Origin of the sequence: Pseudomonas sp. PA-5-4B (assembly GCF_021606215.1) — a bacterium.
In the GTDB taxonomy this organism is placed as follows: Bacteria; Pseudomonadota; Gammaproteobacteria; order Pseudomonadales; family Pseudomonadaceae; genus Aquipseudomonas; species Aquipseudomonas edaphica.
This window is the reverse complement of record NZ_WKDB01000039.1, coordinates 1-57,671: the sequence shown is the minus strand read 5'-3', so window position 1 is coordinate 57,671 and position 57,671 is coordinate 1. Positions and strand designations below refer to the sequence as shown.

The following is a 57,671-nucleotide window of genomic DNA, read 5'->3' as shown; positions in this document are numbered from 1 at the left end:
AGTAATAGCGGTAGTGACGGTCTGGTCGCCCTTGTACACGTCATCTGGAGCTACAACGGTCACGTTGCCGCTGGACTGATTAACGCCGATGGTGATGGTCTGGCCGTTATCCAGGGTCACGGTCAGCGGGTTGGTGATGTTGGTCACCGCATTGCCCGACTTATCGACCAGCGACGCGGTGTAAACGATGTTGCCGCCTTCGCCCACTGTGGTCGTTGCGGTCAGCACCACATCCACTTTGTCGATAGTGTCGTTAATGGTCGTAGTTGCACCATCACCAGCCACTTCCAGTTTTTCGAAGTTACCGCCAGTGGTGTCGGTGATCTTGACGGTCTGAGTGCTCTTGTCGATGAACACGTCATCGCCAGGCGCTGCAACAGTCACGGAGCCGACGGTATCGCCAGCTTTGATGGTGATGCTCGAACCGTTATCGAGTTTCAGGGTTACGTCAGTGCCCGCTTTATTGGAGAGCGTAGCGGTGTAAGTGATCTGACCACCCTCGTTCACTTCAGACGGAGCCGTCAGTGTCACGGTGGTGGTGTTATCGGTACCCGGAGTATCGGTGACGGTGGTGCTAACAGGCGTAGTACCTGGCACCAAGTTTTCGAAGTGCTCACCGCCGGTCACATTAGTGATAGCGGTAGTGACGGTCTGGTCGCCCTTGTACACGTCATCTGGAGCTACAACAGTGACGTTGCCGCTGGACTGATTAACGCCGATGGTGATGGTCTGGCCGTTATCGAGAGTGACGGTCAACGGGTTGGTGATGTTAGTCACTGCCGCGCCGTTTTTATCCACAAGGCTGGCGGTGTAGACGATGTTGCCGCCTTCGCCGACGGTGGTGGTGGCGGTCAGAACGACATCGACTTTGTCGATGGTGTCGTTAATGGTGGTGGTTGCGCCGTCGCCTGCGACTTCCAGTTTTTCGAAGTTGCCGCCAGTGGTGTCAGTGATCTTGACCGTCTGGGTGCTCTTATCGATGAACACGTCATCGCTAGGCGCAGGGACAGTCACTGTGCCGACGGTGTCGCCAGCTTTGATGGTGATAGTCGAGCCGTTATCCAACTTCAGCGTTACATCAGTACCCGCTTTATTGGAAAGCGTAGCGGTGTAGGTGATCTGACCACCTTCGTTCACTTCAGACGGAGCCGTCAGTGTCACAGTGGTGGTGTTATCGGTACCCGGAGTATCGGTGACGGTAGTGCTGACCGGCGTAGTACCTGGAACCAGATTCTCGAAGTGCTCACCGCCAGTCACATTAGTGATAGCAGTAGTGACGGTCTGGTCGCCCTTGTACACATCATCTGGAGCTACAACGGTCACGCTGCCGTTCGACTGGTTCACACCGATGGTGATGGTCTGGCCGTTATCCAAGGTCACGGTCAGCGGGTTGGTGATGTTGGTCACTGCCGCGCCGTTTTTATCCACAAGGCTGGCGGTGTAGACGATGTTGCCGCCTTCGCCCACTGTGGTCGTTGCGGTCAGAACCACATCGACCTTGTCGATGGTGTCGTTGATCGTGGTGGTTGCGCCGTCGCCTGCAACTTCCAGCTTCTCGAAGTTACCGCCAGTGGTGTCAGTGATCTTGACCGTCTGAGTGCTCTTATCGATGAACACGTCATCGCTTGGTGCCGCAACAGTCACGGAGCCAACGGTGTCACCAGCTTTGATGGTGATAGATGAACCGTTATCCAACTTCAGCGTTACGTCAGTACCGGCCTTGTTGCTCAAGGTGGCGGTGTAGGTGATTTGACCACCTTCATTGACTTCACTTGGCGCGGTTAACGTGACGGTGGTGGTGTTATCGGTACCCGGAGTGTCGGTGACGGTGGTACTGACCGGTGTGGTACCTGGCACCAAATTTTCGAAGTGCTCGCCGCCAGTCACATTAGTAATAGCGGTAGTGACGGTCTGGTCGCCCTTGTACACGTCATCCGGAGCTACAACTGTGGCGTTGCCGCTGGACTGGTTCACACCGATGGTAATGGTCTGGCCATTATCCAAGGTCACGGTCAGCGGGTTGGTGATGTTAGTCACCGCATTACCCGACTTGTCGACCAGCGACGCGGTGTAAACGATGTTGCCGCCTTCACCAACGGTGGTGGTGGCGGTCAGAACCACATCGACTTTGTCGATGGTGTCGTTGATGGTCGTAGTTGCACCATCACCAGCCACTTCCAGCTTCTCGAAGTTGCCGCCAGCAGTGTCAGTGATCTTGACCGTCTGGGTGCTCTTATCGATGAACACGTCATCGCCAGGCGCCGCAACAGTCACGGAGCCAACGGTGTCGCCAGCCTTGATGGTGATAGTCGAACCGTTATCCAACTTCAGCGTTACATCAGTGCCCGCTTTATTGGAAAGCGTAGCGGTGTACGTAATCTGACCACCTTCGTTCGCCTCGGACGGAGCCGTCAAGGTGACCGTCGTGGTGTCAATCGAGTCGGTAATCGTGGTGACCGCAGGCGTAGTGTTCGGCACCAGGTTTTCAAAGTTGCCGCCGGTCGCGCCAGTAATGGTGGTGCTCACCGTACTGCCATTCACGTAAACGTCGTTCGGTGGAGTGTCGACCACCACACTGCCGACAGATTCGCCAGCTTTGATAGTGATCACCGAGCCATCGCTCAAGGTGACAGTTACCGGGGTTTGCGCCGGGTTGGTCAGGGTGGCGGTGTAAGTGATCTGACCGCCTTCGGTCACGGTGTTACCCGCCGTCAGCGTGACGGTGGTGGTGTCGATCGAATCAGTGATCGTAGTAACCGCAGGCGTAGTGCTCGGTACCAGGTTTTCAAAGTTGCCGCCGGTTGCCCCGGTGATGGTGGTGCTGACGGTCGAACCGTTGTTGTAAACGTCGTTCGCCGGGGTATCCACGACGACGGTGCCAACCGACTCCCCAGCCTTGATGGTAATCACCGAGCCATTGCTCAAGGTGACAGTCACCGGCGTCTGCGCCGGGTTGGTCAAGGTGGCGGTGTAGGTAATCTGGCCGCCTTCAGTCACGGTACTGCCCGCCGTCAGTGTGACGGTGGTGGTATCGATCGAATCAGTAATCGTAGTAACCGCAGGCGTCGTGCTCGGTACCAGATTTTCAAAGTTGCCGCCGGTCGCACCGGTAATAGTAGTGCTGACAGTCGAGCCATTGTTGTAGACGTCGTTCGCCGGAGTGTCCACGACGACGGTGCCAACCGACTCCCCAGCCTTGATGGTAATCACCGAGCCATTGCTCAAGGTGACAGTCACCGGCGTCTGCGCCGGATTGGTCAGGGTAGCGGTGTAAGTGATCTGACCGCCTTCGGTCACGGTGTTACCCGCCGTCAGCGTGACGGTGGTGGTGTCGATCGAATCAGTGATCGTAGTAACCGCAGGCGTAGTGCTCGGCACCAGGTTTTCGAAGTTGCCGCCGGTCGCACCGGTAATAGTAGTGCTGACAGTCGAGCCATTGTTGTAAACGTCGTTCGCCGGAGTATCGACAACAACAGTGCCAACCGACTCCCCAGCCTTGATCGTGATCACCGAGCCATTGCTCAAGGTGACAGTCACCGGGGTTTGCGCCGGGTTGGTCAGGGTGGCGGTATAGGTAATCTGACCGCCTTCAGTCACGGTATTGCCCGCCGTCAACGTGACGGTGGTGGTGTCGATGGTGTCGGTAATCTGCGTAACGGCCGGGTTCGGGTCAATCGTCAGCACCAGGTTGTTGCCGCCGGTGGTGCCGGTGACGTTCACGTTGATCTGGCTTGGGTCGATGTACGGGCTGTCATTCGGTGCCAGCGGCACGTTAACGGTGCCGGTCAGTTGGCCGGCGGTGATGGTGATCACGGCACCGTTGGACAGGGTGATGCTCAGGTCATTGATCGGCGGCTGCGTGACGGTGGCGGTGTAGGTCAGCACACCACCAGCTTCAGTGATGGTCGGCGTTGCGCTCAGCGTCAGGGTCGACGTCTGCAAGACCAGGTTGCCATTGCCACCGGCGCCCTGGGCGCCCGTGAGTTGGGTCGTTGTTGCGGCGCCCTGGCCCAGTGGGCCGGTCGGGAACCCGATCGTCGGGTCGACACGGCCAGCCGTCGCGTCCAGTACAACAAAGCTGTGGCCCCCGCCCGCAGCACCATTACCGGCAGCCGTCGCGCCGGCGGCGGTAGCATCCAGGTCGGTGGTCGGGTCGGCGCCCGCAACGATGGCTTGCTGCAGTTCAGCAACCGACGGCGCGGCGTTTTCGGCGGCAGCGGCCAGGTCGAGGCTGGAGTCCGGCAGGTCGGCGCTCCACTGGGTTTCACGGCCCAGGTCCAGGGTGCGGCCGTCGGCCAACTCAAGGCTCACAGCGCCGGACATGCCGGTGTCGATCTGGTCGCCTGCGAACAGACGGTCACCTTCTACTAAAACACGACGCGTCCCTTCCGGAGAAATAACGAAAACTTGACCAACAATGCTTTTGACGATGGCAACTACACTGCTCATTAAAGATTTCTCCGGCGATCCGTTACTGATGAATTCCATGTGGCCGCTCGCGGGGGGGGAGGGCCAAACAGGAGGGGTGTAGTATAAGTAGTTACTGGCGTCAAATAATTGGCTAGATTTATTCGTTATCTAGTTTATGCCAAAGTATTGACCTTATGGTCGCCATCCTAAACAATTGGCCCCGTAATGTCACATTGATATTTATGCGGCGAACCGTCCTACATGTGTGAAGCAGTTCCGCTTTTTGAACTTTCCGACGTACGGTCATTACGGTAGCCATTATCCGACGCAGCGGTACCAATCGCTGTGATTTGAGACAAGAAGTCCTGGGGAATTTTTAAATGCGTTTGAACCTGTTCAAGGCAATACCGTTCGTACTCGCCGCCGGTTTCGTACAAGCCCAAACATTGCCCCAGGCCATGCAGCAGGCGCTGGATGTGCACCCGGAAATCCAGGCCGGCGTGAACAGCCGTATCGCCGCCGATTACCAATTGCGCGCCGCTCAAGGTGGTTACTTGCCGCGCGTTGACCTGAACGCCGGTTACGGTCGCGAAGGCACCGATAACTCCACCACCCGCGCCGCCAACGGCCCAAACGGCAACCACTGGGACACGCTCAACCGCGGCGAGTCCAGCCTGCGTCTGCAACAGATGATTTTTGACGGTTTCGCCACGTCCAGCGAAGTTGGGCGTCAACAAGCCAACGTCAACTCCCGTGCATACTCCTTGCTCGGCACCTCCGAGCGCACCGGTTTGACCGTGGCCCAGGTCTACCTGGACGTGTTGACCCGCCGCGAATTCGTGCGCCTGGCCGAAGAGAACCTGCGCAACCACGAACGCATCTACGACCAGATCAAATTGCGCACCCAGCGCGGTGTCGGCAACGGTGCCGACCAGGACCAGGCCGAAGCGCGTCTGGCCCAGGCTCGCAACAACCTGATCACCGAGCAGACCAACCTGGCCGACTCCCAGGTCAACTACCTCAGCGCCGTCGGCCAGATGCCCGACCAGCTTGAGCGCCCAGCGCCATTTATGGCCATGCTGCCGGCGGACCTGAATGAAGCCCGTCGCCAGATGCTCGATAACAGCCCGATCCTGCGCTCGGCCGAGTCGGATATCTCCGCCGCCGAGAGCCAGTACGAAGCTGCCAAGTCGACCTTCTACCCACGCTTTGATGCCGAGCTTGGCACCAACGCCGATAACAACGTAGCCGGCGACGCCAGCCATAACAACGGCTGGGAAGCCATGGTGCGCATGCGCTTCAACCTGTTCGCCGGTGGCAGCAACAAGGCCGACTTGCAGTCCAAGTCGTACCAGACCAGCCAAGCCCTGGATATCCGTAACAACGCCTTGCGCCAACTCAATGAAGAACTGGGCCTGGCCTGGAACGCCTTGAACAACGCCAATGCGCAGTTGCCGGTTGCCCAGCAATACGTCGACCACAGCACCCGCGTGCGTACTTCGTACCAGCAGCAGTTCAGCCTCGGCCAACGAACCCTGCTCGACTTGCTCGACAGCGAGAACGAATTGTTCACCGCTTCCCGTCGTCTGGAAGAGATCAAGAACATTCAGTTATTTACTCAGTATCGAATCAAGGCGACCATGGGTGAATTGCTCAAAAGCCAGGGAGTGGTCGCACCGATGGCGTCCGTCGTACAGAACGACGTGAAACCTAAAGTTCAACTGCCTGGGATGAATTGAGCCACCCCAATAGCCCCATCTGTTAGTCGAGAGTGCGCCGCGTGGAATCCGAAGTCAGTCGAGTTCATCTCAGTCATGATCCACGCACGCTCCACGACGACCCGTTACTGGACGGGTTGTTGGCGCTCTGTGCCCTGCATCAAAAACCTGCCAGCGCGGCCATGCTCACCACCGGTTTGCCGCTGCCGTCGCAGCGACTGAGTGCCGAGTTGCTGCCGCGTGCAGCCGCGCGTGCCGGGCTGCAAGGCCGGGTGTTGCAGCGCAAGCTGGAGCAGATCCCGACGATTGCACTGCCGGCGCTGCTGTTGCTCAAGGACGGCCGCAGTACCGTGCTGGTGGGTTGGCAAGGTGAAGACGAAGCACGCATCCTGCTCAGCGAAAGCGACGGCGGTGAAGTACTGATCAAGCGTGAGCTGCTGGCCAATGACTACATCGGCAAAGTCTTCTTCGCCCAGCCTCAGCACAAATTCGACGTCAACCACGGCACCCTGATCCCTCGGGCGCGTTCGTGGTTTCGCGACACGCTCAAACGTTCGCGCTGGCTCTACACCGACGCCATCGCCGCGAGCTTCCTGATCAACATCATCGCCATGGCCGCGCCGCTGTTTGTGATGAACGTGTACGACCGTGTCGTGCCAAACCAGGCCACCGCGACCCTCTGGGTGCTGGCCGTGGGTATCTGCGGCGCCTACCTGTTCGACTTGGTTCTCAAAAGCCTGCGCAGTTTGTGCCTGGACCTGGCGGGTAAAAAAACCGACCTGATCATCTCGGCCACGCTGTTCGAGCGCATTGTTGGCATGTCCATGAAGTACCGCCCGGCACGGGTTGGCAGCTTCGCGCAGAACATCCATGAGTTTCAGAGCCTGCGTGATTTCCTCGCATCCTTGACCCTCACCAGCCTGATCGACCTGCCGTTTACCCTGCTGATTTTCCTGGTGATCGCCATCCTGGGCGGGCACCTGGTGTGGATCCCGGTATTGGCCTTCCCGCTGGCCCTGGGCATCGGCTATGCCCTGCAAAAACCGCTGGTGGCGACTATGGAGCGGACCATGGCCCTGGCCGCCGAGCGCCAGTCCAGCCTGATCGAAACCCTCGCCGGGCTTGATGCGGTCAAGGTCAACAACGCCGAGAGCGAGCGCCAGTACGGCTGGGAACAGACCATCGGCACCCTCAGCCGCCTCGAGCTGCGCGTGAAGTTGCTGTCGGGCCTGTCGATGAACATGACTTTGCTCATACAGCAACTGGCCGGCGTGATCATGATCGTGTTTGGCGTTTACCAGATCATCGACGGCAACCTCAGCATGGGCGGCCTGATTGCCTGCTACATGCTCAGTGGCCGCGCCCTGAGCCCGCTGGCCTCGCTGTCGGGCCTGCTGACCCGTTACCAGCAAGCCAAGGTCACCATGACCTCGGTGGACCAGATGATGGAACTGCCCCAGGAGCGCAATTTCGAAGAGCGGCCCATGAGCCGCCGCACCCTGCAAGGTGCCATTGAGTGCCGTGGCCTGAACTTCACGTATCCGAACCAGCAGAACGCCGCGCTGAGAAATATCAACCTGGTGATCAAGCCAGGCGAGAAAATCGGCATCATCGGCCGCAGTGGCTCGGGCAAAAGCTCCCTGGCCAAACTGATCGTCGGCCTGTACCAGCCCGACTCCGGCGCCTTGCTGGTGGACGGTGTGGACGTACGCCAGATCGACGTGAGCGAGTTGCGCCACAACATCGGCTACGTCGCTCAGGACATTCAATTGCTGGCCGGCACCCTGCGCGACAACCTGGTTTCCGGTGCGCGCTATGTAGAAGACGAAATGGTCCTGCAAGCCGCGGAATTGGCCGGCGTGCACGAATTCGCCCGCCTGCACCCACAAGGTTATGAACTGCAAGTGGGCGAGCGTGGGCAGAACCTGTCCGGCGGCCAGCGCCAGAACGTCGCACTGGCCCGTGCGCTGCTGCTCAACCCGCCCATCCTGCTGCTGGACGAACCCACCAGCGCCATGGACAACACCGGTGAAGAACGCTTGAAACAACGCCTGCAAGCTGTGGTGCAAAGCAAGACCGTGGTGCTGGTGACGCACCGTGCCTCACTGCTCTCGCTGGTGGACCGCCTGTTGGTGGTCGACCGTGGGCAGATCCTCGCAGACGGCCCGAAAGCCGTGGTTATGGAAGCGTTGAAAAAGGGGCAGATCAGTGTTGCTTAACTCCATCAAAAGCGCGGTCGGCCGCTACTTCAAAGGCACCGACTCGCTGCAGGGCCAGCCCCTGCCTGAAGTCAACAAAGCGCTGATCGAAGATGCGCCGAGGGTGATCCGCCTGACCATCTGGGCCATCATCGCGTTCTTCATATTCCTGGTGACCTGGGCCGGTTTTTCCAGCATCGACGAAGTCACCCGTGGCGACGGCAAGGCGATTCCGTCGTCCAAGCTGCAGAAAATCCAGAACCTGGAAGGCGGCATCGTCTCCGAGCTGTATGTGAAGGAAGGCCAGATCGTCGAAGCCGGTGCGCCGTTGATTCGCCTCGACGACACCCGGTTTGTCTCCAATGCCGGCGAAACCGAAGCCTTGCGCCTGGCCATGCAACTGCGCGTCGAGCGCCTGAGTGCGCAGGTGGATGACCGTCCGCTGAACATCCCGGATGACGTGCTCAAGGCTGCGCCCAGCCAGGCCGCTAACGAGCGCTCGCTGTATGAAAGCCGCCGTCAGCAATTAAAAGACGAAGTCGGTGGTTTGCAGGAGCAACTGGTGCAGCGCCAGCAGGAACTGCGCGAATTCACCTCCAAGCAAGGCCAGTACCGCAGCCAGTTGTCCCTGCAACGCCAGGAAATCAACATGTCCGAGCCGTTGGTGGCCCAGGGCGCGGTATCGCCGGTGGAAGTATTGCGCCTCAAGCGCGCCGAGATGGAAACCCGCGGTCAGTTGGACGCCACCACCCTGGCGATCCCTCGCGCCGAGTCGGCGATCAAGGAAGTGCAGCGCAAGATCGACGAAACCCGTGGCAAATTCCGCAGCGAAGCCCTGACCCAACTCAATGAAGCCCGCACCGAGCTGAACAAGGCCGAGTCCACCGGCCGTGCCCTCGAAGACCGCGTCAGCCGTACCTTGGTCACCTCGCCGGTGCGCGGCATCGTCAAGCAGCTGTTGGTCAACACCGTGGGCGGCGTGATCCAGCCGGGCAGCGACATGGTCGAAATCGTGCCGCTCAATGACACCCTGCTGGTGGAAGCCAAGATCCGCCCGCAAGACATCGCCTTCCTGCACCCTGGGCAAGAAGCGATCGTCAAATTCACCGCCTATGACTACACCATCTATGGCGGCCTCAAGGCCAAGCTTGAACGCATCGGTGCCGACACCATCACCGATGAAGACAAGAAAACCACCTACTACATGATCACCCTGCGCACTGATCGCAGCCACTTGGGCACCGACGAGAAGCCGTTGCTGATCATTCCTGGCATGGTGGCTTCGGTGGATATCATTACCGGCAAGAAAAGCATCCTCAGCTACCTGCTCAAGCCGATCATCAAGGCGCGGGCCGAGGCGTTGCACGAGCGCTGATCTTCGGCGCCTGTTGTGACCTCATCGCAGGCAAGCCAGCTCCCACATTTGAATGTGTTCACATATCAAAATGTGGGAGCTGGCTTGCCTGCGATGGCGACACCCGCCCCACCGCAGATCCCAACCCTAAAGCATATCGATATTCGCTAACGGTATTTAAGCTTCCATTCTTATACCTATAAATTCACTCCCCTGTCCGACCGGGAGTGCCCTCATGTCCGCCACCTCTACTGTTCCAACAGCGACCCCAACCGCCCAATCCTTCGAGATTCGCCCACTGCCCGGCAGCGTCGGCGCCGAGATCGTTGGCCTGGACTTGTCCCGCCCGGTCAACGACACAGACTTCGCGCGCATCCACCGCGCGCATGTGGATCACCACGTCGTGGTGTTCCGCGACCAACGCATCACCCCCGAACAACAGATCGCCTTCAGCCGCCGCTTCGGCGTGCTGCAGATCCACGTGCTCAAACAGTTCCTGCTGGCCAACCACCCGGAAATCCTGATCGTCTCCAACATCATCGAGAACGGCCAATCCATCGGCCTGGGTGATGCGGGTAAATTCTGGCATTCGGACCTCTCCTATAAAGAGCTGCCCAGCCTGGGCTCGATGCTGCACGCTCAGGAGCTGCCCTCCGAAGGCGGCGACACCCTGTTCGCCGACATGCACAAAGCCTGGGACCAACTGCCCGAGCACCTGCGCAAAGCCGTGGAAGGCCGCAGCGCCGCGCACTCCTACACGGCGCGCTACAGCGAAACCAAATTCGAAGGTAATTGGCGCCCAACCCTCACGCCCGAGCAGCTCGCTCAGGTGGCGGAAGTGGTCCACCCGATTGTGCGCACCCACCCCGAAAACGGCCGCAAAGCCCTGTTCGTCAGCGAAGGCTTCACCACCCGTATCGTCGACCTGCCGGAAGACGAAAGCCGCGACCTGCTGGCCCAGCTCTACGCCCACAGCGTGCTGCCGCAGAACATCTACCGTCACCAATGGCAGCCCCACGACTTGGTCTTCTGGGACAACCGCTCGCTGATCCACCTGGCTGCCGGTTGCCCGAGCCATCTGCGCCGCAAACTGTTTCGCACCACCATCCAGGGCGATGCGCCTTTCTGATTCCCGGCAAGAGAGTTGACATGAACGCGCCCCTGCAAGGCCACGCGGCCAGCACCCTGAGTACCGCCAAACCGCTGTTGGCGGTGGACAACGTCAGCCTCGAATACCGCACGCCCGAGCGCGTGGTGCGGGCCACACACCAGGTCAGTTTCGAGATCGACCCGGCCGACCGTTACGTGCTGCTCGGCCCTTCGGGGTGCGGCAAATCCACCTTGCTCAAGTCCATCGCCGGGTTTATCAAACCCTGCGAAGGCGAGATTCGCCTGCAGGGGCAAAAGGTCGACGAACCCGGGCCGGATCGCATTGTGGTGTTCCAGGAATTCGACCAGCTGCCACCGTGGAAAACCGTCAAACAGAACGTGATGTTCCCGCTGTTGGCCTCCAAGACCCTCAAGCGCCGCGAAGCCGAAGAACGCGCGCTGCACTACCTGGAAAAAGTCGGCCTCAGTGCCTTTGCCGACGCCTACCCGCACACCCTGTCCGGCGGCATGAAAGCCCGGGTGGCCATCGCCCGCGCCCTGGCCATGCAACCGAAAATCCTGCTGATGGACGAACCCTTCGCCGCCCTCGATGCCCTGACCCGGCGCAAGATGCAGGAAGAACTGCTGCTGCTGTGGGAAGAAGTGCGTTTCACCCTGTTGTTCGTCACCCATTCCATCGAAGAAGCGCTGGTGGTGGGCAACCGCATCCTGTTGTTGTCGCCGCATCCCGGGCGCGTGCGGGCAGAAATCCACAGCCATCAATACGACCTGCACAGCCTCGGCGGTGTGGAATTCCAGGCGTCGGCGCGGCGCATTCATCGCCTGCTGTTCGATGAAGCGCCCGAAGCCGAACGTGAGTTGGGTTTCGCCGATATCCGCATTGCTTACTAAGGGGCCGAACCATGCGCCAGGAATTTGAAGTCACCCTCGAACCACTGCTCAGCGTCCCTGTCGAGCGCGAACTGCCCCTGCGCCAACGCCTGTGGCAGCAAGGCTGGCTGCGCAAGGGCTTGATCCTGATCGTGCTTGCGATCCTCTGGGAGGCGGTCGCCCGCTACCAGAACAACGACCTGCTGCTGCCGAGCTTTTTGCAGACCTCCCAAGCCCTGTTCGACGGCTTGCTCAGCGGTGAGCTGTTGAGCAAGGTCTGGATCTCGCTGGCGGTGCTGATCAAGGGCTACCTGATCGGCATCGTGCTGGCGTTTGCCCTCACCACGCTGGCGGTCTCGACCCAACTGGGCCGCGACCTGCTCAGTACCCTGACCTCAATGTTCAACCCGCTGCCGGCGATTGCCCTGCTGCCGCTGGCGCTGCTGTGGTTTGGCCTGGGGCAGAACAGCCTGATCTTTGTGCTGGTGCATTCGGTGCTGTGGGCCTTGGCGCTGAACACCTATTCGGGGTTTCTCGGCGTGTCCGAAACCCTGCGCATGGCCGGTCGCAACTACGGCCTCAAGGGCATGCGTTTTGTGTTGTTCATCCTGATTCCGGCGGCGCTGCCGTCGATCCTGGCCGGCCTGAAAATCGGCTGGGCCTTTGCCTGGCGCACACTGATCGCCGCTGAACTGGTGTTCGGCGCCACCAGCGGTAAAGGCGGGCTGGGTTGGTACATCTTCCAGAACCGCAACGAGCTGTACACCGACAAAGTGTTTGCCGGCTTGGCCGTGGTGATCCTGATCGGCCTGCTGGTGGAAAACCTGGTGTTTGATACCTTCGAGCGGCTCACCGTAAAGCGCTGGGGCATGCAGCGCTGAGCCACTGATCCCTGCTAGGATTGCGTGCAATTCACTCCCCACTGCTCACGAGTGCTTGGCATGCAACTACCGGACATGAACCTGCTGGTCGCCCTCGACGCCTTGCTCGACGAGGGCAGTGTGGTCGGCGCGGCGCGGCGGATGAACCTCAGCCCGGCGGCCATGAGCCGCACGCTCACGCGGATTCGCGAGGCGGTGGGCGACCCGATCCTGGTGCGGGCCGGTCGCGGCCTGGTGCCGACGCCCAAGGCTTTGCAGCTGCAAGGCCAGGTGCGCAACGTGGTGGAACAGGCGGCGTTGCTGTTTCGCTCCGCGGACCAGGTAGACCTCAGCACCTTGCGCCGCCGCTTCAGCGTGAGGGCCAACGACTTTTTTGTCGGCGTGTACGGCGGTCGGTTGTTCGACACCATGGAGCGCATGGCGCCGCTGTGCGAGCTGTGCTTTGTGCCCGAAGGTGATACCGACGACGACGCGCTGCGCGAAGGGCGCCTGGACCTGCGCGTGAGCAATACGCTGCCGGCCAGCCCGGAGGTGAAGGTACAGAATTTGTTTTCCACCACCTTTGTTGGCCTGGCGCGGCAAGATCACCCGCTGTTCGACGAAGAAATCACCGCCGCACGGTTTGCCAGCTATTCCCATATCAGCATTTCGCGACGCGGCATCGCCCGTGGCCCGATTGACACTGCGCTGAATGCCCAAGGCCTGGAGCGCCGCGTGGCAATGATCGCCCCAGGCTTTCACGGCGCGATGTTCATGCTGCCCGACTCTGATCTACTGCTGCCGGTGCCAAAGGAAGCGTTGCTGAGCGCCAACCGCCTGAACCTGCCATTGCGCGCCTTCCCGCTGCCGATCTCCTTGCCGACGTTGGTATTGGCCCAATCCTGGCACCCACGCTTCGACAAAGACCCGGCCCATAAATGGCTGCGCGAAACCATGCGCGAGAGCTGCCATGCCACCTGGCTCGAAGCCCAGCCCAGCTGAAGTGCACTCGATCAATGTGGGAGCTGGCTTGCCTGCGATGGCGGTCTGACTGTGTAGGGATTCATTGCCTGACCCACCGCTTACACAACTTTTAAAGGCAGCCAATTACCCTTGTGGCGAGCAGGCTTGTCGAATCGTCGCACCGCCTGCGTTGGGCTGCGAAGCGGCCCCAAACCCAGACGCTGAGTACTTTCAGGAAAAACTGCAGTGCCTTTACTGGGGCTGCTTCGCAGCCCAACGCAGGGCAAGCCTGCTCGCCACAACAGGGCAGTTGCCCCTAACCCCATGAGGATTGCGTCTGGCGCACTTATAAGCTTCCAACAAGTAACTTTTTTGTCATGTATGCGCCCCCTTAAACTGCTCGGGTATTTCTAATTCCGAGTTGCGCGTTCATGACATCCCTCGCTGCCCCCGCTCTCCAGGCTGCAGCCAAACCTACCGCCCTGAGCCCACCTGTGTTCGGCCCGCGCATCATCATCGGCCTGGTCGGCGTGTTGTTGGCGGTGCTGGTCTCTGGTCTCAACGAGATGGTTACCAAGGTAGCCCTCGCCGATATTCGCGGTGCACTGTTCATTGGTTTTGACGAAGGCACCTGGCTGGTTGCGGCCTACACGGCCACCTCCGTGGCGGCCATGGCCTTTGCGCCGTGGTGTTCGGTGACGTTTTCGCTGCGCCGCTTCACCCTGTGCGCCATCGGCCTGTTTACCTTGCTGGGCATCCTGTGCCCCTTTGCGCCGAACTACGAAAGCCTGCTGGTGCTGCGAACCGTGCAAGGCCTGGCCGGCGGCGCATTGCCGCCGATGCTGATGACCGTGGCGCTGCGTTTTCTGCCGGCCCACGTCAAGCTCTACGGCCTGGCCGGTTACGCTCTCACCGCCACCTTCGGCCCGAGCCTGGGCACGCCGCTGGCGGCGTTGTGGACCGAATACGTCGGCTGGCAATGGGCGTTCTGGCAAATCGTCGGGCCGTGCCTGCTGGCGATGGCCGCGGTGGCTTACGGCTTGCCGCAAGACCCGCTGCGCCTGGAGCGCTTCAAGCAGTTCAACTGGCGCGGCCTGCTGCTGGGTTTTCCGGCGATCTGCATGTTGGTGATCGGCCTGTTGCAGGGCAATCGCCTGGACTGGTTCGAATCCGGCCTGATCACCTTTTTGCTGATCGGCGGCGGCGTATTGCTGGTGCTGTTCATGCTCAATGAATGGTCGCACCCCGTGCCGTTTTTCAAGTTGCAGATGCTCGGCCTGCGCAACCTGGCGTTCGCCCTGATCGTACTGGCGGGCGTGCTAATGGTGCTGACCTCGGTGATCATCATCCCCTCGAGTTTTCTCGCCCAAGTGCAGGGTTACCGACCACTGCAAACCGCGCCGGTGATGCTGTTGATGGCGTTGCCGCAATTGATCGCGCTGCCGCTGGTGGCGGCGCTGTGCAACCTGCGTTGGGTCGACTGCCGCTGGGTGCTGGGCATTGGTTTGAGCATGCTGGTGCTGTGCTGCATCGGCAGCTCGCACCTCACCTCGGCGTGGATACGCGACGATTTTTATGGCTGGTACCTGCTGCAGATTTTCGGGCAGCCCATGGCCGTATTGCCGTTGCTGATGCTCTCTACCGGCAGCATCCAGCCGATGGACGGGCCGTTCGCCTCGGCCTGGTTCAACACCGTCAAAGGCCTCGCTGCGGTCATCGCCACGGCCGTACTGGACACGCTGACCACCCAGCGTGAGCACTTCCATTCGACCATGCTGGTGGACCACCTGGGCAACTCGCCCCTGGCCGACGGCGACGCGCCGGGCCTTGCCCAGCGCCTGCACCAGCAGGCCGTGGTGCTGACTTCTTCGGACCTCTATTACGTCATGGCCGGTGTCGCGGTGGCGTTGATCCTGCTGATTTTCTGGATGCCCACGCGGATCTTTCCGCCTCGCGCACCGACCTAGCCCCAAGGACTTCTCATGAAACGCAAAGACAAAATTGCCGTCTCCGTTATCGCTGTGTTTGCCGTCGGCGTCCTGGTTTATCTGGTTGCGCCGGGCGTGCTGGGCAACAAGCGCCAGACCACCAACGACGCCTTCGTCGCCGCCGACTTCACGCTGGTGGCGCCGCGCGTGGCCGGTTTTATCAAGGAAGTGCTGGTGGAAGACAACCAGCGGGTCAAGGCCGGCCAGCTTTTGGCGTTGATCGACGACCGCGATTTTCGTGCTGCCGCCCAGGCCGCCGACGCCGACACCTTGGTCGCCCAGGCCCAGTTGAAGAACGCCACCGCGACCCTGGAGCGCCAAAGCTCGGTGATCGCCCAGGCTCAGGCCACCGTCGCGGCCGACCGTGCCGAAGTGGCGTTCGCCGAGCACGAACTGAACCGCTACAACCACCTCGCCGGCGTGGGCGCAGGCACCGTGCAGAACGCCCAGCAAGCCAAGACGCGCATCGACCAGGCAACGGCAAACCTGGCCAAAGCCACGGCCGTACTGGCGGCCGAACGCAAGCAAGTGGAAATCCTCACCGCCCAGCGAGACGCAGCGGAAGGTGGGCTCAAACGCGCCCAGGCAGCGTTGGAAATGGCCAGTTATCAGCTGTCCTACACGCGCATTGTCGCGCCAGTGGACGGCATGGTCGGTGAACGTGCCGTGCGGGTCGGCGCCTATGTGACGCCGGGCAGCAAGATCCTCGCGGTCGTGCCGTTGGCCCAGGCCTATGTGGTGGCCAATTTCCAGGAGACGCAACTGTCGCATATGCATGCCGGCCAAGCCGTAGAACTCAGCGTCGACAGCCTCGACGGCGAGTTGCTCAAGGGCCACCTGGAAAGCCTGGCGCCTGCCACCGGCGTGACCTTTGCGTCGGTCAGGCCGGATAACGCCACCGGCAACTTCACCAAGGTGGTACAGCGCATTCCGGTGAAGATCATCCTGGAGCCGAACCAGCCCCATATTGAACGCCTGCGCGTGGGCATGTCGGTGCAAGCCACAGTCGACACTCGGCCCGTCGCGCAGTCGCGTGAGGTGGCCCAGCAATGAAGTCATTTGCCTGGCTCACCTTGAGCCTGATCAGCCTCAGCGCCTGCACGGTCGGCCCGGATTTCCAGCGGCCCCAAGGCCAGCAAGTCACCCAATGGCGCGAACCCCAGGGCCGTCAGGCAGCCAGCCACGCGGTGACCGACCCTTTGCAGGAGCGTTGGTGGGACGTGTTTCACGATGCAGAGCTCTCGGCCCTCACGCGTCGTGCGCTCACTGATAACCTCGACCTGAAACTGGCCAGCAGCCGCCTGCAACAAAGCCGCGCCGTGCGTCAGGTGACCACAGCCGAGCGTTATCCCAACGTCAACGCCAGCGGGGATTACGTACGCCAGCGCAACAGCGGCAAAGGCTTGAGCGACCCGTCCAAAAACAACGGTCAATCTGCTTACAACCAATGGGACATGGGCTTCTCCGCCGCCTGGGAGCTGGACTTCTGGGGCCGCGTCAAACGCGAAACCGAAGCCGCCGACGCCACCCTGCAAGTCGCCGAAGACGACCGCCGCGCCGTGTTGCTGTCGGTACTCGCCGAAACCGCCCAGGACTACATCCAGCTGCGCGGCGTGCAGAATACGCGCGCTGTCACCGAGCAAAACCTCGAGGTCGCTCGCCACAGCCTCAAACTCTCGCAACTGCGCCTGGCCGACGGCGTGGCCACTGACCTGGATGTGGCCGAAGCTGCCGCCCAGGTCGCCGCCATCGAAGCGCGTTTACCGGATTTGCAGCAGCGTCAGGACCAACTGATCAACGCCCTGAGCCTGCTGATGGGCGAGCCGCCGCAAGCGCTGCATGCGCAATTGTCCAAGGACGCCGCCGTGCCGCAAACCCCGCGCCAGGTCGCCATCGGCTTGCCCTCGGAGCTGGCCGAACGCCGGCCCGATATTCGCCAGGCGCAAGCGCGCCTGCATGCGGCCACCGCCAGTATCGGCGTGGCAAAAGGTGATTTTTACCCGCGTATCACCTTGTCCGGCAGCCTGGGCTCCCAGGCCCTGCAACTCTCGGATTTCGGCTCCTGGGGCTCGCGCGCGTTTGCCTTCGGCCCGCAGTTCAGCCTGCCGCTGTTCAGTGGCGGGCGCCTGCAAGGCATGTTGAATTTGCGTGAAGCCCAGCAACAGGAAGCGGCGCTGGCGTACCAGCAAACCGTACTGCGTGCCTGGCATGAGATCGATGACCAACTGACCCGCTACAACGCCAGCCAACTGCGCCGCGACAGCCTCGCTGAAGCGGTGCGCCAGAACCAGATCGCGTTGAGCACCGCACAACAGCAGTACGTCGAAGGCGTGGTGGATTTCGTCAACGTGCTCACCGTGCAAAGCGCGCTGCTGGCCACGCAGGAGCAGTGGGTAGAAAGCTCCACCGGCGTGTCGCTGGCGATGGTGGGGCTGTACAAGGCGTTGGGCGGTGGCTGGGAGTCGGTCTACCCCGCGACAGCCTCCATTCCGGCAGGCTGAACATAACCCACTGTGGGAGCGGGCTTGCCCGCGATAGCGGTAGTTCAGCCAACGTTATGTTGACTGACGCACCCTCATCGCGGGCAAGCCCGCTCCCACATGGAATATTGCGTGATTTAAGGGTTCTGCAAAAACACCACATACCCCCTGAACCATTCACTCCCTTTCAAATACCCCGGCTCTTCCCACACGCCGCCCTGAATCAGCCCCACCTTGAACGGCAGCCCCAGCCGGTTCATGCGTGGCAAATACGCCGCGTAATCCGGGATGCTATGGCGCCCTTGGTAGGTCTGGACCACCACTTCATCCACCACGCCTTTGAGCTGGGCGATGGCGGCTGGGTCGGCGTTGCTGCTCCAGTCCATCAGGCCGGTAATGCTCAGCCGCAGGTCAGCAGGCAGGCGTTGGCGCAGGTCGCGCAGGAAGCCTGTGTATTCGTGCAGGTACTGGGTGCGGGCGTCGAAATCGATCTGGATGCCGACCACCGGGTTGCCCGCATCGCGCCAGCGTTGCACCTGGCCGAGCAGTTGGGTGTAGACGCGCCCGGGCCAGTGCAGGGTGTGGGCGCGGTACACCACCCAGACCTCGCCTTGGGTGATGCGCGGTACGCTGATGCCTTGGGCGATAAACTGCACACCCAATTGCGGCGCACGGCGCGTGGAGTTGATCTGGCCCTGGAGGATGTACAGGGTTTTCGCCTGTTTGAGCACCGGCTGCGGCGTGACCCCGCTCCACAGCCAGAAGGCATCGTAGTCGCGGGCGTCAACGCCGGCAAAGGCCGGGCTTGCCAGGAGCAGCAGGCCTAGCCACAGGTGTTTCACCAGTAGTACTTCAGCGACTGCGCCCACTCGGTGTCGGCAAACCCGGTTTTGAGCTGGCGGAACCAGCCTTTACGCACGGATTTATCCACGTCTACACCGCCGCAGCCGTTATAACCGGCCCGCGCATAGCAGTTGATCGCGCGGAACAGCGCGTAGGCTTTGTCGTTGTGCGGCGCCTTGGGGTTGGCGATGACCTGGCGGTAACCGTCGAGCCGCGAGAAGGTCTCGCCCTTGAACAGCGAGGCGGTGCTGCCCAGGCTGGCGGCGGCGCGCACTTGGTCCAGTGGCATGCCATCGAGGTTATTGCGCAGGATGAACTCACCCAGGCAGTTCAGGCCCTTGGGGTTTTTCCCATCGGCCTGCAGGGTGCTGGCGATTTGCGCAATGCTCGGGCAGGCGTAGCCGGACTCCGCCTTATCACCGTTCCACTGGAACAACTGCAGCGAGCGGCCATCGCCATAGACATAGCCCAGGCTGGTGCCGAGCTTGTCGGCGGGCGCCGATGCCGGCAGTTGCTTGAGGTCGTCGGCGAAGGTGGCGTACTGGCCGCGCATCAGGTCTTTGTACAGCAACACAAACTGGGCGGTGGCACGTTCGATCGGGTCGCTGGCCTGGGTGATCTGTTGGCGTAGCAGTTCCTGGCCTGCGATGTTGCGCAGCAAGATGTAGCGCACCTGTTTGGCGCTGATCGGCGAATCGCTGGCGAACACGCTAGCCAGTTGGTCGTTGCGCTCGTAGTTCATCGCCAGCGCCAGTTCCAACTGGTCGCGCTGCAAAGGTTGCTTGGCCAGGGGCAGCAGCTTCAGCCACAGCGCTTGCGCGCCTTGCCAATCCTTCTTGGCTTCCAGGGCAAGGCCGCGCAGGGTTTGCTGGCTGAAGGCGAAGTAGTCGAGGCTGGCGGGCACGTCCTGAGGCAGCAACTTCAAAGTGTTATCGGGCTGATGTTCGACGTACAAGGCAAACGCCGCTTGCACGTAGTCGTACAGCGCCGGCTCCTGGGCAAACACCGGCTTTTGCGCGTCCAGGGCCGCGCGGCTCAGCTGCGGCGGGTTGCCGGCGCGCATCCACATCAAGTCGTTGACGGCCAGCATCAGTGGGTTGGCCGAAGGTTTTTGGGTGGCACTGAGCAGCTTGTTGTCGGCTTCCTGCACCAGGTCGTCCAGCGACACATTGCGCTGTTTGGCGCTCAACTGCACGGCCAGGTCGTTGGCCAGCTTGTCGGTATCGCCCGCCAGCCAATGCACCCGGCGCAGCAGGCCCTGGGCAGAGACAGCGTATTCGCCCTGTGGATAAGTTTTCAGGTACAGGTTGAAGCTGGTGTCGGCATTCGCCAGCACCGATTTATCCACATGCTCCAATTGCGGCATGCCGTATTCGTCGAAGGCGTTTTCCTGGGCCTGGTTCAACTCGGTGCGGGCGATCATGTAGGACGCCGTTTCCTTGACCCACGGCAGGCTGCCGGTGGCGGCGGCAACAAAACCGCGCTGCGCATCAGCGAAACGGCCACTGTAGAAGTCACCGGCGGCTTGCAGGTAAGTGCGCAGTTCGCGGCCGGCGGTGGACTGGATCTGCTCCGGGTCGCCCAGGCTTGCGCCGTCCCAGGTGCAGGCGCCGAGCATCTGTACACGTCCCTTGGCCAGCAGCTGGCGCTCCGCGTCGGGCACGTCGGCTTTAACCACTTGGCTGATAAACGCCGTGGCACTGCTTTCATCATTGCTGCGGCAACGGCTGCCTTCGCCGGTCAGGAAGGCGTCACCCGCCGCCTTGTCGCCTTCACGCTGAATGCCCAACGGCGCAAGCAGCTCATCGAGTTTGCTGGGCGTAGGTGCCACGTCGGTTTTTTCATCGGCGGCGTCGGCTACCGGGGTCAGGCGGTACACCGGGAACGGCACCGGGCCGAAGCCCTCTTCAAGGTCCGTCTCGCCCAATGCGTTGGGCGTCAGCGGTGCCACCTGTTTATCCGCCAGCAACAGGCGCAGGTTGACCCGGCTGTCATTGCCCGGGCTCAAGAAGGGCAGGTTGCTGCAGCCTTCAAGGCTGTCGCGTGAGACCCGCCAGTCGGGGTAGCACGAGTCATCGCCGCTGGCCTGGGCCTGGAAGGAAAGGCTGGCGAGCAATGCCAGGGTCAGTGGTGACAGAAAACCGATGCGCATGACGTGTCCTTGATCCTGAGTCCTTTGAAGGACGCAATAATAGCGTGATCTGACAAATGCTTCGGTGAAGGTCTACACAAATCGCTGATTTGTCCGATTCCAGCAGCGAATAAAGGGTTTTTGTCCTAGAGTGGCGGTCATTCACGCGCAGGGCTTTTTGGCCGGCCGGAAAAGGCGATGGTAGGGGAATCGAGGTGCGACGGTCTGTGGTGGAGCAAGATGAAAAGGTGGCGGCATTGTCCGCATTTGATCGCGTCGCGAGTAGCTGGCACGTTGCCGGCTGGATGAGCCGTCTGTGGTGGGTACCGATCCTGGTACTGGCCGTCGCTCTGCGTTTTTACAACCTGACGTCCGCCGCAATCTGGGGTGACGAAGGCTCCAGCCTGCTGCTCAGCGAATACGCTGCCGGTGACCTGTGGTTTCACGCCGCCCATGATGTGCACCCACCGTTGTACTTTTTCATGCTGCGTGGCTGGATCGAGCTGTTCGGTGACAGTATCTGGTCGATTCGCAGCATGAGTGCGATTCCCGGTGCGATTGCAGTGGGCCTGGGCATCTGGTTGACGCGGCAATTGGCTACCCGGCGTGCCGCCGTGCTCGCCGGGATCCTGCTTGCGCTGCTGCCCACGGCGGTGCGTTATAGCCAGGAAGTGCGCATGTATTCGCTGTTGGCCGTATGGCTGCTGGGCGCCACGCTGGCGCTGGTGTATTGGGTGCGCCAGCCCGAGCGCACGCGCTATCTGGCGGCGTATATCGTGCTGATGAGCGCCGGTTTCTACACCCATTATTTCACTGCTCTGTGTGTGCTGGTGCATTGGGCCTACCTGGCCTTGTTGAGCTCGGCCCAGGCGCCCGCCCAGTCTCTGCTCAGGCGCCCGGCGTGGTGGGTGGCCAACGCCGCGATCGTCGTGGCGTACCTGCCGTGGTTACCCAATGTGTTGGGCCTGGTGCAACACGTTGAGCAACTGAAGGTGGGCGGGGACATCGGCTGGGAAGACCCGGTCAACCTGTTTTCACTGCCGTCGATGATCTGGCAATTCATTGTCCAGGACGAGGGCACCGGCTTTTGGCCGCCGTTGTTCTGGTTGGTCCCATTGTTGCTGATTGCTGTGGTGAGCATCACCGCCTGGCAGGATCGCGAACGCCATCGCCCGGCCAGCCTGCTGGCGCTGTTTTTCCTGCTGCCGCTGCTGCTGGTGTACGCGGTTTCGTTCGTTTCGCCGGTGTTTATCGAGCGTTACCTTACGGTGTACGCCTTGGGTTTGCCCATCCTGTTGGCGCTGGCCATTGATCGCCTGCCGGCGCGCTGGTCATGGCTGGGCGTAGCGTTGTTCGCGCTGTTTGTCGGTGTCGAGTTGATGGGGCTCAAAAACAACTTCACCGTCGATGAACATGACCAGTTCAACGTGCCCGTGGAATTCGTCAATCGTAATTACCAGGAAGACGACCGCATCGTTCTCAGCGACATGCTGTGGTACCTCAGCTACGTGTATTACGACCAGACCGACGCCCAATTGCAGCTCTATACGCCGCCCAAACCCGACGGCACGCCGACCCGCCCGAACGCCTACGGTTTCGGCACATTGGTCGACCAGGACGGCGGGCGCATTTACCTCGACCGCCTGTCGGCATTGCCTGCCGATACCCACCGCGTCTGGCTGATCAGCAGCAACGAAGCGCCGGATGATTTCGCGCCCTTACCTGAAGGCTGGCGTGAGTTGAGCCGTCAGGATGGCGGTGGTGCGAGGGCGCGACTGTTCGTGCTGTGCAACGGGGCGCAGCCGCAACCTGAAGGTTGCCGCTAGACTCAGTTAAGTCTTCTTGACCTGGAGTTCGCCATGGAATCGCCTGTGCACAGCTTGCCATCACTGTTCAAACAGCTCGGGCTGCCGGATGACCCGGCCAGTATTGAGAAGTTTGTGGCAGTGCATTCGCCGCTAAAGCCGGAATTACATCTCGCGGATGCGTTCTTTTGGACGCCCGGCCAGAAGGCGTTTTTACGCGAAGAAATTCTCGACGATGCGGATTGGGCTGAAGTGGTGGATGAGCTGAATCTGTTACTGCGGGAAGGGCGCGGCGTGTAAAAAATGTGGGAGCTGGCTTGCCTGCGATGGCGGTGGTTCAGTCAACATCGACCTCGACTGATCTACCGCCATCGCAGGCAAGCCAGCTCCCACAGGTGTTTTGTCTGATTGTTCCCATGCTCCTCGTGAGAAGTGGGACAGCTTGGGAAGTTTCCTATTGGTTAAACAGAAGCGGACGATAGTCGCCAGAATGAGGAGCCCGCTATTTACAGACGCTGATTTCCTTTTATGGCCACGTCATGCAGCGTCTGATCCCTCACAAAGAAATTGAAAACTATGATCTCACCAAAATCGAAACCCCCTACTTTGCTGGTATCAAGGTAAGGGAGTTCTTTCGCGCGCCTTATGCATTGCAGGGGCTGTGCGAGCTGCTAGCCGAGTGCAATGTTTCTCCTGTTCGGTGTTCAGGGGATAACGATCAGCGCCGAGTTTTGGACAAGTTGGCGTCCGGTGATTGGCTGTTCGTAATGGACAGGCCTTTTCTTCCTTTAAGTCGAGAATGCCGTGTTAAGTATGGGCATTTGATGGGGCGCCGACTTTATGTCGGGCCTGGTAAATGGGAAAAGGTAAGTATCGATTACGATGGGGTTAAAAATACTGCAATCCTGGCCGCAAACCGGCTGGCATCTATGGGTGACGAAGGACGAATGTTCTTATCCGACGGGAAAGATCTTGCGAACACCTCCAGGGTCATGACGCAGCGCTGGGTCCGCTTGGATAGTCGTGATGACCAGCTCACCCACAGATCGGTTGAGCGCCGATACGGGGAGCTGCGGCAAATCAAGCAACGCTATCTGGAGGGAGATGACAATTGGCAACAGGGTGGGAAATCCTGGCATTGGCAGCCTGTGACACCGGACACAGCGTATGAATACAAGGATGCCAAACAGTGACGCGCAAGCAGGTCTTTTGGTTTTGGGGAGCGATGGATGCCATCTATCTGGTTCGCTATTGGGTCACCAGTGCGGTGGAGGGGCGAGTTCCTTACTTGAGCGATATCGAGAGCGCATTATGGGTTTTGCGTGACCACAGCGTGCTGCAGATTTACACCTTTGGCTTTGTCATGTTGCTGCAGATCTCGATAGTAGCGTCCTGTTTTTTATTTCTTCTCAGTAGTCAAAAGGTCCGCTGGCTTGTTTACCTTCAAACCCCGTTACGGTTAGTTTTTTTCATCCCTTCAGTTGCTCTTCTGCTTATAGGCGCTCAGTTAGTCCCAGGCTACAGCGTGGTGGTGATGGCGGTGCTAGTCGTCGCGTCCGAGGCCATGAAGGTTTGGAGCGTCTGGCGATGGGGCAAGAAATCTGACGTTTCCAGCAGTCGGCGTTAGTCGATAAGCCAGTTGCACAGCTTCAACCATCCCCCCTATAGTTCGCCCCGTCGCCGCACATCGGCGATCGGATTTGGCGATCCGCATTCTATGACGCGTTACAGCGCTCTAACTCCGTGTTCTCCGCTTGGCGGATACATGAGTTCTATGGCGGCTGTGCGCGGGAGATCTTCGGATCTGCCGGGTTTCATAGATAACCGGTTCGCCAACCTGCGTACAGCTGCCACCCATACTCGTTTGGCGACGGGGACGGGTGGTCAAAATCTTATCTATGAGGCTTTATCGATGGACCAATACAAACCGCTTCAAACCAATCCCACCGGCGTTCCCGTTCTGGCATTCAACACGTTTGCGCCCTCGCACCTGCTCCATGAAACAGCCCGCAGCCGCGTGCGTATCGGCACCGAGCTGTTGGAAACGCTCAGCGCCAAAACGGACAGCAAGAACCTTCATCACCTCGTCACCGCAGCACTGGTTTCGTTGCGCGATGGCTTGGACATGATGGGCGAAATCCAGCGCCGCTTGGATGCTCAGGCCGAACAGCCAGTCTGAGGCCAACACGGGTCCAAAATGTGGGAGCTGGCTTGCCTGCGATGGCGGTGGTTCAGTCAACATCGACCTCGACTGATCTACCGCTATCGCAGGCAAGCCAGCTCCCACAGGTGTTTTGTTCTGCCGCAAATCTAACGTTCTCGCTCAAACGCGCTTTACTTACCCACAAACCCACCATCCATCACAAAAGTGTTTCAAAACTTGACGGCTTTGGATCCATCCACCATATTGATAGTTAGCAAACTAACTGTATGCGAACAATCCAGTGTCCCAAACCCTCGAACAGCTCCATATGAACCTCAGCAGCAGCATGGTGGTGGGCGCCCGTAACTGGCGCAAAATCTGCCAGACCACGCTGGTGAGCTATGGTATTTCCGAAGCCTGCGCCGTGCCGCTGTTGATGATCGGCCGCTTGGGCGACGGTGTGCACCAGGTGAAAGTAGCCCAGGCATCCGGCATGGAAAGCCCGTCGTTGGTGCGCCTGCTTGATCGTCTGTGCCATGACGGTTACGTGTGCCGTACCGAAGACGTCCATGACCGTCGCGCCAAGGCCTTGAGCCTCACCGAGCGCGGCCGCGAGTTGGTGCAGGCGGTGGAAGTGCAACTGGTGCGCCTGCGCCAGGAAGTGCTGGCGGACATCGCCCACGGCGACCTTGAAGCGGCGTTGCGTGTACTGCAGGCCTTCGAGGCGGCTGAGGCGACCTCTTGAACGGATTTTTTACCGGCATGCCGCCGGCCCGCGACTGGTTCTACGGCGTGCGCACCTTCGCCGCTTCGATGATCGCCCTGTACATCGCCATGCTTATGCAAATGCCGCGTCCGTATTGGGCGATGGCCACGGTGTATATCGTCTCCAGCCCGTTTGTCGGCCCTACCAGCTCCAAGGCGTTGTACCGCGCCATCGGCACCTTCATGGGCGCGGCGGCGGCGGTGTTTTTTGTGCCGATGTTTATTCAGACGCCGTACCTGCTGGTGGTGATCATTGCGCTGTGGACCGGCACCTTGTTGTTTTTGTCTTTGCACCTGCGTACCGCCAACAGCTACGCGCTGATGTTGGCCGGCTACACCTTGCCGCTGATCGCCTTGCCGGTAGTGGATAACCCGCTGGCGGTGTGGGATGTGGCCGAGGCGCGTACCGAAGAGATTTTCCTCGGCATTGCTGTGGCCGCCGTAGTAGGCGCAATGTTCTGGCCGCGGCGCCTGATGCCGGTGTTTGATGGCTCGGTGGCCAAGTGGTTTGCCGACGCTCAGGTCTATAGCCAGCGCTTTCTGACCCGTAACGTTGCGCCCGAAGAAATCAGCACCTTGCGCGGCGGCATGGTCGCCACCTTCAACACCCTGGAACTGATGATCGGCCAGTTGCCCCACGAAGGCGCTCGGCCACAGACGGTGCGCAACACCAAGGAACTGCGCGGGCGCATGATTCACCTGCTGCCGGTGATCGACGCGCTGGACGATGCGGTCTACGCGATCGAACACCGCGCCCCCGAGTTTCTCGACCGGTTCACGCCGTTGCTGCAAGACGCCAACGCCTGGCTGGAGAGCACCACCGAGCAAGCACCGCTGGAACGCTGGCGCGTGTTGCGCGACAAGATCGACGCCGCGCAGCCACAGGGCGAAGCACTGGACGACCGCCACACGCTGCTGTTCTCCAACGCCCTGTATCGCCTCGGCGAATGGGTCGACCTGTGGCAAGACTGCCGCAGCCTGCAAGCCGCCATCCAGTGCGAAAGCCAGGACACCTGGCGCGCCGTCTACCGCCATTGGCGCCTGGGCCGGCTCACGCCGTTCCTCGACCGTGGCCTGATGTTCTACTCGGCGTTTTCCACCGTTACCGCGATCATTGTCGCCTCGGTGCTGTGGATTCTGCTGGGCTGGACCGACGGCGGCAGCGCAGTGATTCTGGCTGCCGTGGCCTGCAGCTTTTTTGCCTCGATGGACGACCCGGCGCCGCAGATCTACCGGTTCTTTTTCTGGACCGCCATGTCGGTATTGTTCGCCAGCCTTTACCTGTTTCTGGTGCTGCCCAACCTGCATGATTTCCCCATGCTGGTGTTGGCGTTTGCGGTGCCGTTTATCTGCATCGGCACGCTCACGGTGCAGCCGCGTTTTTACCTGGGCATGCTGCTGACGCTGGTGAACACCTCCTCGTTTATCAGCATCCAGGGCGCCTACGACGCGGACTTCCTCAACTTCGCCAACGTCAACCTGGCCGGGCCAGTGGGCTTGCTGTTCGCCTTTGTGTGGACGCTGGTCGCACGGCCGTTCGGCGCCGAACTGGCGGCCAAGCGCCTGACGCGTTTCAGCTGGCGCGACATCGTAACGCTCACCGAGCCTGCAACCCTGGCCGAACACCGCCACATGGCTGTGCAAATGCTCGACCGCCTGATGCAGCACCTGCCGCGCCTGGGCCTGATCGGCCAGGACACCGGCAGCGCCCTGCGCGATTTGCGCGTGGCGCTGAACCTGCTTGACCTGTTGGCCTACGCGCCACGCATCTACGGCGTGCCACGGGTGCTGCTCAACCAAGTGGTGGAAGGCGTGGGCGGTTACTTCAAGGCCTGCCTTAAAGCCGGTGAACGCTTGCCCGCGCCCAGCGGTCTGCTGATGACCCTCGACCGCACGCGCCGCGCCCTCAACGGGCAAGGCCTGCAAGACGAAGATGACACCCGCCTGCATCTGCTGCACGCACTGGCCGGCCTGCGCCTGTCGTTGCTGCCCGGCGTGGAATTTATTGGCGGCACCGAAATGCAAGCGCCGCTGCCTGATGGAGCGCCTTTATGATCGGTGATCTGGATATCAGCGGGGTGTTCCTGCCCACGCTGCTGGTGCTGATGGGCATTACGTATGTGTTGTTTCTGGTGGTGCACGGGTTGTTGACGCGCATTCACTTCTATCGCCTGGTCTGGCACCGGGCATTGTTCAATGTGGGGCTCTACGCGCTGTTACTGGGCGCCGTGGACTCACTCAGTCGATACCTCATGACATGAAAAAACCTTTTTTGACCATCGGCCGTGTCGTCCTGACGTTATTGATAGTGACCTTCGCTGTCGTCGTTGTGTGGCGCATGGTCATGTACTACATGTTTGCGCCCTGGACCCGTGACGGGCATATCCGTGCCGACATCGTGCAGATCGCCCCGGACGTGTCCGGGCTGATCCAGCAAGTCGACGTGCGCGACAACCAGTTGGTGACCAAGGGCCAGGTGCTGTTCGCCGTCGACCAGGACCGCTTTAAGCTGGCGCTGCGTCAAGCCCAGGCCGCCGTGGCCGACCGCCAGGAAACCCTGGCCCAGGCCAACCGCGAGTACAAGCGCAACCGTGGTTTGGGCAACCTGGTGCCGAGCGAACAACTGGAAGAAAGCCAGTCGCGCGTGGCCCGTGCCCAATCGGCCCTGGCCGAGGCGCAAGTGGCCGTGGACGCCGCCCAGCTCAACCTTGACCGCTCGGTGATCCGCAGCCCCGTGGACGGTTACGTCAACGACCGTGCACCGCGCAACCAGGAATTCGTCACCGCCGGGCGCCCGGTGCTGTCGGTGGTGGACAGCAACTCCTTCCACATCGACGGTTATTTCGAAGAGACCAAGCTCGACGGTATCCACGTCGGCATGGCCGTGGATATCCGCGTGATCGGCGACAACGCCCGTCTGCGTGGCCATGTGCAGAGCATCGTCGCCGGTATCGAAGACCGCGACCGCACCAGCGGCTCCAACCTGCTGCCTAACGTCAACCCGGCGTTCAGCTGGGTGCGCCTGGCCCAGCGGATTCCGGTGCGTATTGCCTTTGATGATGTGCCGGCGGACTTTCGTATGATCGCCGGACGCACGGCCACGGTGTCGATCATCGGCGATAAGGTCAAAGACGGAGAAAAACCATGAAGCAGCTGCTGGCAACCGCTGCGCTGGGTTTGCTGCTGTCGGCCTGCCAAGTGGTAGGCCCGGATTACAAGCTGCCGGACACGTCCGCCATCAACCGTGGCGACCTGCAAGGGCAGCTCGCGGGCGAGGGCAACAACGTGGTGTCGGCGCCGGTGCCGGCCGATTGGTGGAAGCTGTACAACGACCCGCGCCTGGATGAGCTGGTGCGCCAGGCCATGGCCTCCAACACCGATTTGCGCGTGGCTGCCGCCAACCTGCAACGCGCGCGTTTCCAGACCCAAGAGGCTGAATCCGCAGGCGGTTGGAGTGCTGGCGCCAAGGCGGAAGCCCAGCGCCTGCAGGAATCGGGCGAAGCGTTTTTGCTGACGGAAAAAGTCCCGGTGGCCAACATCGGCAGCGCCAGCATCAGCACGTCCTACCAGTTTGACCTGTTCGGCACCTTGCAGCGTGGCATCGAGAGTGCCCAGGCCAGCACCGACGCGGCCCAGGCCGCCGCCGATATTGCGCGCATCACCCTGGTGGCAGATGTGGTGCGCTCCTACACCCAGGTGTGCGCGGCCAATGAAGAGCTGGCGATTGCCAATGAGTCGCTCGACCTGCAAGGCCAGAGCACCAAGCTCACCCAGCGCCTGCGCGACGCCGGGCGCGGTGACGAAACCCAGGTGACCCGCTCGCAGACCCAATACAAATCCTTGCGCGCCGAGATCCCGCGCTATCAAGCATCGCGTCAGGCGGGTTTGTTCCGCTTGTCGATGCTGCTGGCCAAACCGGTGGACCAACTGCCCGCAGGCACCGGCACCTGCGCCGAGCTGCCGCATATCGCCCAATTGCTGCCCGTGGGCGACGGCGCAGCACTGCTCAAGCGCCGCCCCGACGTGCGCCAGGCCGAACGCCAACTGGCGGCTGCCACCGCCCGTATCGGCGTGGCCACCGGCGCGTTGTACCCGGACATCAGCATCGGCGCCACGGTGGGCACGGTCGGCATTCTTGACGACCTCGGCACGCCAGCGACCAATCGCTGGGGCTTTGGCCCGCTGATCAGTTGGACAGTGCCGACCAACGGTGCCCGCGCACGTATCCACGAAGCCGAAGCCGCGACCCAGGGCGCCCTGGCGCACTTTGACGGCGTGGTGCTCAATGCCATCCGCGAAACCCAGACCGGCCTTGCGCAATACACCGCGCAACTGCAACGCCGCGACGCCCTGGCCGACGCCGGTGCGTCCGCCAAGGAAGCCTCGGAGCAGACGCACCGCTTCTTCCAGGCCGGCCGTGCCTCGTTCCTGGCCGACCTGCAGGCCACTCGCACCTACACCGATGTACGTGCACAGCTGGCAGCGGCCAACACGCAAGTTGCCATGAGCCAGATCGATCTGTTCCTGGCCTTGGGCGGCGGTTGGGAAAGCGGACGAACGCAGGCGTCACAACCCGGCAAACCCTGAGCGAAAAGCTATGCTTTGACAGGCGGGCCACCGTGAGGCCCGTCTGACAAAGTTCGCGTTTGCTCATGGGGATTCCAATAATGAAAAACCCTTATGCTCCCGCTTTCTGGTGTGTGCTTTTCGCACTGGTGTTGCTATCGGCTGCCTATTTCTACGGCGTCATGCTTGCCCACCAACTCGACAAGGCCATGGTGTTTCTCGATAGCGCCTGTCTGGTGATCGGCACGTTGTCCATCGGCGTGGTGGCCTGGGCGTCCTATCAAAATCAACGGGTGAAAAAAAAGCTGCTTCAACAAGGCAAGACCCGCGTGGCGATCTGGGACACCAAGGTTGCTCTGCGCCGCGTCGAAACCGTGTTCGACCGCTATTTCTGGGGCAGCTACTGGCAGCCCGGGCGTACTTTCCAGGAAGTCATGGGCGAGCTCACCGGCACGCCGCTGGAAAAAAGCCTCGAGGCCCTGAAAAAACAATGTGTGCTGCTCGACCAACAGGTCGCCGACGGTAGGCATTGGCTCAATAACGCCCGGGAATTGTCCGACGTGGCCACGCAAATGGCGCGGGAACGCTACCAGCTGGACTTCTGCGACCCCAAGGCCGATACCCCCAGCAACACAGTGATACACCGCGAGTTTGAGGTGTTGGTGTACACCTGGACCGCACGCTTGAAGAGTTTCGATCACCAACTCGATGAGGTTGAATTGGAATACTCGTGAACCAACCGCTGACCTGACCTCTCTGAAAAGCTGGGCCGTTATCGGCCGCCAGTGCTAATCTTCCCCCGTTTTCGGCGGGCTTGAGCCAACCCCTTCGGGGTTCAAGGAAGACAGCCCACTTCTCACAGGATTTGATCAGGTCACTTCATGAATAAGCCAGCAGTTGTTTTCTTGGGTTTCGTTGTCGCCGTCGGCGCCATTAGTGCAGGCGGCGCCTGGTACACCGGTAAGCAACTGGAGCCGGTGCTGCAAACCGCCATCCAGAACGCCAACAAAGAACTGCAGACCTCTATGGCCGGCGTCGATGGCACGGTGAACCTGGAGCTGGTGTCCCTGGATCGTGGCCTGTTCAGCAGCACCGCGCACTACCGCCTCAAAGGCCAAGGCAGCGTGTTCGGTGAAGAAAACCCGAACCCTGAGCTGTTGTTCGTCGACCATATCGAACACGGCCCGTTGCCGTTCTCGCGCCTGGTGACGCTGAAGTGGCTGCCGGTCATGGCCACCAGTCACTATGCGCTGGAAAAGAACGCCACCACCGAAAAATGGTTCGCCGCCAGCAAAGACGTGTCGCCGCTCAAGGGCGTGGCCAATATCGGCTACAACCGCTCGGTCGACGGCAACGTCGAATTGCTGCCGCTGGACATCAAGGACGACAAGTCTTCGGTGAGCTTCTCGGGCGCCAACCTGGACTTCGACAGCAGCGCCGAAGGCCAGAAGGTCAAGGCCAGCGGCTACATGAACAGCCTCAAGGTTGCAGTGATCGACGCCAATGGCCAGCCGCTTGAAGCCGAACTGTCCGGCCTGACCGTGGCCAGCAACCTGGAAAAATCCACCTTCGGTTTCTACACCGGGCAAAACACCGTTGAGCTGACCGACACAAAAGTCACCTTCGGCCCGCAGAAAGCCGTACTGACCCTCAAGGGCTTCGAGCAAAAAGACACCAGCGAAACCAAGGACAACAACCTGGCAGGCCGCGTTGACTACAAGATCGACGAAATCGGCTACCAGGGTAAACCTGTAGGTTCGGCCGCCATGGCCCTGAGCATGAAGAACATCGACATCCCGGCGATGCTGGTGCTGACCAAGCTCTACCAGGACAAGATGCAGCCGGTGCAAGCCGCCGCGGCTGCCGGCCAACCCGTGCCTGAGCTGCAACTGACCGAAGCCGAGCAGACCCTGGCCGAGGCCAACGTCAACCAGGTGCTGGCCGCCAAGCCGCAAGTGGCAGTGGAAAACCTGTCGCTGAAAACCACCCACGGTGAAAGCAAATTCAACCTGGTGGTAGACCTGACCAAACCCACCTCGATGGAATTGCCACCGGTTGAGCTGGGCAAGCAGGTTATCGCGCTGCTGGATGCCAACCTGACCCTGTCCAAGCCAATGATCGGCGACGTCGCTGCCCTGCAAGCGGAAGTGGGCGGTGTGACCGACCCTAAAGCCATCGAACAGCAATCACAGATGGCGGCCGAGATGGTCAGTGGCATGGCCGTTGGTACTCAGTTGGCAACCCTGGTGGGTACTGACGTGGTTTCCAAGCTGCACTACGCCAACAACGAAGTGACGTTTAATGGCCAGAAGATGACCGTGGAGCAATTCATTGGCTTTGTGATGGCCAAAGCGGGTGCGGTCAGCGGCGCGCAGTAAGATTTCTTACATCGTTAAGAAATAATTATTGGAGGCGTGGGTTTACCTGAAGCGGCAGTCAAACAACCGGCATACAGGCCGGCTGTGGCTGCTTAGCTCAGGCAAGCCTTGGCCTCCATTGGTTTTTCTGCGGTTGGATAATTCTGAACAATTGTTCTGATTTGGGCATTTCCCTACTTTCCTAAGAGATAGTTCCTACAGGAAAGCTAGGCCGGGTCACGAGACGCCGGCACCCTGATGCGTTTTGCTCAGGACCACCTATCGTTATAGCTTTCCGTGTGTAAGGAAGCTCACGATATGCTGCGAACACTACCCACCAGTGCTTCAGGCCGGTTGCGCCTGCTCGTTGGGGCCGCCTTATGCAGCCAATTGCTGACGCCCAGCCTTGCCTTCGCCGACCCAGCCTATGACGCGCTGATTATCCAGGCGCGTAACGGCAACTTCACTCCCGCGCTGACCCAATTGCGCCAACTGCCGCCTGAACGCCAGACACCTGGCCAGATCAGCGATCACCTGGTGATTGCCGGTTGGGCAGGGCAAGACGCCGAAGTGTTGAAGGTCTACGAGGCCCAAGGCAAAAATCGCAACCTCACCACCCAGGCGCTGGCCACGGTGGCGCGCACTTATCGCAACCAAAAGCAGTGGCCGCAGGCTCTGGCGGTTTACCAGCAAGCGCTGGTGCGTGAACCGGGCAATGTCGACCTGCAGCTGGGCCAGGCGCTGACCCAGGCCGACGGCGGCCAGGCCACGACGGCCGTGCAGCGCTTGCGCGCACTGGTGGCGGCGCAACCCAATGACCCCAACCGCCGCATGGCCCTGGGTTATGCGCTGACCCGCGCAGGCTTGAACTACGACGCCTTGTTCGAGTTCGACCAAGCCTTTACTCGCGCCGGTGACAAGCCTGAAGTGGTCCGCGAATACATCGTCGCCCTGCAAAAGGCCCGCCTGCCGGAGCCGGCGCTGCGCCTGTCGGCCAAACATCCGGGCCTGCTCGACGCGGTGACCCAGCGCCGCCTCGAAGGTGACCTCGCCGCCGAGCGCGTGCGCATGGCCGAGTTCGCCACCCGCACCGAAAAAGAACGCTACGTGGTTGCCGACCGCGCCCTCAATGACTACGACAAACTGCTCGCGCGCTGGACCCCGGACCCAAGTGCCCATGATGATGTGGTGCGCTGGCGCATCGACCGCCTGGGTGCCCTCAAGGCGCGGGCACGCACCGCCGATGTGATCCGCGACTACGAAACCCTCAAGGGCGAAGGCGTGCAATTGCCGACCTATGCCCTGCGTTGGGTCGCCGCGTCTTACCTCGACCAGCGCTTGCCGGAAAAAGCCGAGCCGTTGTACCGCGAGGTGATCAGCGCTGCCGATGCCGAACCCGATGATCGGGTCGAAGACACCACGGCCTTGTTCTACACCTTGCAGGAAAGCGACAAAGGCGCCGATGCGCGCGAAGTTGCCAACAGCCTCGCCACCAGCCAGAAACCTCGAGTCGAACTCAAGGGCTTGCCCATTGGTAACCCCAACGACGCCTGGATGGACGCGCAACAGCTGTCGGCCCAGGCCGGCGTCTACGGCGGTGACCTGCCGGGCAGCGAAGCCGGCCTGGACGCGTTGGTGGCCAAAGCTCCCGGCAATGTCGGCTTGCGCCTGGCCCAGGCCGACATGTACCGCGCCCGCGACCTGCCACGCCGCGCCGAGGGCATCCTCAAGGAAACCGAAGCCCAGACCCCGCGGGATATCGGCCTGGAAGTCAGCCAGGCCTACACTGCCATGGACCTGCAGGAATGGCGGCAAATGGACGTGCTCACCGATGACGTGCTGGCCCGCAACCCGGACAGCCGCCAAGTGCAGCGCCTGAGCCGTCTGCGGGATGTACACGACATGGCCGAGCTGCGCGTGGAGGCCTACACCGGAAAAAGCTACGGCGGCGGCAATAACAACAACGCCGGCGCAGTGGCCGGCAGCCGTGACTGGGGCATCGAAAGCGTGCTCTACACGCCGCCTATCGATGAAGACTGGCGCCTGTTCGCCGGTGCCGGCTACGCCACCGCCGACTTCAGCGAAGGCACCGGCCAACACCGTTGGCAGCGCGTCGGTGTGGAGCGTCGCACCCGCGACATGACCCTGGAAGCCGAAGTGTCCAACCACTCCTACGGCTATGGCTCCAAGCAGGGTGCGGCCGTGTCGATTGCCCGCGACATCAACGACAACTGGCAGTACGGCGGCAGCCTCGGCTACCTGCTGACTACCACGCCGCTGCGAGCGTTGAATGCCGATGTCACCGCCAACGGCGGCAGTGGCTTTATTCGCTGGCGCGCGAATGAAAGCCGCGAGTGGAAACTGGCCCTGAGCCCGTCCCACTTCAGCGATGGCAACAACCGCTTCGAAGCCGTACTGACTGGCCGCGAGGGCATCTACAGCGCGCCCGGCGTGCAGGTAGACCTGGGCCTGGAAGTCGGCACCAGCCACAACACCAAAGAAGACACGGTGTACTTCAACCCCAAGTCCGACTTCACCGTGTTGCCCACGGTCACGGTCAATCATGTGCTCTATCACCGCTACGAGACTCAGTGGAGTCAGCAGTTCCAGCTCGGTGCAGGTACGTACAGCCAACGGGATTATTCCACCGGTGGCGTCGGTTTGATCGGCTATGGCCAACGTTTTCGCTGGAACGATGTACTGGACGTGGGCGCCAACCTGAGCCTGATCAGCCGACCTTATGACGGTGATCGCGAACGCGATCTGCGCTTGCTCGTCGACCTCACTTACCGTTTCTAAAAGAGCCTGACCATGACCGTCCTTTGCCGTTGCTTGTTGGTCCTAGGTGTAATGCTGGCCAGTGCCTGTGCCCAGCAACCCGCGCCTTTCACTCCACCCGCCGAGCGGCCGATACTGGCCAACGAAGCGCCGTGGCCGAAAAACCATTTCCTGGGCATCGCCTACCACGATGTCGAGGATCGCGACCCCGACCAGGCGGTGGTGGCGGTGCGCACCGAGCGTTTGATCGAACAACTGGCGTGGTTGCGCGAGAACGGCTACCAGGCGGTCAGCGTCGACCAGATCCTGGCGGCACGCAACGGCGGCCCCGAGTTGCCGCCCAAAGCCATCATGCTCAGTTTCGATGACGGCTATTCCAGCTTCTACACCCGCGTGATGCCGATTCTGCGTGCCTATCACTGGCCAGCCTTGCTGGCGCCGGTGGGGTATTGGATCGATACGCCGCTCAATCAACCGGTCGACTTCGCCGGCTCGCCGCGCCCGCGTGGGGAGTTCCTCACCTGGCAGCAGATTCGTGAAGTGTCGCAGTCGGGCCTGGTGGAAATCGCCGCGCACACCGACAACAACCACAAAGGGATTTTGGCCAACCCCCAGGGCAACCTCGAGCCGGCGGCGACCAGCCTGCGCTTTGATCCGGCCACCGGTCGTTATGAAGACCAGGCCAAATTCGATGCGCGCATGCGGGCTGATGTCGCGGCGATCACTAACAAGATCCGCAGCGTGACCGGCAAGGCGCCTCGGGTGTGGGTGTGGCCTTACGGCGCCGCCAAAGGCACCTCACTGGCGATTGTCGGCGAGCAGGGCTACCAGATGGCGCTGACCCTGGAAGACGGCCTCGACAGCCTCGGCAACCTGATGAACAGCCCGCGCTTCCTGGTGGCTTCGGACCCGGACGGCGAGCATTTCGCCAATAGCATGGTGGCGGTGCAAACCCAGGCACCGCTGCGGGTGCTGCACGTGGACCTCGACAACGTTTACGACCCCGACCCGGCCCAACAAGCGCGCAACCTCGACCAGCTTGTACAGCGTGTGGTGGACATGGGCGCGGGCACTGTATTCCTGCAAGCCTTCGCCGACCCCAAAGGCGACGGCCTGGTGCACTCGCTGTACTTCCCTAACCGCCACTTGCCGGTGCGCGCCGACCTGTTCAACCGCGTCTCCTGGCAGTTGCACACCCGTGCCCACGCGGCTGTGTATGCCTGGATGCCGGTGCTGAGTTTCGCCCTCGACCCCAAGCTGCCGCGTGTGACCCGCTGGGACCCGCAAACCGGCCAGGTCGGCACCGACCCGGACCAATACAAACGTTTGTCGCCGTTCGACCCGCAGGTGCGCAAGATCATCGGCGAGATCTATGAAGACCTGGCGCGCAACAATGCCATCGACGGTGTGCTGTACCACGACGACGCCGTGCTTTCCGACTTCGAAGACGCCAGCCCCGCTGCGCTCAAGGCTTATGCTGCCAACGGCCTGCCGGGCAGCATTGCCGCGCTGCGTGCAGACCCTGCAGTGATGCAACGCTGGACGCGCTTCAAGAGCCGCTACCTGATCGACTTCACCAACGAGCTGACCGCCAAGGTTCGCGCCATCGGTGGTCCACAAGTGGCGACCGCACGCAATATCTTTGCCGAGCCGATGCTCAACCCGGCCAGCGAAGCCTGGTTCGCGCAGAACCTCGACGACTTCCTCCAGGCCTACGACTGGACTGCGCCCATGGCCATGCCATTGATGGAAGGCCAGGAGCTGAAAACCTCCAACGCCTGGCTGGAAAAACTCGTCGCCACGGTCAAGGCGCGCCCCGGCGCGCTGGAAAAAACCGTGTTCGAGCTGCAAGCCAAAGACTGGCGGACCAAAGAAGCGCCGGATATCAAGGGCGCGCAGATGGCCGAATGGATGGGCGTGCTCAAACGCCAGGGGGTCAAGAGCTTTGGCTACTACCCGGATAACTTCCTGGAAAATTCGCCGGACCTGAAGACAGTTCGTCCGGCCCTTTCCAACCAGTGGAACCCTTGATCATGTTCGACAGAATCCTGGCTTTATTCGTGTTGGCGTTGGTGTTGGGTGTGCCCCTGGGCCTGATCTTCCTGGTCACCGGGCAGTTCCTGATGGACTTCGTGTTTTTCTACCCACTGTTCATGTCGGCGCTGTGGATCGCCGGCGGGCTGTACTTCTGGCTGCACTGGGAGCGGCATTGGCCGTGGAAGGAAGACACGCCGGCGCCGACCCTGGCCGGCAACCCGCTGATCTCGATCATCATCCCTTGCTACAACGAGGGCGATAACGCCGCCGACACCATTCATGCGGCCCTGAACCAGCTGTACCCGAATATCGAAGTCATCGCCGTCAACGACGGTTCCAAGGACAACACCGCTGCCGTGCTCGACGCCCTGGCCTTGCAACACCCACGCCTGCGTGTGCTGCACCTGGCGCAAAACCAGGGCAAGGCCGTGGCCTTGCGCATGGGCGCCGTGGCGGCGCGCAGTGAGTACCTGGTGTGCATCGACGGCGATGCCTTGCTCGACAAAAACGCAGCGGCCTACATGGTCGCGCCGATGCTCGACAACCCGCGCCTGGGCGCCGTGACCGGCAACCCACGCATCCGCACGCGTTCAACCTTGATCGGCCGGGTGCAGGTGGGCGAGTTCTCCTCGATTATCGGCTTGATCAAGCGCACCCAGCGCGTGTTCGGGCGGATCTTCACGGTGTCGGGTGTGGTGGTGGCGTTTCGCAAGAAGGCGCTGGACCGCATCGACTACTGGTCCACCGACATGATCACCGAAGACATCGACGTGAGTTGGAAGCTGCAACTGGACCACTGGGCGATCTTCTACGAGCCTCGTGCCCTGTGCTGGATCCTCATGCCCGAAACCGTAGGCGGCCTGTGGAAACAGCGCCTGCGTTGGGCCCAGGGCGGCGCCGAGGTGCTGTTCAAGAACATCCGAGGCATCTGGCAATGGCGCCATCGCTACCTGTGGCCACTGCTGTTCGAGTACTGCCTGTCCACCGGCTGGGCCTTCACCTTCCTGCTCTCGGTGATCTTCTGGGGCGTGGGCAAGTTCGTGGTACTGCCGCAGGCGATTGCCGTGGATTCCCTGGTGCCACCGGCCTTTACCGGGCTGGTATTGGCAATGGTGTGCCTGCTGCAGTTCGCGGTGAGCATCCTGATCGACCGGCGCTATGAAAAGGACCTGTGGAAAACCCTGTTCTGGACCGTGTGGTACCCGATGGTGTTCTGGCTGGTCAGCCTGCTCACCACCCTGGTCAGCTTTCCCAAGGTGCTGTTCAACCAGCACCAGAAACGCGCGCGCTGGGTCAGCCCGGACCGCGGCATCAAACCCAGTGAAGAGGAGGCGTGACCATGAAGCTGGTCAGAACTCGCCAAAACACCGTGATGTGGATCATCGACGTGCTGCTGACGCTGCTGGCGTGGGGCGGGCTGATCTGGCTGCTCGCGCGTGGTATCGGCGCCATGTTGGAAACCCATGGCGGCCCACGTATTGAGGCGCCGATTTTCGCCGCGCTCAACACCTTGCAGATCTACCTGTGGATCGCCTTGTTCAACGCAGTGATCCTGATCAGTTGGGCGCGCTATCAGCAACGCCGTGGGCGCAAGTTCGCCCAGCGCCGCGCCGAAGCCAATGCGCTGAGCGACAAAAACCTGAGTGAGAGTTTCAATTTGGGCGACGGCCACCTGGAGCAGTTTCGCAAGCCGGGCGTGCTGGTGATCCACAACGACGAAGACGGCGGTGTCGAGGATGTGAAGTCCCACGTCTCCCGCGACGTGGAGCGCCCCGGCCTGACCCTGGTGCCCGGCGCGGAAAAAGGCAAAGACGCCGTCTAGAAAATCCAAAGACACCAAAGCTCCCACATTCCATCTGCGTCGCTTGGAATTCCGATAAATGGGATCCAATTCACAAAAACACCGCGAACTTTTCGCTATTCCCCTGTACTAACCTAACTCGGCAAGTAGTTGATGGCTAAATAATGGCATTTGCTAAATTGTTTGCCGAATTAATATCAAAAGAGTTGCCGCTGGTCGGAATAAAACTTCTAACGGCCACCATTATCTCTTTGTGATAACTCTTTATTGTTAATAATCAATGTGTTGCGGATGTAATAAGCACGAATGTGCAACTGTCCCGGTTTCTTGGGCCAGCGCTAGTTCGATGGTAGTTTGCCGCCCCTTGATTTTCGATGGATCGAACATGTCTTTTTTATCGCCACGGACTCGGTACTTGCTGTGCACTTTCATGCTCGCCTGCCTGAGCCTGAATACGGCCACCGCCGCCCCCACGCCTGGGGATCAAGACCTGATCCGCGATCGGCAAAACCGCCTGCTGGAAGAGCAAAGCCGGCGCCTGCAAGAGCTTCAGGACCTGCCCGGCAAAGAAGCCAAGCCACAGGCACCGGCTACGCCTGCCGACACCCGCTGCTTCCCGATCAAAGACATCGAACTCAAAGGCGCCGACAGCCTGCCTGCCGGCGACCGCACGCTGCTGCTCAAACCCTATGTAGGCCAATGCCTGGGCGTCTCGCAGCTCAATGAGTTGCTCAAGGTCATCACCGACTATTACATCGCCAAAGGCCGCGTCACCAGCCGCGCCTACTTGCCGCAACAAGACCTCTCCAGCGGCCATCTGCAGGTGTTGGTGGTCGAAGGCAAACTCGAAGCGGTGCGCAGCGCCGAAGGCAGCAACGTCACCGAGCGTGAACTGGCCATGGCGTTTCCCGGCAAAGTCGGTGAGGCGCTGAACCTGCGCGAGGTCGAGCAACTGGTGGACCAGCTCAACCGGTTGCCGTCCAAACAGGCGCAAATGGAGCTGACGCCCGGCAAGCAAGTGGGCGGCAGCGACGTGGTGGTCAAGAACACCCCGCAAAAGCCCTGGCGCGCCAGCCTGTCGCGCAACAACGACGGGCAACGCAGCACCGGCGAACAGCAATGGGGCGCGGGCCTGGAGTGGGACAGCCCGCTCGGCCTGGCTGACCAACTGGTGCTGCGCGGTGGCCACGACGCGATCAGCGACCACCAGAAAACCTCGAAAAACACCCTGCTCTATTACAACGTGCCGTGGGGCTGGTGGAACTTCACCTACACCTACAGCGAGAGCGATTACCGCGCCCTCGGCTATACCGACACCTTCAAATTCAAGCAATCGGGCGACAACCAGAACCACCAGTTGCGCGCCGAACGTGTGATCCACCGCGATGACGTCAGCAAAACCTCGCTCAACGTCGGCCTGGCTCACCTGCGCACCAACAACTACATCAACGACGCCCAGCTCGAAATCAGCAGCAACCGCCTCAGTGAGTTGCAGTTTGGTATCAACCACGGCCGGCGCATCGGCAATGCCTTCGTCAACATCGACCTCGGCGTGCAGAACGGCATCGGCGCCTTTGACGCCCAGCGTGACGACCAGCACCGCGACCAGTTCGGCAACCTCACGCCCACCCCGGATTACCGTAAATACACTGCCACGGTCAGCTATTTGCAGCCGTTTCGCCTGTGGGGCGAGTCGTTCAGTTTCACCAGCCTGGCCACCGGTCAACGCAGTGAAGACGTGCTGTTCTCGCCGCAGCGCATCAGCCTCGGCGGCTCGTCGTCGGTGCGCGGTTTGAAGGACCAGCAACTGTCTGGCGACAGCGGCGGCTACTGGCGCAACGAAGTGCGCTGGGCGCGCCCGGTCACCCTGGAATGGCTGCGCCCGGCCTTCGCCGAATACGGCACCAGCCTCGGTTACGACCAGGGCGTGATCCGCAACGACCGTTACAACGGCGACAACCACGGCCGCGTTTCAAGCAACTCCGTGGAACTGTTCGCCCGTGGCAAATACGTCAGCACCAGTGTGACCTTTGCCCACTCGTTAGAAAGACCTGGAGTGGTGACGGAGCGTGAAGCGCCGATCTACTTCCGCATGGATTTCTTCCTGTAATTCAACGCCCCGCTGCAACGAGAATTTGACCATGGATGTTCGCCACTTTGCCTTTCTGGCCCGCCAACCTTCTGCTGCCTTGAAGCGCCGCGACGCGTTCTTCGGCCTGCCCAAGCGCGGCCTGGTGCTGATCCTGGTCAACGCGCTGTTCTGGCAGCCGTTGCTGGCCCAGGCCGAAGGCATTGTGGTGAGCAACCCGGCCACCAGCGTCGGCCAGGCCGGCAATGGCGTGCCGGTGGTGAACATCGCCACCCCTAATGGCAGTGGCTTGTCCCATAACCAGTTCAAGGACTACAACGTCGGCCCCAACGGCGTGATCCTCAACAACGCCACTGGCGCGCTGCAGAACACCCAGCTGGGCGGTTACATCGTCGGCAACCCCAACCTCAAGGGCGGCGCGGCCAACGTTATCCTCAACGAAGTCAACGGCGGCAGCCCGAGCCAGCTGCACGGTTACACCGAAGTAGCGGGGCAGTCGGCCAAAGTCATCGTCGCCAACCCTTACGGCATCACGTGCAGCGGCTGCGGGTTTATCAACACGCCCAACGTGACCCTGACCACCGGCAAGCCGATGATGGACAACGTCGGTCGCCTGGACCACTACCAGGTTGACGGCGGCGCCGTGACCATCGACGGCGAAGGCCTGAACGCCAGCAACGTCGACCGCTTCGAAATCATTACCCGCACGGCCAAGATCAACGCGCAGATCAACGCCCGTGAACTGGCCGTGGTCGCCGGGCGCAACGACGTCGACGCCAAAAGCCTGAAAGCCACCGCCCGTGCCGACGACGGCAGCGCCAAGCCCGAGCTGGCCATCGACTCCAGCGCCTTGGGCGGCATGTACGCCGGTGCGATCAAACTGGTGGGCACCGAAGCCGGTGTGGGCGTGAAGCTCGACGGCACGTTGGCGGCCAGTGGTGGTGATATCCAGCTCGATGCCAATGGGCATTTGAGCATGGCGCAGACGTCGACCACCGGTAACATCAAAGTCACCGCGCAAAACGTCAACCTCACTGACAAGGTCTACGCCACGGGCAACGTACAGGTCACCAGCGCCCAAGCCCTGGTGAACCAGCGAAGCGTGGCCGCCGGCCAGCGCATTGAACTCAACGCAGCCACCGTCACCAACCCCGGCATCATCGAAGCCGGTGTGGCCGCGGATAACAGCCGTAACACCAGCGGCGACCTAGTGGTGAACGCGCAAATCCTCAACACCAGCGGCAACCTGCTGGCCAGCCGCGACTTGGCGATCACTGCCGCGCAAGCGCTGACCAACCAGGGCGCGATCATTCAGGGTAATACCGTCAGCGTCAGCACCGCCAACCTGACTAACCAAGGCACCACGGCACGCCTGTACGGCGAGCAAAACCTGGCGATCAGCGCACCGGCCATCGCCAACCTCGGCGGCCTGATTCGCTTCGGTGAAGGCCAGGCCGCAACCGTCGACAGCGCCTCCCTGGACAACCGCCAGGGCCGCATCGAAATGGCCGGCGGCAGCCTGGTGCTGACCAGCGCCGAGCTCAACAACAGCGGCGGGCAAGTCATCGCCAACAACCTGACCGTCAACGCAGGCAACCTGAACAACCAGAACGGTGTGCTGGTGGCCGGTGCGCTCACGGTGAATGCCGGCGACCTCGACAACAGCCTCAAGGGCTTGATCCAGGCCGACAATGGCGCGCTCAACCTGAGCGTCGCCAATGCCTTCAACAACAGCCAGGGGTTCGCCCAGGCCAGCACCGACCTGACCGTCAACGCGGGCAGCCTCAGCAGCAATGCCAACGGCGTGCTGAGCGCCAACACCGGCAAGTTGACGCTTGCCACCGCGCAACAGCTCAACAACGCCCAAGGCCGCTTGCAGGCCGGGCAGGGCGATGTTGCGCTGCACGCGGCAAACCTGGATAACCAAAGCGGCGTGATCGTCGGCAAGCAACTGCTGCTCGACGTGAACGGCGGTGCCATCGACAACCGCGCCGGGCGCGTGGTGGGTGACGCTCTCGACGTGCGCGCCTCAGGCCTGGACAACCGCAACGCCGGCCTGCTGGCCGGTGGCGCGCAGGGCGTGAGCCTGCTGCTCAAAGGCCCGGGCCAATTGCTCAACGCCCAAGGCCGTATCCAGAGCGAAGGCCAGCTGCAACTGCAAGGCGAGCGCCTGGACAACAGCGCGGGCATCCTCATCGGCACGTCGGTTGACGTCACCGCGCAGACCCTCAACAACAGCGACAAAGGTTCGCTGGTCAGCAATGGCGGTGACGTGACCCTCAACGTCAGCGATCTGCTCACCAACGCTGGCGGTGTGATCGACGCGGGCGAACGCAGCGTGCTGGTCAAAGCTCTCACCACCCTAAACAACAGCGGCGGCACCCTACGCGGCAAGCGCGTGGACATCGCGGCGCAGTACCTCAACAACGACGCCGGCCAACTGCTGGCCGGCAACCAGGGCCTGAGCTACAGCGGCCAGGACCTGAGCAACCGCAAAGGCTTGATCCTCAGCGGCGGCGCCCACACTCAACTCGACACCGCCAGCCTAGATAACCTCGGCGGCACCGTGCAAGGCGACACCCTGACCGTCAATGCCAATACGCTGGATAACAGTAGCGGCGGCTTGATGGCCAGCCTGCTCGGCAACCTGCAATTGACTGTCGAAGCCCTGGCCAACCGTGGCGGCAAACTCTTCGGTAAAGAACAAGTGGCGATCACCGGCGCCACGCTCGACAACAGTGGCAATGGCCAGATCAGCGGCAACCAGATCAGCCTGGCCTCACGCGACACGCTCACCAACCGAGGCGGTCTGATCGAGGCCAACCAGGGCCTGACCCTCAACGGCGGCAACCTCGACAACAGCGCAGGCGGGCAACTGCGCGCGCTGGGCGGCGCCAACAGCAGCCTCAACTTCAGTGGCAGCCTCAACAACCAGAACGGCACGCTGGAATCCGGCAGCGGCGCGTTCAGCCTCGACGCCACGCAACTGAACAACCAAGGCGGCCAGTTGCAACACGCGGGCACGGGACTATTCCGCATCAACACCGCCAGCCTCACCGGCAGCCAGGGCACCATCAATGGCCTGGGCACCGCTGACTGGGCGTTTGGCAACGTCGATGGCCTGGGCCGCGTGCAACTCAACGAATCCCTCACTTACCGAAGCGCCCAAGGCCTGACCCTCAAGGCTGGCGACCGCATGGCCAGCAGCAAGGGCTTGACCCTCGACATGGCCAGCCTTAACAACGACGGCGAACTGCTCAGCGACGGCAACGTGAGCATCACCCTGAGCGGCGACCTGAGCAACAACGGCCGCATTGCCACCCAGCAAAACCTCAGCGTGACGGCCAACAACCTCAGCCAGAATGGCGGCCGCCTGGCGGGCAACACCACCCAGATCAAACTGAGCGGCACCCTCGACAACCTCGGCTTCCTCACTGCGCGTCAGCAGCTGGACATTGCGGCGGCACAAATCGGCAACCGTGGCACGCTGGGTGCCCAGGGCGCGGTGAACCTCAGCGCCGTCAACGGCATTACCAATGGCGCCGATTCGCTGTTGTTCAGCGGCGGCGACATGACGTTGCGCGGTAATGGTTTTAGCAACCTGTATGGCGACGTCTACAGCAAGGGCAACTTGAGCTTTGCGGCGGTGGATGGCGGCAAGGCGGTGCTGTTCAGCAACCGCTCCGGCACCGTAGAAAGCGAAGGTTCCATCGGCATCAACGCCGGCTTTATCGAGAACGCCAAAGACGCATTTGAGCTGGGCCAAACCCTCACCACCGGCAGCCTGGCCTGGGTGTGTATGCAGCACTGCGGTGAGGACGACAATTGGCGGCGCGGTGAAATCACCATCAACGAGACTTACCTTGAAACGGCAACCAAGGATTCGGCCTCGGCGCGGCTCGTCGCCGGCAAGGACATGGTGCTGCAAGGCGACAACGTGCAGAACCGCTACAGCCTGCTGGCCGCCAATGGCGACCTGAGCATCACCGCTGGCGACTTGCTCAACCAGGGCGCCGGCACGCGCACCGGGCAACGCAAACTCGTGATCAACACCCCAGGGCATGTGAACGATCACGTGTGGGAGGGCATGGAATACATCGACGTGCCTGCGTTCAATGCCGCCACCGCCGCCGGCAACTTCGACAAGGCGCGTTTTGAAGAGCTCAAAAACCGCTCGCCAAACGTGCGGCCCTTCTCCTACACAAGCGATGTCACCACCTGGACCGACAACGGCGGCCCAGGCTACGCCGCCACGATGCAAGCCGGCGGCACCGTTAACCTCAACGTCGTACGCACCCTGCAAAACGGCACGCTGCATAACAACACCCTGGCTCAGCTGACTGGCACTCTTGGCGATGACCAGACCGGCATCCCCGTCGGCGGCATCAACATCAACCTGAGCAAACATGCCAACGACCCGAGCGCCCAAGCCGCCGGCAGCGTATTGCCGGTTGCCGTCGTCGCCCCCGGTGGTGGCTTCTTACCCGTGGACTACACCGGCACGCCGTTCGCCCCGGTCGACCCCACTACCGCCCCGAACTTCCAGCTGCCCAAGGGCGAGTACGGCCTGTTCGTCAAAAACCCCGACCCGACCAGCCACTACCTGATCGAGACCAACCCGGAATTTGCCACCACCTCGGGCTTCTTCAGTTCCGACTACATGCTCGGCAAACTCGGCTTCACCGATGACAACGCCTGGCGCCGTCTGGGTGATGGCCAATACGAGAGCCGCCTGATCCGTGACGCCGTGCTCGCGCAAACCGGCCAACGCTTCCTTGCCGGCGGCCTCTACAGCGACGCCGACCAATTCCGCTACCTGATGGACAACGGCCTCGCCAGCAAAGACGCCCTGCGCCTGAGCGTCGGTGTGACGCTCACCAGCCAGCAAGTCGGCGCCCTGACCCACGACATCGTGTGGATGGAAAACCGCGTGGTCGATGGCCAAACCGTCCTGGTGCCGGTGCTCTACCTGGCCCAGGCCGAATCGCGCAACGTGCGCGGCAACAGCCTGATCCAGGGCCGTGACCTCAACCTGGTCACCGGTGGCGACCTGGTCAACGTCGGTACCCTGCGCGCCAGCAACAACCTCTCCGCCGTCAGCAGCGGCAGCATTTACAACGGCGGCCTGATGGAAGCCGGTAACAACCTGAGCCTGCTGGCCCAGGACAGTATCCGCAACGCCATGGGCGGTGAAGTTCGTGGCAGCCAAGTCAGCCTCGCCACCCTCAAGGGCGACATCACCAACGACAACACCGCGATCCAAGTGCGTGAAGGCGTGGGCATGCGCACCCTCACCGACGCCAGCGCCGGCAGCATCGTCACTCGCCAAAACCTCGCCATTGACGCTGGCCGCGACCTCACCAACCGAGGTGCACTCACCGCCGGCAAAGACGCCAACCTGACCGCCGGCCGCGACCTCAACCTCGTCGCCGTCAGCGACACCAGCGTGATACACAAAACCATCGACGGCGGCGAAAAATCCACCATTACCACTGACGTGAAAAACCTCGCCGCCACCGTTACGGCAGGCGGCAACCTCAACATGCAGGCCGGGCAAGACGTCAACATTATCGGCAGCACCGCCACAGCTGGCAAAGACCTGAACATTCAGGCCGGGCGCGATCTTAACGTCGCCTCCGTCAGTGACATGCACAACGTCGAAGGCAAAGAAAAAGACGGCAAAAAACGCATCAAGACGGCGGACGAGCAAACCACGCAGCTGGCCAGTGTGCTGACGGCGGGCGCGGATTTTAAGAGCCAGGCCGGGCGCGACACCACGCTAGTGGCGAGCAAGATCAGTGCGGGGAATGAGGCGTATCTGTACAGCGGGGATAAGTTGAACCTGCTGGCGGCGCAGAACAGCACCTACACTCTCTACGACATGAAGGAGAACGGCGGTTGGGGGGCGAAGAAGACCAAGCGTGATGAAGTTTCTCGCGTCACAAACGTGGGAACTGAGATCAAGACAGGTGGCGACCTGATTCTCAAAAGTGGCGGTGATCAGACCTATCAACTCGCTAAGCTTCAGAGTGGCAAGGACCTAACACTGGATAGTGGAGGGGTTATCACCTTTGAAGCCGTTAAGGACCTGCATCAGGAGAGTCACGAGAAGAGCAAAAACAGCTTGGTTTGGACCAGTGCCAAGGGTAGGGGCAATACCGACGAGACGCTGCGCCAGAGTGAGTTGGTTGCGCAAGGGAAGGTTGTTATCAATGCGGTGGACGGCTTGAAGATTGACGTCACGCATGTAGATCAACAAACAGTCAGTCAGGCCATCGATGCGATGGTAAAGGCGGATCCACAGTTGGCCTGGTTGAAAGAAGCCGAAAAGCGTGGGGATGTCGATTGGAGAAGGGTTCAAGAAGTCCACGATAGCTTCAAGTATGACAATTCCAGTCTGGGGGGAGGCGCGGCGTTGGTGATTGCCATCATCGTCACGTATTTCACCTGGGGAGCGGGCGCAGGCCTCGTGGGGGCGGCCTCCTCAACTACAACCGGACTTGCCGCTAACTCTGTTGTTACTGCCGTGGCAGTAAAAGGTGCAACCAGCACGATTAATAACAGAGGGAATCTCGGTGATATCGCTAAGGACGTCACTTCCGGCGAGAGCCTTAAAGGCTACGCGATTGCGGGGTTGAGCGGTGCAATCGCTAAGTTTGCGGGCGTTACAGGCAGCCTGACGGCATCAGACTTAGGTCGACAGCTGGCCGTCAATTCTGCATTGAGAACAGTAACGAGCGGCGGCAGCTTTACTAAAAATGTGGGTCAGGCAGCCATTGATCTAACCGCCAGCGTTCTTTCCGGAATGATTTATGAACGTGTCGGTACCGAATTAAGCGGAACAGGGCTAAGCACCAAAGTGGCGGTGCATGCCATTGTGGGCGGGTTGATCGCGGAGGCCGCAGGCGGCGATTTTGCAGCGGGCGCGATTGCGGCCGGTGCGAACAAGGCGCTCATACAAACATTCGGCGCTGAGATGTTTCCAGGCGAAGCGCATGATCGCGTTCTTGCGATGACCTCACAATTAATCGGAATGACGGCTGCGGCAGGATTAGGGGGTACTGCGAAAGATCAGGAAGTGGCTGGGTGGGTCGCGCAGCAAGGTACTGTTTATAACTACCTTGAACATTCGGATGTAAAGTCTTTCGCGGCAGACATGAACGGCTGTGGCAAGGACACTCAGTGTCAGGAAAATAAATGGAATAAAGAACGTTATAATGAGGAAAGTATTTATAACACAGAGCATGCGCTTGGTATTAGCAGCGCGATGTTCGCCAAAGACAAGCTCCCAGGCGTAGTCGTCGCGCTGGATGAGCTGATGTCTATCGAGTGCCAGACAGATGTCTGTGAGGGATACAAAACCGAACTAATAAGTCGTTCTGTGCTCGTGGCCGGCCATTTGGCGAAACAGATTGCAGACTGGGGCCCGTCCATGGATAGGCTGTCGTTATTAAATGGTGCTGCAACCGGTGGTGGTAAAGTCGAATCGAGGACACGTTTGCCGGGGGAGGTCGACCCAGCGGGTTTGGTTCAGCTTGAAAAGGCGATCAAGTATTTAAGGGACAATAAAGGCCCGTCTGGCTTGATTTCCGGAGAGACAAAAGTTGTCGGTACCGGCAAATCGGCCGCAAACGACGCGAGCTACAGTATTCCCAAAGGATATACGCAGGGCAACGATGGGACTGTGACAGGGCCAGGCGGTGGGCTTTACAAGGCTACCGGAACATTGGATGGCAATGGCAATCAGATTTACCTGGGCAGTAATGGCAACTACTACACCTTGACGAGCGAGCGATCAACGCGAATTGTTTCACCTAATCCGTCGTCTGACATCGGAGCAACAGGCAAGATAGGAGAAGACCTGCTCAGGCCGCTGGGTGGCCAGTCTCAAGTGACCTTTCAAACGACACAAGGAGCCCGAGTTGTCGACCAGTTAGCCCCCGGCAACATGGCTCATGAGTCCAAGGTGGGTTACACGTCGCTGGACGCCAATACCGCCCTTCAAGTCGCGAAAGATGCAGAGTTGCTAAGACGCGGTTTAGTCAATGGCGTAACATGGAACTTTTTCAAGAGCCCTGTTACGGGCCGCGTTGGCCCTGCGGCAGCACTAGAAAAGGCACTGACCGAGGCGGGCATTAAGATAAAGGTGCATTAATAATGAAGTTCACAACAGCCTATACGCCAGTTACAACAGCCTTTGCGTCTATGAGCACGAAGGAACTCAATGGTTTTTATGAGGGGTTCATGCTTAACAAACCCTACTGCTTAGATGAATTAATTCAAGCGGTGTGGCAGACGCCTGGGTATGAGGATTGGCTTGCAGATTTCTCCCCGGAGTCTCTGGATGTATTAGCAGAGTGGTTTGCTTCTCAAGTGACCAAGGTCAACCGGTCGTCAAAAGGCGGCACACTCGCTGAGGACTCAGTGGCCAGTGCGATGGGTGTTGAGGTATCTGATATGTCCGATGAAGAAAGGTCTTTGGCTGTTCTAGTGGGTATGTATTATGGTGAGGTCGCTGTCAGAAATAATCCGTTACTTACGTGGTCTCAGTTGAAAGGAAATAAAAAACAAGCGGATTATGGCCAGCCTGTTATCTCTGCCTCCGGGAGACTCCCCACCAATCCGGTGCGCGTGGTTAACGCATTTGCATGTGGACTTGCTGACGGCTCAAGAACGAGCGCTCGACTTCGAGAAACGTACGATTATTGGATGGCGCTGATAAGTCAGGGGACATAGAGTGGAGGCCGCGGGTTTGCAGTGCTGCTTTATAAGCGCGAAATTTTTAAATATGAAAATCTGTCCTTGGTCGCCGACAGTGCTACTTAGTTATTAGAGGTTTTTATGCCGGGGGGATATAGGGGGCAGACCACGTTTTTGGAATGAACCGGCACATATCGGTACGAGGTTCCATGACACGTGAGGTTCAGATCGCAGGTTTAGCGGTGGTCGGATGGCGGTTGGTGCAGGGGTTGTGCCTGCTGCTGATGTTCGTCAGTGCCAGCGTTTGTATGTTGGCGTGGGGCTCCTTCTACAGCTCCACCGGCGGCGCTTTCGGAGCGGCACTGGGCGGTTTCCTGATGTGTGGCATCGGGCTGCTGTTCGCATTTGTGTTCGAGCGCTTGCGCACGCCTCGGGCCACGGCGCGCTACATGGCGACGCGCGTGGCTGTGGTTCTGCTGCTGGCAGCGTGCGCGGTGTACTTGGCCGACACGGTATGGCTTGCGCCTGAGCGCGACGCGCTCGACGCGAATTTGGAAGGAGCGACCTGTGGCAAGTACACCGGCACCATCGTGAAAGGCTGGGAGCAGATTTGCGCCGGGAGGAAATAGAGCAGAAAAAGGGCACGGATTTGAATGGCACTTACTTAATCTTCGTAGAGTGGCCATTTTTTCTGATTTCGGCCCTTGCCACCGAACGTTTCGGCATCAGGGTACAAAGCGAAAGAGAAATAGGGGTCAGACCACGGTTTGATTTTTTAGAGTTCAGCAGAGTTGCTCTTTAAAAACATGATTTATTTTTTGTAATTATTCCACTCTGTTGGCCTGTTGAAGGGCGGCTAAGCTGTAAGCTCTTATCCAGTTAGGGGTTTATATGGCTCGCCGTCCTAGGGTTTTACTGCCGGATATCCCGTTGCATATTATTCAACGGGGAAACAATCGGTCTGCGTGTTTTTACTCAGATGAAGACTATATTTTCTACATTGATACATTAGCCATGCTTGCTGAATTTTATGGCTGTAAAGTTCACGCATTGTGCTTGATGACAAATCATGTTCACTTGTTGTTGACTCCCACCTGCTGCGCAGGGGCTGGGCTGCTTATGAAGGGGCTTGGGCAGCGCTACGTTCAATATGTCAATCGAACATATCAACGAACGGGTACGTTGTGGGAAGGCCGTTTCCGTTCCTGTTTGGTTCAACAAGAAAACTATGTTTTAGCTTGCTATCGATATATCGAAATGAACCCGGTTAGAGCCGGTATGGTTATTCATCCGGGCGACTATCGCTGGACCAGCTATAGGGCAAACGCACAGGGCGAGCTGTCAGGCTTTATAAGCCCGCATGCGGCTTATAGCGAATTAGGTAGCGGCAGCGCGCAACGAGCCGAAGCTTACCGGTCTTTATTCAATGATCGACTTTCACCTGGGCTGATAGAACAAATCCGATCTTCTACAAACGGTAATTATGTTTTGGGCGATCAGAAGTTTGCGTCCGAGATCGCGCACGCATTAGGTAAAAGAGTTTCGTAGGGTGTGTCAGGACGCCCAAAAAAGTATGAGTTAAAAGAATAGAAGAATAGTGGTCTGACCCCTATTTTCCCTCAGCAGTTGCCCTGACCATGGCCTTTCAACGAGGAGAGTTTGAAAGTGCTGACGCTTACATTGCTTTTCTGGGAATGGACTTGAGGGTGTCCGACTCTGGGCAAATGAACGGACGTCGTTCGTTGAGCAAGAAAGGAGACTCAGAGATCCGCAGGTTGCTGCATAACGCGGCCTCAGCAGGTATTAGGTCAGAAGCCTGGAAGCCTTTATACGAGGGCTATCTGGCAAGGGGCCTGAAAACAACTCAAGCCCTGGTCATCATTGCCCGCAAGTTAGCGCGTATCGCCTTTTCGCTCATGAAAAATCAGAGCGAATACCAGTCAAAAGCGGTTTTGGGGGCTTCCCCCCAACCATAGAATCTCCCACACGGAAGATCGTTCCCACGCCCCGTGTCACGAGTGTCCGGTAAACACGCAAACTGCTTAAAAACCAGAGGCTGCCTAGGGCAGCCTCTGGTTTTTTTGCTTTTGCCTACGTTGTTTTCCGCGACCGTGCCCAACGATTCTCCTACTGCAGGAAAGTTATTGCCGAACCCACTGCATGAAGTGGACGGTTAGGTAGATGAAATTAAAAGCATCTTGGTTAGAACCAATAAATATAAACTACCTGTGAGAACTGACAGTTATCTCGCGATGTGGGGTGGTGTAGATTCGAGGTGGAAATAGACCCTCTTGAAAAGAGGCTGACATATTTATAGGAGATGAGTATGAACAATCCTTACAATGTAATGGGCACGGACGCCAGCGATAGTGGAACAGACCCGATCTTCAATGCCACCACGCAAGAGCGCAATGCAGTGGACCCCCGCACTGGCCTGTTTGAACTTTGCCTTCAAATGTGCACGGTTATCGGAAATAACGGCAACGGACCAACCGTTAAAACAGACCTCAACTATACGCCCGTTATGAACAACGAAGCAGGTTTAGGAGATGGTTGGTCTCTACGGATGAGCCGCTGGCGAGCAGCCCATGAGAAATTGACACTGCACTCGGGGGAAACGATTGAGCTCAAAAAAAATAAGAACATAAAGAGCACTGCGGTTGCTGCAACATGGTCTGATGGCAAACTTACAGTGGTGCGCAAGGACGGCAGAACAGAAGTGCTGGTGTTGCAGAGTGATTCTGGGGATTACATGCCTGAGTCGTTGACCATGGATGGTGAAAACTTTGTATATTTTACGTGGGCAACAACACCTCACGTTATTAATGGAAAAACTTATTATCAAGTTAAGTTAACCGGTATTAAAGATGGTCGAGGTCGCAGGCTGCTCGAGGTTGTCTACGTTCCCGCTGTGATGGGCTCTAATTATAAACCCGAGATGGTTTATTTCATTTTTTGGCCGGACAGTCTGGAGAAAATCTCCTATACATTGAGTATTGATGACTTTGTCTTACGGTCTGTAAGTCTTGAAGATGGCAGCAAAACCATTTACAACTATTTGCCCCATCCGGTCTGTGGTCGACTGCTGAACGAGACTGTCAACTTTGATGGCCTTACGGAAAGCGTCGAGTACAAAGACAATGGTCTGAAATTCCCGAACAATCCAAAGTTATCCGCATTGCCCTGTGCCAGCACCCACACCTTGACGCCGACTGGCAAGGGAACGCCGGTTGTCACGACCTACGAGTATAAGCGCGATGGCGACAACTCGAAAAACTACGTGACTGTTAAACGCGAAGGCTCCCCGGCTATTCGCTCAACCCATTATAGGTACGATGCACAGCATAATGTTCAGTCGGAAACCGTCAAGCAAGGAGGGGTCGAGGTCGCAAAAATTTACGAGTATGTCCAAAGACCCGATTTTGGTGGCTTCAATAGCGTTGGTGTTGCCACCACTACCACCACGTACAAAAAAGAATCAAAGGAAAGTTCAACAGTTATTCAAAATGTTATGAATGACGATGGTGCACTTGTCAGGAATATTCAGGATGGAGTAGCTCGTGAAGTGGGTTATGCCGACGAAACCGTACCCTTTGAAAAAACGTTGTGGCTTGCACTGTCCAGGAAACTGGATAGATATATACCTAAGCCCCTTACCCTCACGCCAAATTATTTTTCCACGAAAACATTCCCTTCTAGCAGAGTTAACGTCGATATGGTCTATGATGGTGATTTGTTACCGCAAGGGATACGCGCGTTCGGGAAGTTTGACCTGTCGAATGTAATTCATTGTAATATCTATAATGATGAGTTTATTGAAAATCTGAGCGCGCGCAAACTAACGGGCACCCTGCGCGCTACTTTCGCAGCCGATGATGCGGAAGAAAAAGTTGCATTCTTGAGCCAACAGATTAGCTATTTCGAGACTGAGGACTTTCGCAATGGGCGCCAAAAAAGCATCAGCCAAGCGACCGTAAGGCCCGATCACTTTATTGGCGAACCCGCACGCTCTTTCGATTACACCCTGGGCGGCGTTGATGAAACCGAACTGACCACCACCACTACCGATACCGATGAGCGGGGCAACCAACGCACCTCTTCAGAGACTCACAGTACCCTCAGTGGGCGTCTCATTCGCCAGGTCGACGCCGATGGCAACCGCACCGACTATGGTTATGACGCTTACGGCAAGTTGGCGACGTTAACCACCTGCGCACAAAGTCCAACCTATAGGCAAACGACGACTTATACCTACCCGGCGCTAGCGCAAGTGCAGGTCACCGGCCCTGAGGGGCTCACCCATCTGAGCCTGTACGATGGCCAAGGCCGCGTGGTCAGTGAGTATCGGGTTGAACAGGGTAAAAACATACTCATCAAGGCCGTAAGCTATGACGCTCTCGGGCGCGAACTGCGTACCACCCACTATAAGCACACCGATAATAAGCTCAGCGAATGGGAGGAGTTGGAATACGACGAGTGGGGTCAAGTGCGCTGCCGTACGTACAGTGATGGCCGAAAAGTCTTTGATGTTTACGATCCGGTAGCGTTGACGCGCACGCAATGGGCCGGAAAAGACACGGATAAACACGCCATCGTCACCCACTACAACGCGAATAAGACCATCCGTAAGGTCGAATGGAAAAACCAGCAGGGCCATGTTTACCAAACCCAGACCGCCACGTACAACCGTGTCCGGCAGGTCAAAACACTCTACACCGAGGGCGAACGCGGGATCACTACCGTGGAGTACAGCTACGATGCCTTCGGCCGCTTGCTCCGCGAAACCCACAGTGAAAAGGGCAAAGGGGCAACGGATGTCGCCACGGTCTACGCCTACCGCTATACCCGCTCCAAACACTGGCTGCAGCCCGAAGCGGAGCAAGTGGACATCGAGGTCGACAATAAAACCTACACCCTGGGTAAACGCAGCTTCGACAGTTGGGGCCGCGTCACCTCCATCACCCGTGGGACCAGCACCGAAACCTTCACTTACACAGGCGCCAGCGAGGTGCCGGCAAAAACGGTGACCGCGCAAGGCAGCATCCTTGAGCACGAATATATCAAGGAGCTGGGCAATCGCCTGGCCAAGACCCGAACCGCTAATGCAGGCGAAGAGAAGACGTTTACTTACGCCTATGGGACTCAGGGTATTTCAACCGCCTCGGAAGGGGAGCACCTGCTGAGTTATTCCCATGACCTCTCACTGCGTGTCACCGAGCAGAGCGTAAAAGCTGAGCCTGGTGTGACTAAAAGAATAAAGTCTGATTATTCACCGCAAGGGCGCCTGCTCAGCGTTACTAGCCCCTTGGATTTAAAAGCCGAATTCGAGTACGACTCGCCAAAGGGGTTGCCTTGCACAACTACAGGAGGAGACGTTTTAACAAAACACCTGACCGACGACCAAGGTCGACTTACGAAGGAGTCCATTCACAAAAAAGGTAGCTACGATGTGCTGTGTACGGTGAACTACGCCTACGACGGGAGCCGGGGTGAAGTCAGCCGCATGTTTTACGGCCCGAAAGGTGTAGATTTTAAAGTGGCCAGCGCCTATGAAAACGATGGAAAGTTGAAATCAGTCGAACTTAGGCAGGGAAACGCCGACAACGCATCGAAATTACCCGAGTCAAAAAAATATGACACCGTATTGGGTCGGCGCGAATACATCTATACCCCAGGCGGGCGACTCGGGACCTGCCTCACGACGGGCGTATGGTGCCCAAAGAACCCTAAGGGCAAAGACATCTCCAAACAAGTGTTCACTTATGATGCCCTGGGCAATGTCACCACCTGCGTCACGACCTTCAGCGGTGGGGAGAACACCGCAACCTATACCTACGATGGCCTGAAGGGGTTTTGTCTGACTAAAGTGGACAATAGCCATGCCGACTACACATCGACGGCCAGTTTGAGTTATGACCTCGCCGGGCGCGTGACGCAGGACCAGACGGGTAAAAAGTATGAATATGATTGGCTGGGGCGACTGATAAAAGCCGGGAGCACCCGCTATACCTACGACCCGACTGATCGTTTGATGACCCGCGATCACGACGGCAAAAAGACCCAGCTTATGTATGACAGCAACAGTGTCATAGGTGAGTATGCGTTGGACGGCAGTGGCGACGCCCGCGAGCTGCTTCCCGCAAGCAGCGCCTGTACCTTGCAACGGTCCAGGATTTCCGGTGTGAACAGAACCCTGTATTTACTCTGCGATGCCAATGGCACCGTGATATATACCTACGACTCAACGGCGGGCACCGGCCAGCACCACGCGTATACGGCTTACGGCGAGCATTTTTCGCAAGATACTGACTCAATGCTGAGCTTTAAGGGCGAACACCGCGACCCTTCAACCGGCCATTTTGCGCTGGGCATGGGCTACCGTTTTTATGACCCGAGCGTCATGCGTCTTAACGCGATGGACGACTTAAGCCCCTTCGACCGAAGAGCTGGTCGTAACGTCTATGCCTATTGCGCAGAAGGCGAGCCCGTCAACCATCACGACCCCAGCGGTCACTTCTCGGTGAGTGGGCGCTTGCGTGACCATTGGGGGGACAGTCTCCCGGCGCCGGTCAGCGTTGGAGACGCTGGGAAGTTGATCAATAACCTGTTTTGGGGGGGCATCGGCGTATTGGTGGCTATCATGAGCGGCGGCTTGTCATTGCCCTTGTATGCCGCATTGATTGGGCTCGCGGTGATCTCATTAGTGACAAGCGTTGCTTCAGTGGTCCTCAGCGAGACCCATCCAGAGTTGTCCAATGTTCTGGCGTGGGTATCCTTGGGGACGGGCGCGGCAGGCGGCGTGAAGACGCTCGGTCAAAAGGTACTCAAGTTGGCGAGTTACCTGGGGCGTACAGCGGCTGCAACTGCCAGACAACTTGTAGTTAAAGCGGCCCCCAGCCTGATAACCCCGCTGAGACGAATGGGGCTGTTCAAGGACTATGGCAATCTATCTGGCGAGTTCGCTACTCGTGGGGCTTCGCGTCTGATTCCAGCTATTCCTCGCGAAATAGGACCAGTGTTGGAGCAAGCCAAAGGTGCCACAAGACTCTTTGACCTGGGTGACGCCAATACAATCATGTTTGTAACTACGGGTGTTTTGGGAAATCTGAGCGTTCCTGAGGGCAGCGCTGACTTCGCCAATACTGCTGTCGGGGATGCCACGTGGTTACCTTGGGGCAGTTGGGGCAAATATTGGAGTAAGGTTCGATTCCGTTGAGTGAATGCCAATATCAGCGTTTTAAAACCGCAGTCTATACCCGTTAAAACCAATGCCCCGACATGTCGGGGTATTGGTTTTTCGTGCCGGTTGAAAATTAAGGGGCTTTGCAGCTTGCCCACTTTACCGTTTGGTCAGTCAGCGCTGTTAAGCCTGCGAATAATGACATCCAGCAAATCACACCCATCCCGCAGCGGTATAGCCAGTAGTTGGGCGAAGTCTTGAAGCACCACAGCATCGCTGCTGAGCTGTTCGCGGAAGGCCAGGTTTTCCAACAGTTGGGTGACGGCGCGAATACGATACGCGGCGGCGTCGTGGAGTACGTCGAGGGGCGCGCTGGTGTCGATAAGCAGAGCGGGGATGGTGCAGTCGTGACCCGTTAGGGGCATGTATTGGTTCATGGTGAAACCTCGGTCAGTAGAGTGAAGCTGTCACCTATCGTCGCCAAACGAATGGGTGACAGCTGTACGCAGGTTGGCGAACCGGGAC

General features: G+C 59.6%; 36 protein-coding genes and 1 pseudogene (1 of these 37 running past the window's edge). 33 read left to right on the top strand and 4 right to left on the bottom strand.

Going from position 1 to position 57,671, the window contains the following annotated elements; translation table 11 throughout:
* Positions 1-4,449: part of a retention module-containing protein coding region (locus GIW28_RS19370; RefSeq protein ID WP_236490406.1), annotated on the bottom strand (this coding region is incomplete at its 3' end). Its footprint begins 1,759 nt before the window's first position; the window shows 4,449 of its 6,208 annotated nt.
* A gap of 341 nt (positions 4,450-4,790) precedes the next feature.
* Between GIW28_RS19370 and GIW28_RS19365 the strand changes: the two genes are divergently transcribed.
* From GIW28_RS19365 to GIW28_RS19320, 10 genes are all read left to right on the top strand, one after another.
* Positions 4,791-6,149: a TolC family outer membrane protein gene (locus GIW28_RS19365; protein WP_017136621.1), complete on the top strand. Its 1,359-nt coding sequence runs from the start codon at positions 4,791-4,793 to the stop codon at positions 6,147-6,149.
* A gap of 41 nt (positions 6,150-6,190) precedes the next feature.
* Positions 6,191-8,347: a type I secretion system permease/ATPase gene (locus tag GIW28_RS19360; RefSeq protein ID WP_026013663.1), complete on the top strand. Its 2,157-nt coding sequence runs from the start codon at positions 6,191-6,193 to the stop codon at positions 8,345-8,347.
* On the top strand, positions 8,337-9,701 hold the full coding sequence (locus GIW28_RS19355; protein ID WP_138451889.1) for an HlyD family type I secretion periplasmic adaptor subunit: 1,365 nt from the start codon (positions 8,337-8,339) through the stop codon (positions 9,699-9,701). The genes GIW28_RS19360 and GIW28_RS19355 overlap by 11 nt, the downstream gene beginning before the upstream one ends.
* A 214-nt stretch (positions 9,702-9,915) precedes the next feature.
* Positions 9,916-10,809, top strand: coding sequence for a TauD/TfdA dioxygenase family protein (locus tag GIW28_RS19350; protein WP_236445928.1), 894 nt, complete (start codon positions 9,916-9,918; stop codon positions 10,807-10,809).
* 20 nt (positions 10,810-10,829) lie between these two features.
* Entirely contained in the window at positions 10,830-11,681 is an 852-nt protein-coding gene (locus GIW28_RS19345; protein ID WP_236445930.1) for an ABC transporter ATP-binding protein, read from the top strand.
* An 11-nt stretch (positions 11,682-11,692) separates the two neighbouring features.
* The gene (locus GIW28_RS19340) at positions 11,693-12,541 is read left to right on the top strand and encodes an ABC transporter permease (protein WP_017136616.1); all 849 of its coding nucleotides are present in this window, start codon (positions 11,693-11,695) and stop codon (positions 12,539-12,541) included.
* 60 nt (positions 12,542-12,601) lie between these two features.
* Positions 12,602-13,522, top strand: coding sequence for a LysR family transcriptional regulator (locus tag GIW28_RS19335; RefSeq protein ID WP_017136615.1), 921 nt, complete (start codon positions 12,602-12,604; stop codon positions 13,520-13,522).
* Positions 13,523-13,914: 392 nt separating this feature from the next.
* On the top strand, positions 13,915-15,450 hold the full coding sequence (locus tag GIW28_RS19330; protein ID WP_017136614.1) for an MFS transporter: 1,536 nt from the start codon (positions 13,915-13,917) through the stop codon (positions 15,448-15,450).
* Between the two features lie 15 nt (positions 15,451-15,465).
* On the top strand, positions 15,466-16,524 hold the full coding sequence (locus GIW28_RS19325; RefSeq protein WP_176991652.1) for an HlyD family secretion protein: 1,059 nt from the start codon (positions 15,466-15,468) through the stop codon (positions 16,522-16,524).
* Positions 16,521-17,972: an efflux transporter outer membrane subunit gene (locus tag GIW28_RS19320; protein ID WP_169988648.1), complete on the top strand. Its 1,452-nt coding sequence runs from the start codon at positions 16,521-16,523 to the stop codon at positions 17,970-17,972. Before GIW28_RS19325 ends, GIW28_RS19320 begins: the two co-directional genes overlap by 4 nt.
* Before the next feature lie 116 nt (positions 17,973-18,088).
* On the opposite strand, the gene GIW28_RS19315 is transcribed toward GIW28_RS19320, so the two are convergent.
* A complete protein-coding gene (locus tag GIW28_RS19315; protein WP_236445932.1) occupies positions 18,089-18,793 on the bottom strand; it encodes a DUF3142 domain-containing protein in 705 nt (234 codons plus the stop codon).
* Positions 18,790-20,946, bottom strand: a complete 2,157-nt coding sequence (locus GIW28_RS19310) for an outer membrane assembly lipoprotein YfiO (protein WP_236445934.1) — start codon at positions 20,944-20,946, stop codon at positions 18,790-18,792. Before GIW28_RS19310 ends, GIW28_RS19315 begins: the two co-directional genes overlap by 4 nt.
* Positions 20,947-21,140: 194 nt before the next feature.
* On the opposite strand from GIW28_RS19310, the gene GIW28_RS19305 reads away from it, so the two are divergent.
* The 23 genes and pseudogenes from GIW28_RS19305 to GIW28_RS19195 all read left to right on the top strand — a co-directional run bounded on the left by GIW28_RS19305 (position 21,141) and on the right by GIW28_RS19195 (position 57,182).
* Positions 21,141-22,751, top strand: a complete 1,611-nt coding sequence (locus GIW28_RS19305; RefSeq protein WP_099549582.1) for a glycosyltransferase family 39 protein — start codon at positions 21,141-21,143, stop codon at positions 22,749-22,751.
* A 33-nt stretch (positions 22,752-22,784) separates the two neighbouring features.
* Positions 22,785-23,030 (top strand): DUF2789 domain-containing protein, encoded by a 246-nt coding sequence (locus GIW28_RS19300; RefSeq protein ID WP_099549581.1) that lies wholly within the window; start codon positions 22,785-22,787, stop codon positions 23,028-23,030.
* Positions 23,031-23,269: 239 nt separating this feature from the next.
* Positions 23,270-23,923, top strand: a complete 654-nt coding sequence (locus GIW28_RS19295; RefSeq protein ID WP_236445936.1) for a hypothetical protein — start codon at positions 23,270-23,272, stop codon at positions 23,921-23,923.
* Positions 23,920-24,357, top strand: coding sequence for a hypothetical protein (locus GIW28_RS19290; protein WP_099549579.1), 438 nt, complete (start codon positions 23,920-23,922; stop codon positions 24,355-24,357). Before GIW28_RS19295 ends, GIW28_RS19290 begins: the two co-directional genes overlap by 4 nt.
* 138 nt (positions 24,358-24,495) lie before the next feature.
* Positions 24,496-24,909, top strand: coding sequence for a hypothetical protein (locus GIW28_RS19285; protein ID WP_143521893.1), 414 nt, complete (start codon positions 24,496-24,498; stop codon positions 24,907-24,909).
* A gap of 292 nt (positions 24,910-25,201) precedes the next feature.
* The gene (locus GIW28_RS19280) at positions 25,202-25,618 is read left to right on the top strand and encodes a MarR family winged helix-turn-helix transcriptional regulator (protein ID WP_017136599.1); all 417 of its coding nucleotides are present in this window, start codon (positions 25,202-25,204) and stop codon (positions 25,616-25,618) included.
* Complete coding sequence (locus tag GIW28_RS19275) at positions 25,615-27,693, top strand: FUSC family protein (RefSeq protein WP_138449632.1); 2,079 nt, start codon at positions 25,615-25,617, stop codon at positions 27,691-27,693. The genes GIW28_RS19280 and GIW28_RS19275 overlap by 4 nt, the downstream gene beginning before the upstream one ends.
* Positions 27,690-27,899, top strand: coding sequence for a DUF1656 domain-containing protein (locus GIW28_RS19270; protein ID WP_016969155.1), 210 nt, complete (start codon positions 27,690-27,692; stop codon positions 27,897-27,899). Before GIW28_RS19275 ends, GIW28_RS19270 begins: the two co-directional genes overlap by 4 nt.
* The gene (locus tag GIW28_RS19265; protein WP_017136597.1) at positions 27,896-28,786 is read left to right on the top strand and encodes an efflux RND transporter periplasmic adaptor subunit; all 891 of its coding nucleotides are present in this window, start codon (positions 27,896-27,898) and stop codon (positions 28,784-28,786) included. The genes GIW28_RS19270 and GIW28_RS19265 overlap by 4 nt, the downstream gene beginning before the upstream one ends.
* On the top strand, positions 28,783-30,225 hold the full coding sequence (locus GIW28_RS19260; protein ID WP_099549575.1) for an efflux transporter outer membrane subunit: 1,443 nt from the start codon (positions 28,783-28,785) through the stop codon (positions 30,223-30,225). The genes GIW28_RS19265 and GIW28_RS19260 overlap by 4 nt, the downstream gene beginning before the upstream one ends.
* An 80-nt stretch (positions 30,226-30,305) precedes the next feature.
* Positions 30,306-30,938 carry a hypothetical protein gene (locus GIW28_RS19255; protein ID WP_026013660.1) on the top strand — a complete coding sequence of 211 codons (633 nt, stop codon included), beginning with the start codon at positions 30,306-30,308 and terminating at the stop codon, positions 30,936-30,938.
* Between the two features lie 147 nt (positions 30,939-31,085).
* On the top strand, positions 31,086-32,582 hold the full coding sequence (locus tag GIW28_RS19250; RefSeq protein ID WP_017136594.1) for a YdgA family protein: 1,497 nt from the start codon (positions 31,086-31,088) through the stop codon (positions 32,580-32,582).
* A gap of 297 nt (positions 32,583-32,879) precedes the next feature.
* Positions 32,880-35,360 (top strand): poly-beta-1,6 N-acetyl-D-glucosamine export porin PgaA, encoded by a 2,481-nt coding sequence (pgaA, locus tag GIW28_RS19245; RefSeq protein WP_099549574.1) that lies wholly within the window; start codon positions 32,880-32,882, stop codon positions 35,358-35,360.
* Positions 35,361-35,372: 12 nt separating this feature from the next.
* Entirely contained in the window at positions 35,373-37,370 is a 1,998-nt protein-coding gene (gene pgaB, locus GIW28_RS19240; protein ID WP_138449396.1) for a poly-beta-1,6-N-acetyl-D-glucosamine N-deacetylase PgaB, read from the top strand.
* Positions 37,371-37,372: 2 nt separating this feature from the next.
* Positions 37,373-38,713: a poly-beta-1,6-N-acetyl-D-glucosamine synthase gene (pgaC, locus tag GIW28_RS19235; protein ID WP_017136591.1), complete on the top strand. Its 1,341-nt coding sequence runs from the start codon at positions 37,373-37,375 to the stop codon at positions 38,711-38,713.
* Positions 38,714-38,715: 2 nt separating this feature from the next.
* Complete coding sequence (pgaD, locus tag GIW28_RS19230) at positions 38,716-39,198, top strand: poly-beta-1,6-N-acetyl-D-glucosamine biosynthesis protein PgaD (protein WP_017136590.1); 483 nt, start codon at positions 38,716-38,718, stop codon at positions 39,196-39,198.
* 364 nt (positions 39,199-39,562) lie between these two features.
* Positions 39,563-41,287: a ShlB/FhaC/HecB family hemolysin secretion/activation protein gene (locus GIW28_RS19225; protein WP_272912868.1), complete on the top strand. Its 1,725-nt coding sequence runs from the start codon at positions 39,563-39,565 to the stop codon at positions 41,285-41,287.
* 31 nt (positions 41,288-41,318) lie between these two features.
* Positions 41,319-49,421: a two-partner secretion domain-containing protein gene (locus tag GIW28_RS19220; protein ID WP_236445938.1), complete on the top strand. Its 8,103-nt coding sequence runs from the start codon at positions 41,319-41,321 to the stop codon at positions 49,419-49,421.
* Between the two features lie 2 nt (positions 49,422-49,423).
* On the top strand, positions 49,424-50,002 hold the full coding sequence (locus tag GIW28_RS19215; protein ID WP_236445940.1) for a hypothetical protein: 579 nt from the start codon (positions 49,424-49,426) through the stop codon (positions 50,000-50,002).
* A gap of 173 nt (positions 50,003-50,175) precedes the next feature.
* Entirely contained in the window at positions 50,176-50,595 is a 420-nt protein-coding gene (locus GIW28_RS19210; RefSeq protein ID WP_236445942.1) for a hypothetical protein, read from the top strand.
* A 262-nt stretch (positions 50,596-50,857) separates the two neighbouring features.
* The gene (locus GIW28_RS19205; RefSeq protein ID WP_236445944.1) at positions 50,858-51,514 is read left to right on the top strand and encodes a transposase; all 657 of its coding nucleotides are present in this window, start codon (positions 50,858-50,860) and stop codon (positions 51,512-51,514) included.
* A gap of 65 nt (positions 51,515-51,579) precedes the next feature.
* Positions 51,580-51,942: pseudogene (locus tag GIW28_RS19200) on the top strand (transposase); the annotation flags it as partial.
* A gap of 350 nt (positions 51,943-52,292) precedes the next feature.
* Positions 52,293-57,182: an RHS repeat domain-containing protein gene (locus GIW28_RS19195; protein ID WP_236445946.1), complete on the top strand. Its 4,890-nt coding sequence runs from the start codon at positions 52,293-52,295 to the stop codon at positions 57,180-57,182.
* Positions 57,183-57,316: 134 nt separating this feature from the next.
* Here the strand turns inward: GIW28_RS19195 and GIW28_RS19190 are convergent, their stop codons facing one another.
* Positions 57,317-57,571 carry a hypothetical protein gene (locus GIW28_RS19190; RefSeq protein WP_236445948.1) on the bottom strand — a complete coding sequence of 85 codons (255 nt, stop codon included), beginning with the start codon at positions 57,569-57,571 and terminating at the stop codon, positions 57,317-57,319.
* Between the last annotated feature and the right edge of the window lie 100 nt (positions 57,572-57,671).

Bases quoted from the DNA above. Each gene is read 5' to 3' on its own strand.
- GIW28_RS19365 (WP_017136621.1), top strand. From the start codon at position 4,791: ATGCGTTTGAACCTGTTCAAGGCAATACCGTTCGTACTCGCCGCCGGT.
- GIW28_RS19350 (WP_236445928.1), top strand. From the start codon at position 9,916: ATGTCCGCCACCTCTACTGTTCCAACAGCGACCCCAACCGCCCAATCC.
- GIW28_RS19345 (WP_236445930.1), top strand. From the start codon at position 10,830: ATGAACGCGCCCCTGCAAGGCCACGCGGCCAGCACCCTGAGTACCGCC.
- GIW28_RS19340 (WP_017136616.1), top strand. From the start codon at position 11,693: ATGCGCCAGGAATTTGAAGTCACCCTCGAACCACTGCTCAGCGTCCCT.
- GIW28_RS19335 (WP_017136615.1), top strand. From the start codon at position 12,602: ATGCAACTACCGGACATGAACCTGCTGGTCGCCCTCGACGCCTTGCTC.
- GIW28_RS19330 (WP_017136614.1), top strand. From the start codon at position 13,915: ATGACATCCCTCGCTGCCCCCGCTCTCCAGGCTGCAGCCAAACCTACC.
- GIW28_RS19325 (WP_176991652.1), top strand. From the start codon at position 15,466: ATGAAACGCAAAGACAAAATTGCCGTCTCCGTTATCGCTGTGTTTGCC.
- GIW28_RS19320 (WP_169988648.1), top strand. From the start codon at position 16,521: ATGAAGTCATTTGCCTGGCTCACCTTGAGCCTGATCAGCCTCAGCGCC.
- GIW28_RS19310 (WP_236445934.1), bottom strand. From the start codon at position 20,946: ATGCGCATCGGTTTTCTGTCACCACTGACCCTGGCATTGCTCGCCAGC.
- GIW28_RS19300 (WP_099549581.1), top strand. From the start codon at position 22,785: ATGGAATCGCCTGTGCACAGCTTGCCATCACTGTTCAAACAGCTCGGG.
- GIW28_RS19295 (WP_236445936.1), top strand. From the start codon at position 23,270: ATGCAGCGTCTGATCCCTCACAAAGAAATTGAAAACTATGATCTCACC.
- GIW28_RS19285 (WP_143521893.1), top strand. From the start codon at position 24,496: ATGAGTTCTATGGCGGCTGTGCGCGGGAGATCTTCGGATCTGCCGGGT.
- GIW28_RS19280 (WP_017136599.1), top strand. From the start codon at position 25,202: ATGAACCTCAGCAGCAGCATGGTGGTGGGCGCCCGTAACTGGCGCAAA.
- GIW28_RS19270 (WP_016969155.1), top strand. From the start codon at position 27,690: ATGATCGGTGATCTGGATATCAGCGGGGTGTTCCTGCCCACGCTGCTG.
- GIW28_RS19265 (WP_017136597.1), top strand. From the start codon at position 27,896: ATGAAAAAACCTTTTTTGACCATCGGCCGTGTCGTCCTGACGTTATTG.
- GIW28_RS19260 (WP_099549575.1), top strand. From the start codon at position 28,783: ATGAAGCAGCTGCTGGCAACCGCTGCGCTGGGTTTGCTGCTGTCGGCC.
- GIW28_RS19255 (WP_026013660.1), top strand. From the start codon at position 30,306: ATGAAAAACCCTTATGCTCCCGCTTTCTGGTGTGTGCTTTTCGCACTG.
- GIW28_RS19250 (WP_017136594.1), top strand. From the start codon at position 31,086: ATGAATAAGCCAGCAGTTGTTTTCTTGGGTTTCGTTGTCGCCGTCGGC.
- pgaA (WP_099549574.1), top strand. From the start codon at position 32,880: ATGCTGCGAACACTACCCACCAGTGCTTCAGGCCGGTTGCGCCTGCTC.
- pgaB (WP_138449396.1), top strand. From the start codon at position 35,373: ATGACCGTCCTTTGCCGTTGCTTGTTGGTCCTAGGTGTAATGCTGGCC.
- pgaC (WP_017136591.1), top strand. From the start codon at position 37,373: ATGTTCGACAGAATCCTGGCTTTATTCGTGTTGGCGTTGGTGTTGGGT.
- pgaD (WP_017136590.1), top strand. From the start codon at position 38,716: ATGAAGCTGGTCAGAACTCGCCAAAACACCGTGATGTGGATCATCGAC.
- GIW28_RS19225 (WP_272912868.1), top strand. From the start codon at position 39,563: ATGTCTTTTTTATCGCCACGGACTCGGTACTTGCTGTGCACTTTCATG.
- GIW28_RS19220 (WP_236445938.1), top strand. From the start codon at position 41,319: ATGGATGTTCGCCACTTTGCCTTTCTGGCCCGCCAACCTTCTGCTGCC.
- GIW28_RS19215 (WP_236445940.1), top strand. From the start codon at position 49,424: ATGAAGTTCACAACAGCCTATACGCCAGTTACAACAGCCTTTGCGTCT.
- GIW28_RS19210 (WP_236445942.1), top strand. From the start codon at position 50,176: ATGACACGTGAGGTTCAGATCGCAGGTTTAGCGGTGGTCGGATGGCGG.
- GIW28_RS19205 (WP_236445944.1), top strand. From the start codon at position 50,858: ATGGCTCGCCGTCCTAGGGTTTTACTGCCGGATATCCCGTTGCATATT.
- GIW28_RS19195 (WP_236445946.1), top strand. From the start codon at position 52,293: ATGAACAATCCTTACAATGTAATGGGCACGGACGCCAGCGATAGTGGA.
- GIW28_RS19190 (WP_236445948.1), bottom strand. From the start codon at position 57,571: ATGCCCCTAACGGGTCACGACTGCACCATCCCCGCTCTGCTTATCGAC.